The following is a 57,671-nucleotide window of genomic DNA, read 5'->3' as shown; positions in this document are numbered from 1 at the left end:
TACAGATTATATTGCCCCAAAGCCTGCATCACTTTTTGCATACCAAACAAACTGGAAGTCATCGCGCTGCCCATATGGTTATTGAGGCCAACGGCATAAGGAACACTGTTTACGGCTTCGCGGATGATGCGTTCGATTTCTCCACTGCTCATATCCGGGCGGAGGGTGTCTTTTTCCAATGGTTGTTTACTTAGTGGCGCCATTGGCAGATGGATAAGCACTTCGTGCCCAGCATTATGTGCTTTGGTCGCCATTTCACGCGCATGGGGGGCATTCGGTAAAACAGCCACGGAAATGTTAGAAGGCAGAGCGATAACCTGATTTTCTTGCGCGGGGCGATAACCGAAGTCATCTATCACAATTGCCAGTTTTCCAGCGTAAACAGAGGATGTCAGCATGAGTGTGCTGACGACAGAGAAAAACACACGACGGAATTGAAGCAAAACTTATCTTCCCAACCACGGTTGTGGATTGACTGCCTGGCCCTGGCGACGAATTTCGAAATAAAGTGACGGGCGGCCCTGACCACCACTGTTCCCGACTAACGCAATAGCCTGGCCTGCGCGAACTTGTGTACCTACATTAACCAGTGCGCTTTGGTTGTAACCGTACAAACTCATATCGCCTTTACCGTGTTCGACAACGACTACCAGGCCGTAGCCTTGTAGCCAATCGGCAAGGATCACGCGTCCATCAGCAATGGCTTTAACTTCAGTGCCTTCACCTGCGGCGATAACCATCCCTTTCCAACGTAGCTCACCTTGTAACTGTTCGCCATAGCGATGCAGAATCGAACCACGTACCGGCCAGAATGCTTGTCCGCGAGGTGAGCCCAGGCCGCCGGTGCGCGACATCAATGAGCGCTCATTGTCTGTTGGCTTGTAAGTACTGCCTTTGCTAGTCGCTTCTTTCTGGCGGGTACGTACTTGTTCTGCTTCCTGCGCCTCTTTCTCGGCACGAGCTTTAGCTGCCGCTGCGGCACGGGCAATCTGATTTTGCAGACGAGATTCGTTCTGTCGCATTTCACTCAGTTTTTGCTGGTCTTGCTGCAAAGAAGATTCGAGAGTAGAAAGCGTTTTTTTACGTTCGTTACGGGCGCTTTCAAGCTTGGCTTGCTGAGCTTGTTGTTCGTAGAGCAGCGTCTGTTGTTCAGTTTGCTTGGATTCCAGGCTCTCTTTTTGTTCCGCAACTTCCGCTTTAGTTTGTTTAAGCCCTGCGATTGTTTCCTGGCGCGCGGCGTTCAGGTAGCCGAAGTAAGCCTGCAAGCGTTGCCCACGCTGGCTTTCTTCGCCACTTAATATCAGCTGAATACCGGTATGTTGGCCCTGACGAAAAGATGCATCTAGTTGAGCTGCCAGATTGCGTTCCTGCGAGGCCTGCTGTTTTTGCAGTTTCGCGAGAGAAGCATTCATGGTGTCAATTTGGCGGTTGAGATTAGCAAGCGTATTTTGCGTATCGCGCAGCTTGCGGCTGGCCTCAGCAATAGCTTTCTCTTGTGCCTGGAGCTGAGCGAGTAATGCAGATCGTTGTTGCTGTTGCTGGCGAACCGCGCGCTCTTTAGCTGCAATATCCTGCTGGATAGATTGTAACTGAGAACGATCGTCGGCATGGCTTTGCAATGGACATAACAATACGCCAGCGCTTAGAACGCTGGCGTAGAAAATAGGCCTGACTGAAAACGGTTTCGATTTCATGGCCCATGTTATTGAAAAAATCGCCTTTCCCCTCATGGGGAGGGATTATTCCACGATGAACAGCGGCTTGCCAGTCATCTCTTGCGGGATTTCCATACCCATCAAGCTCAACATAGTTGGCGCGATATCAGAAAGCTTGCCGCCTTCTACCGCTTTCGCACTACGATCGCCGATGTAAATCAACGGAACTGGCAGGCTGGTGTGTGCAGTATGTGCCTGGCCAGTTGCCGGGTCAGCCATCTGCTCTGCGTTGCCGTGGTCAGCGGTGATAAGCAATTGGCCACCCACGTTTTCAACTGCGGAAACAACCTGTGCAATACAGTTATCCAGCGCTTCGATTGCAGCAATTGCCGCTTCATAAATACCGGTATGTCCGACCATGTCACCATTTGGATAGTTACAAATAATGGTGTCGTATTTACCGCTGTTGATGGCTGCCAACAGTTTTTCAGTCAATTCTGCTGAACTCATTTCGGGTTGCAGGTCGTAAGTTGCAACTTTCGGTGAGTTAATCAGAATGCGGTCTTCGCCTGCAAACGGCTCTTCAACACCACCGTTATAGAAGAAGGTGACGTGAGCATATTTTTCAGTTTCGGAGATGCGCAGCTGAGTTTTATCGTGCTTTGCCATCCATTCACCAAAAGTATTGCTCAGGGATGCTGGTGGATAAGCACAGGCGGCTTTGATGTCTGCCGCGTATTCAGTCAGCATCACGAAATCGCCGAAGTTAACGACTTTCTTACGAGCAAACCCATCGAAGTCAGCATTAACAAAAGTACGAGTAATTTGACGTGCACGGTCGGCGCGGAAGTTCATGAAGATCAGCGCGTCACCGTCATGCATTGCTGCATCAGCTTCGCCTTCAGCACGGATTACAGTTGGTTTAACGAATTCATCGTTTTCATCGCGAGCGTATGCCGCTTCCAGACCCGCAATAGCGGTGTCTGCCTGGAATTCGCCTTTCGCTTGAGTCAGCAGGTCGTATGCCAGTTCAACGCGGTCCCAACGGTTATCGCGGTCCATAGCGTAGTAACGACCAATCAGAGAGGCTATGCGGCCTTTGCCCAAAGCGGCAAATTTGTCGGCAAATTTTTCCAGAGAAGATTTTGCACTGCGTGGTGGTGTATCGCGCCCATCCAGGAATGCGTGCAGATAGATAGCTTCTGCGCCACGTTCTGCTGCCAGTTCAATCATCGCCAGAATGTGTTCTTCGTGGCTGTGAACGCCACCTGCTGATGTCAGACCCATAATATGGACAGCTTTACCAGCAGCAACCGCTTTGTCTACCGCTGCGGTCAGAGTTGGGTTAGCAAAGAAAGTACGTTCTTTAATTTCAACGTCCAGACGAGTTAGATCCTGGTAAACAATGCGGCCAGCGCCAAGGTTTACGTGACCCACTTCGGAGTTACCCATTTGGCCGTCTGGCAGACCGACGTCCAGACCTGATGCGTTGATTAAAGTGTGCGGGCGCTGAGCCCACAGGCTATCCATAACCGGGGTTTTAGCATTCAGAATAGCGTTATCCTGCTGCTCTTCGCGGTGGCCATAACCATCCAGAATCACCAGAACCATAGGTTTTTTAGTAACTGACATTGCGACAACCTCTAAGTCAAAGACAAAATTTGCGTAATTTTACTACAGGCCACAGGGTAAATAGCCGCAGAAGATCAAAGAAAGGGGTTGGATTGTGATCGGTTTTACGTCGTTAAGGTAATTTTTTTCGTAACAGTCCGCAGAATCTACATTACCTCACGCAGACTGGCTGTATTTGGCACAACGCAAATGTATACTCCTCACCTGGTTTTTTCATATTACTTAGTCGGGAGTTACACCCCCCCATGCAAGAAATTATGCAATTCATTAGCCGCCATCCCATACTTAGTCTGGCGTGGGTTGGCTTACTGGCCGCCGTGCTTTTCATGACCTTTAAAGGTTTAACCTCTAAAGTTAAGGTGATCACCCGTGGTGAAGCCACCCGCCTGATCAACAAAGAAGATGCTGTTATTGTCGACGTGCGTTCGCGTGATGATTTCCGTAAAGGTCATATCGCTAACTCATTGAATGTGCTGCCAGCTGATATTAAAAGCAGCAACTTTGGTGAACTGGAAAAACATAAAGCGCAGCCTGTAATCGTGGTTTGTGGCAATGGTGTTTCTTCTCAAGATTCTGCCGCACTGTTGACGAAAGCTGGTTTTGAAAAGGTTACCTTGCTGAAAGAAGGTATTGCTGGCTGGAGCGGGGAAAACCTGCCGTTGGTTCGCGGTAAATAAATTGACACGCACACTGGGGTAAAACCATGGCGAATATTGAAATCTACACTAAAGCAACCTGCCCATTTTGCCATCGTGCAAAAGACCTACTGCAAAGCAAAGGGGTCATGTTTCAGGAGCTGGCGATTGACGGCGATGCCGTAAAGCGTGAAGAGATGATTAAACGCAGTGGACGCACCACAGTGCCGCAGATTTTTATTGACGCACAGCACATTGGTGGTTGCGATGACTTGTATGCACTCGATGCTCGTGGTGGACTCGATCCACTGCTGCGCTAGTGCAGTTCCTTTGTCGCTTACTGCCGTTTAAGGACGTATTAATTTTTTAAGGGTTTAACAATGTCAGAACAAAACAACACAGAAATGGCTTTCCAGATTCAGCGTGTTTACACCAAGGACATCTCTTTCGAAGCACCAAATGCACCGCACGTATTCCAGAAAGACTGGCAGCCAGAAGTGAAGCTGGATCTTGATACTGCTTCCAGCCAGCTGGCAGACGACGTTTATGAAGTTGTGTTGCGTGTAACCGTGACCGCAACATTGGGCGAAGACACTGCATTCCTGTGCGAAGTTCAGCAGGCTGGTATCTTCTCCATCGGTGGGATCGAAGGTCCGCAGATGGCACATTGCCTGGGTGCGTACTGCCCGAACATTCTGTTCCCTTATGCACGTGAAGCAATCACTAGCCTGGTTTCTCGTGGTACCTTCCCGCAGCTGAACCTTGCACCGGTTAACTTCGATGCGCTGTTCATGAGTTATCTGCAACAGCAAAATGGCGAAGGTGCTGAAAACCATCAGGATGCCTGATGAATAGCCTTAATGCCTCAATGACTGTTATCGGTGCCGGTTCGTACGGCACCGCTCTTGCCATCACACTGGCACGTAATGGCCACCACGTTGTACTGTGGGGCCATGACCCTAAACACCTTGCTGTATTGCAAGCTGATCGCTGTAATGCGGCATTCCTTCCTGATGTTCCATTTCCTGACACGCTCCATCTTGAAAGCGATTTAGCGAAAGCGCTATCTGCCAGTCGTAATATTCTGGTTGTCGTGCCGAGCCACGTTTTCGGTGAAGTGCTGCGTCAAATCAAACCGTTGATGCGTAAAGATGCGCGTATCGTTTGGGCGACTAAAGGTCTGGAAGCTGAAACAGGACGTTTGCTGCAGGACGTTGCGCGTGAAGCATTAGGTGACGAAATCCCATTAGCGGTCATTTCCGGCCCGACGTTTGCCAAAGAACTGGCTGCGGGTTTGCCAACTGCAATCGCGCTGGCGGCAACCGACGAAACCTTCGCCCAGGATCTCCAGCAGTTGCTGCATTGCGGCAAAAGCTTCCGTGTTTACAGCAACCCGGACTTCATCGGCGTGCAGTTGGGCGGTGCGGTGAAAAACGTGATTGCGATTGGTGCGGGGATGTCCGACGGTATTGGTTTCGGTGCTAATGCTCGTACTGCGTTGATTACCCGTGGTCTTGCGGAAATGACGCGCCTTGGTACCGCTTTGGGTGCTGATCCTGAAACCTTCATGGGAATGGCAGGCCTGGGCGACTTGGTACTGACTTGTACTGATAACCAATCACGCAACCGTCGTTTCGGCATGGCGCTGGGGCAGGGTGCGGACGTGGATTCGGCACAGCAGAAAATCGGCCAGGTCGTCGAAGGTTACCGCAACACTAAAGAAGTGCGGGAGCTGGCAGCGCGTTTTGGTGTCGAAATGCCAATAACCGAGGAAATTTATCAGGTATTGTATTGCGGAAAAAACGCTCGCGAGGCAGCATTAACGTTGCTGGGTCGTACTCGCAAGGATGAGCGAAGCGTTGGTTAATCTAATATCGCTATTATTGATGGAACAACACAACCGCAACAACTGAAGCGTTCCGGTACCTGGTGCCGGGCGCTGTTTTTCTGTCTGGAGAGAGCAATGTCGTCTGAAGAACTGGATCTGGTGTGGAACAACATTAAAGCCGAAGCACGAGCGCTTGCCGATTGTGAACCGATGTTGGCCAGTTTTTACCACGCAACTCTCCTTAAGCATGAAAACCTGGGTAGTGCGTTGAGCTATATGCTCGCCAATAAGCTAGCCTCCCCGATTATGCCTGCTATTGCGATTCGCGAAATTGTCGAAGAAGCTTACGCAGCAGAACCACAAATGATTGCCTCCGCCGCTTGTGATATTCAAGCTGTGCGCACGCGTGACCCGGCAGTAGATAAATATTCAACTCCGTTGTTATACCTGAAAGGTTTCCATGCGTTGCAGTCCTACCGCATCGGCCATTGGCTGTGGAAAGAGGGCCGCAGAGCGTTAGCGATTTTCCTGCAAAATCAGGTTTCTGTGTCATTCCAGGTCGATATCCATCCGGCTGCTAAAATTGGCTGCGGGATCATGCTCGATCACGCAACTGGCATTGTGATCGGCGAAACGGCTATCGTAGAAAACGATGTGTCGATTTTGCAATCAGTGACGTTGGGCGGTACCGGAAAAACCAGCGGCGATCGACATCCTAAAATCCGTGAAGGCGTGATGATTGGTGCCGGGGCGAAAATCCTTGGCAACATTGAAGTAGGGCGCGGGGCAAAAATTGGCGCAGGTTCGGTAGTATTACAACCGGTGCCACCGCATACCACTGCTGCGGGTGTTCCTGCGCGAATCGTTGGCAAGCCTGAAAGCGATAAGCCTGCCATCGATATGGATCAGCACTTTAACGGTGCGAGCAATGGCTTTGAGTACGGCGACGGAATCTAACCTCTCAGAACGGCGCCGGGATAACCAAGCTGGCGCCACGCTTCATACACCACCACAGATACCGCGTTCGATAAATTCATGCTGCGACTGTCCGGCATCATTGGGATGCGGATTTTTTGCCCAGCGGGTAATGCATCAAGAATTGTTGCAGGCAGGCCGCGCGTTTCCGGACCAAACACCAGATAATCACCATCCTGATAACTTACCGCACTGTGGGCTGGGGAGCCTTTGGTCGTTAATGCAAACAGGCGTTGCGGATTTTCTGCTTCCAGAAAGGCGTTATAGTCTTTATGGCGGTTAACAGCGGCGAACTCGTGATAATCCAGCCCTGCACGGCGCAGACGCTTATCATCCCAACCAAAACCAGTTGGCTCAATGATATGTAACCGGAAGCCAGTATTGGCGCACAGACGAATAATATTCCCGGTATTCGGTGGGATTTCAGGTTCAAACAAAACGATATTTAGCATACTGCCCCCATAAGACAAGGCGCGCAGAATATCAATTTATCACCAGAAGGAAAACAGGCCCCGAAGGGCCCATTCTTTACGATGAAAAATTAACGGTGATAAAGTGGTAACCAAAGTACCAGGCGCAATCCACCTAATGGGCTGTCATCGGCTTTCACCCAACCACGATGCTGTTGAACGGCAGTTTCTACAATCGCTAACCCCAGACCCGTACCACCAGATTCACGATCGCGCGCTTCGTCTGTACGGTAGAATGGGCGGAAAATTTGTTCACGATCTTCCGGGCTTACGCCTGGGCCATCATCATCAACCGTGATAGTAATACCTTGATTATCAACGGAGAAGTTAACGGCAATTTTTGTGTGCGAGTAGCGCAATGCGTTCCGGACAATATTTTCCAATGCGCTTTCCAGCGAATTAGGGTTTCCGTACATCAACCATGGGCCTGGCGGGTAAGTCACTTCTAGAGATTTACCCATCTGCTCTGCTTCAAAGGCTGCGTTATCCAGTACCTCAGACCAGATTTGATTGGCTTTCATGGTCTCACTCGCCAGCGCATTTTTTTGCTGATTACGGGACATCACCAACAGGTCATTGATCATACCATCCAGACGCTGGGCTTCCGTTTCGATGCGCTCAAGCTCTTTGCTTTCACCCGTTTTGCGGCGCAACAAAGCTGTGCCTAATTGCAAACGGGTCAATGGTGTACGCAATTCATGAGAGATGTCAGACAGCAGCCTTTGCTGAGTGGTCATCATCCTTTCCAGTGCGGTAATCATTTGGTTAAAGCTGGCTCCCGCTGCCAGAAACTCTTGCGGGCCGGATTCGAGTTCAGGGTGTTGGCGCAAATTTCCCTGAGCCACTTCGTCAGCGGCATTTTTCAGTTTACGAGCAGGTTTTGCCAGACTCCACGCTAGCCATAACAGCAGCGGTGAACTGACCAGCATTGTGACAATGAGTAACAATAAAGGTCTATCAAACAGCAGGTTAATAAAATCAGATTGGGAGTTACTTGCTGGGCGAATCAAGTAAAGCTGGTAGTTATCTTCGCCATCACGTACCGAGAATGGCCCTACCAATTCTACACGACCGTATTTTTTCTTTTGCGGATGATCGGCGTTATCAGACTGTCCAATGAAGTTACGAATGATCTGCATTTCATTGCTCTGGGCGCCAATCACTCGCCCTTCGCTGGTAACGAGTAACAAACGCTGTCCCGGTGGTGCCCATTTATCAATGGCCCGGAACAAACGACGCCACCACATCAAGTCGTTTGGTGGATCGTTTTCAAGTTCCGCTTCGACATGCTGTTCAATCATGATGCCTTGACGTTGCTCATTCTCCATCAGCTCGGTCATTTGACGCGAATCCAATTTAGGCAACATCAGTACTAGCATCAGTACTAACGCAAGCGTCAACCAGAAGATGGCAAAAATACGCGCGGTAAGGCTACTGATCATGAAGCAGACACCATCAGGTAGCCGCGGCCACGTAATGTTTTGAACCATGGATGACCATCTTTGCGATCCGGTAACTTACGACGCAAATTGGAAATATGCATGTCGATTGCGCGGTCGAAAGGTGTCAGGCGTTTACCCAATACTTCCTGGCTTAGATGTTCACGTGAAACCACCTGGCCCAAGTGCTGTGCTAGCAAATAGAGCAAAGTGAATTCAGTGCCGGTCAAATCCAGAGCCTGGCCATCAAAGCTGGCTTCCTGGCGACCAGGGTTAAGGCTTAAACCGTCAACTTCGACAGTCGGTGAGCCATTGTCACTGTTTTGCTGCTGCTCACTCCAATGTGAACGACGCAAAATAGCGCGTATACGGGCCACCAGCTCACGATCGTTGAATGGTTTAGGCAGATAGTCATCAGCACCCAGTTCAAGGCCGAGAACGCGATCTAGCTCACTTCCTCGTGCTGTTAGCATAATGACGGGTGTCTGGTGTGACTGGCGCAGCTCTTTTAACGTATCAATGCCATTTTTCTTTGGCATCATCACGTCGAGCAATAAAAGGTCAATGGTGTCATCAAGCAGCTCCAACGCTTGTTCGCCGTCGTGGGCAACAATTACGTTAAAACCTTCCATGTCGAGCAGTTCCTTTAACAGGGAAGTAAGCTCTCGGTCATCATCAACTAGCAGAATTTTATTCATTGTTAAATTACCTCCGAGGCAGAAATTACGTCATCAAGGCGCGCTAATCTATGACTTTACGTTGTTTTACACCCCCTGACGCTAGTTTGCAGCGGGAATCGTAGACTGGCTCTCGTTGACTCGCAGCACAGATGATTTCAGGAGCAAGTGATGCGCAATGTTACCGCTGCCGTCATGGCTTCAACATTGACTCTGATTACGCTGACAAGCCAGGCCAGAGAGTTACCGGCTAGCGATAACTGGTACCAGAGCGGTGAAGGTGCAGTGAAGCCAAATAACCTTCAGAGCCATATGTTCGAAGGGATAAACCTAACCGAACAACAGCGCCAACAAATGCGCGATCTAATGCAACGGGCACGGCATGATAGCCCACCCGTGAATGTAAGCGAAATGGAGACCATGCATAATCTGGTCACCGCACAAAATTTTGACGAAACGGCAGTGCGTGCCCAGGCTGAAAAAATGGCACAAGAACAAGTGGCTCGCCAGGTAGAAATGGCGAAAGTGCGCAATCAAATGTATCACTTGTTAAGTCCTGAACAGCAGGCCGTTTTGAACGACAAACACCAACAGCGCATGAATCAATTTCGTGAACTGGCGGATCTGCAACAGATGTCTTCGTTGCAGGCATTGAGTAGTAGCAGTAAGCGTAATAACCAGTAACAAACCCTGTTTTCCTTGCCATAGACACCATCCCTGTCTTCCCCGCCTTAACCGGCGGGTTTTTTTTGCCTGAAGGTTCAGGTGAATCCGCTATACTAGCCAGCAATGATTTGCTGGAGCCCCTATGAATCAACAATATGGGAAGCTGGTCAGCCGTGCAGCAATTGCCGCAACGGCTATGGCATCGCTGTTACTTTTGATCAAGATTTTCGCCTGGTGGTATACCGGTTCGGTCAGTATTCTGGCTGCATTGGTAGATTCGTTGGTGGACATTGCCGCGTCGCTGACCAACCTTCTGGTCGTGCGTTACTCGCTGCAACCTGCGGATGAAGAACATACATTTGGCCATGGTAAAGCGGAGTCACTCGCCGCGCTGGCGCAAAGTATGTTTATTTCGGGTTCTGCGTTGTTTCTATTTTTGACGGGGATTCAGCATTTGGCTGAACCGTCGCAGATGAAGCAGCCTTTGGTCGGTGTGGTCGTCACTGTCATTGCGTTAGTCAGCACACTTATACTTGTGACGTTTCAACGTTGGGTGGTGCGCAAGACGCAAAGTCAGGCAGTCCGAGCAGATATGCTTCATTATCAGTCTGATGTTATGATGAACGGAGCAATTCTAGTTGCGTTAGCATTATCCTGGTACGGCTGGCATCGCGCCGATTCGGTATTTGCTTTAGGGATTGGCGTCTATATTTTATATAACGCGATTCGCATGGGGCATGAAGCCGTGCAATCTCTTTTAGATCGTGCATTACCGGATGATGAACGTCAGGCAATTATTGATATCATCAATGCATGGCCCGGAGTTAAAGGGGCGCATGATCTACGAACGCGGCAGTCAGGGCCGACCCGCTTTATTCAAGTCCATATCGAAATGGAAGACAATTTGCCGCTGGTTCAGGCGCATGTTATTGCCGAACAAGTGGAACAAGCCATATTGCGGCGTTTTCCTGGGTCAGATGTAATTATTCACCAGGATCCGTGCTCGGTTGTCCCGACGCAGCAGCAAGGGCATTTTGAGCTTTAGTTTTTCGTTGTAAAGTCAGACAGAATCGGTGTTTTATGGATAAAATACCGACATATGGCCTGACCTGAATCAATTCAGCAAGAAGCGGTTGCTATACTATTTGTAGCAGAGTCGACGCCTCGGCATGCCGCAGGCCGTTTCCGGCAACAGGATTATTTTGCATTCAAAAGTTCAGAGGTAGTCATGATCAAAAAAATTGGTGTGTTGACGAGTGGTGGTGATGCGCCGGGCATGAACGCCGCGATTCGTGGTGTGGTGCGTGCAGCTTTGTCGGAAGGTCTGGAAGTTGTGGGCGTTTATGATGGCTATCTGGGATTGTATGAAGACCGCATGGTTAATCTGGACCGCTACAGCGTGTCCGATATGATCAATCGTGGTGGCACCTTCCTGGGCTCAGCTCGTTTCCCGGAGTTTCGTGATGAGAAAATCCGTGAAGTGGCTATCGATAATTTAAAAAAACGCGGTATTGATGCACTGGTTGTTATCGGCGGTGATGGTTCCTATATGGGTGCTGTGCGCCTGACTGAAATGGGCTTCCCATGCATTGGTCTGCCAGGCACCATTGATAACGATATCAAAGGCACCGATTACACTATTGGTTTCTTCACCGCTCTGGAAACAGTCGTGGAAGCAATCGACCGCCTGCGCGACACATCTTCCTCCCACCAGCGTATTTCTATCGTGGAAGTGATGGGCCGTTACTGTGGCGATCTGACCTTAGCTGCGTCCATTGCCGGTGGCTGTGAATTTGTTGTCTTGCCAGAAGTTGAGTTTAATCGCGAAGACCTGGTTGAAGAAATCAAAGCGGGTATCGCGAAAGGTAAAAAGCACGCTATCGTGGCTATTACTGAGCACATTTGTGACATCGATGAACTGGCCCAATATATCGAAACGGAAACCAAACGCGAAACCCGTGCCACCGTTTTGGGCCACATTCAGCGCGGTGGTTCACCGGTTGCTTACGATCGCATTCTGGCTTCCCGAATGGGTGCTTACTCCATCGAACTGCTGCTGCAAGGCCACGGTGGTCGTTGCGTCGGCATTCAGAATGAGAAGCTCGTTCACCATGACATTATCGACGCTATCGAAAGTATGAAGCGTCCGTTCAAAGGTGACTGGCTGGATTGCGCTAAGAAACTGTACTAGTTCACGCACTGTGAAAATTGAAGCCGGGGAAACCCGGCTTTTTGTTGTCTGTTATATGCTCAATAGTTATATCCAATCTTTTTTTATTCTTTAATGAATGGTTGGCTTTCTGGCACGCTGCTTTTATCAAATCTGATTAAAGAGAGCGAACGATGAATAAGTGGGGAGTTGGACTTACATTACTGTTGGCATCCACCAGCGTACTGGCGAAAGATATTCAGTTGCTTAACGTCTCTTACGATCCCACTCGCGAACTTTATGACGAGTATAACAAAGCGTTTAGTGCGCACTGGAAACTACAAACGGGAGATAACGTTGTGGTTCGCCAGTCTCATGGTGGTTCGGGTAAGCAGGCAACATCAGTGATCAACGGTATCGAGGCCGATGTAGTGACTCTGGCATTGGCATACGATGTGGATGCTATTGCTGAGCGTGGCCGTATCGATAAAAACTGGATCAAGCGCCTGCCGGATAACTCTGCACCTTATACTTCGACTATTGTGTTCCTGGTGCGTAAAGGCAACCCAAAACAAATTCATGACTGGAACGATCTGATTAAACCGGGCGTTTCTGTTATTACTCCGAATCCAAAAAGCTCAGGTGGTGCGCGCTGGAACTATCTGGCAGCCTGGGGCTACGCTCTGCATCACAACAATAATGACCAGGCCAAAGCGCAGGATTTCGTGAAAGCGCTGTATAAAAATGTTGAAGTGCTGGACTCTGGCGCACGTGGTTCAACCAATACATTCGTTGAACGTGGTATCGGCGATGTGCTTATTGCCTGGGAAAACGAAGCATTGCTGGCGACTAACGAGCTGGGTAAAGATAAGTTTGAAATTGTCACTCCGAGTGAATCTATTCTGGCCGAACCGACAGTTTCTGTAGTCGATAAAGTGACTGAGAAGAAGGGGACTCAGGCAGTCGCGCAAGCTTACCTGAAATACCTCTACTCACCGGAAGGCCAGGAAATTGCGGCGAAAAACTACTATCGCCCTCGCAACGCAGAAGTGGCGAAGAAATATGATAATGCCTTCCCGAAACTGAAACTGTACACCATTGATGAAGAGTTTGGCGGCTGGACAAAAGCGCAGAAAGAACACTTCTCGAATGGTGGAACCTTCGACCAAATTAGTCAGCGTTAAGCGAAATAACGGCCCTGAAAAGGGCCGTTTTGCTTTTGAGATACCGGAGTTTACGATACGCTGAGCAACCCTCTTATTGTTCATGAGGTTTCAATGCTGCGGCGTCGATGCACGATACTCATCTTTGTTTCCCTACTCATAATTGCCGCTATCAGCTGGTTTAGTCTTCGGCAATATTTCCATCATCCAGACGCCCTGTGGCGTATCGTCAGCCAGCAATGTATTCCTCATCAGCGTGACAACCAGAACCCAGAACCTTGCGCCAAAGTAGATTTGCAGTCGGGGTTTGTTCTGCTGAAAGATATCCATGGCCCGCTTCAATACCTGTTATTACCCACAGCTAAAATGAAAGGTATGGAAAGTCCTGAATTATTGCAGGCGAAAACCGCTAATTTCCTTTGGCTTGCCTGGCAGCAGCGCAATTTCATGAGTTTACACCGTGGGACGCAGGTTCCCGACGATGTTATTTCACTCACAATTAACTCCACCACCGGGCGCACTCAGAACCAGCTACATATCCATATCTCTTGTTTACGCAAAGATGTGCGCGGGCAGTTGAATCAATATGCGAACACATTAAATGATGAGTGGCAGGATTTTCCTGTGTCGCTTGCTGGAAACAAATACATTGCGAGGAAGATTAGCGAGGCGGATTTTGTGCAACGTGGCCCATTTATCATGCTGGCTACTCAGGTTCCACAGGCTAGCGAGCATATGGGGCGTTATAGCCTGGCGATGGCGAAATTGGCAGATGGAGAGTGGGTCGTATTGGCAACGGAGCGCAATTTATTACGGTTGAATCTGGCTTCTGCCGAGCACTTGCAGGATCACGATTGCGAATTACTGAAATAAAAAAGGCCCTGTCGAAGCAGAGCCTTTTATCAATCAAGCGATGACTTACGCTTTTTTCGCTTCAGCTGCAGCTTTAACGATAACTGCAAATGCGTCTGCTTTCAGGGAAGCACCGCCAACCAATGCACCGTCGATATCCGGCTGAGTGAACAGCTCTGCAGCGTTTGCTGCGTTTACGGAACCGCCGTACTGGATGATGACTTGTTCAGCAACTTTAGCATCAGCTTTAGCAATATGGTCACGGATGAATTTGTGAACAGCTTGAGCTTGAGCAGGAGTGGCTGATTTGCCAGTACCGATTGCCCATACTGGTTCGTAAGCGATGACTACGCCTTCGAAAGCAGCTGCACCCTGAGTTTTCAGAACTGCGTCAATCTGGCGTGCACAAACTTCTTCAGTTTTGCCCGCTTCGTTTTCCGCTTCGGTTTCACCAATGCACAGTACTGGAATCAAGCCGACTTCTTTCAGAATTGCGAATTTTTTAGCGATCAGTTCATCAGACTCTGCGTGGTAAGTACGACGCTCTGAGTGACCGATGATGATGTATTTAGCACCAACATCTTTCAACATTTCTGCGGAAACTTCACCAGTGAATGCGCCAGACAGGTTCAGGTCTACGTTTTGAGCACCAAGAATGATGTGGCTGCCGGAAGCTGCGTGTTTAGCCAGATCCAGATACATCGTAGGAGGAGCGATAGCAACGCCACAGCCGTCAACACCAGCCAGTTCTTTGCGCAGGCCTGCAATCAGCTCTTGTACCATGTGCTTGCTGCCGTTCAGTTTCCAGTTACCCATCACCAAAGGATGTCGCATCTTAATTCTCCACAAGGTCAAACTAATAAAAGAATCGCTGCCATTCAGGGCAGCATGGTCTGTGAAACAGTATAGAGACTCAACAAGCTAAAGGCTTTGCTTTTTGTCATTTATTCGCCGTTGTTAAGTGTTTCAGATAGCGTCAGCTTAATCGGTTCAACAGCGAAAGTGAGCCCCTTTTCTCCGTTGTCAGCGACAACATAGCGAATAGCACCATCGTTTTGTGCGTAATAACGTTTGTTCTTGCCGTTGCTGAGTAACTTAGTGAGTTTTGCCACGCTTTGTGGCTTTGAAAGCGATGGGGTAAAAGTGCGAATCAACGCTGCCATATACTCACTGGCTTTCGCCCGCGCCGCTTTTTGCTCAGGGCCTTGAATCGGAAGCCATGTTATCTGGATAGATTTAATTTTCAGCGTGCCACGCTCTAACGCACTTGATGTATAGAGGTTTTCGTTGATTTTGCTGGCTGCGCGTATCAGGTTTACTTCATCGGCATTAGACTCGATGGAACGGAATTCATTGATCGACAGAGACGGATTTTCAGCAGTGAATTTTTCCCGAAACTGCGTAATGTTCATATCAAACGTAGGGGCGCCCGCCAGTAAATACGGAGCGACTTGTAACGTATGGGTGGAATCTGAAGGCGGATCGGCCCAAACCACCGCGGCGGGTAGTGTCAGTAAAGCCAGAGCTGCAAACAGATGTCTCATTGACAAATTCTCCTGTGAAATTCTGCCTTCCGATTAAATCGGCATTCCGTTGGCTTGTCAAAACCCAGCAAAGCCAGGGTACACTACGGCGCTAAACAATAAAATGGACCTTACCATGACCATACAGCAATGGCTGTTCTCTTTTAACGGACGTATTGGACGCCGTGATTTCTGGATTTGGATTGGCGTGTGGTTAATCGCGCTGATTATTCTCTTCACCCTCGCGGGTGCGGAAATTATGCCGTATTCCACTGCCGGTTTCTTTTTATCGGGTTCTTTGATTCCGACTGCCGCCGTGATTGTTAAACGCCTGCACGACCGCAATAAAAAAGGTTGGTGGGCATTGCTGTTTATTCCGGCCTGGTTGTTGCTCGCGGGTAACTGGGAAACATTCGGTACGTTAGCGCAGTGGGGGCTTGGGCGTTTTATCCCAACACTGATTCTGGTGATGGTCATCATGGACCTGGGCGCGTTTGTTGGCACCCTGGGTGAGAATCGTTTTGGCAAAGATACCAGTGAAGTGAAGTACCGCTAGCTTACGAATTATATTACCAGTAGTGTTCTGCAGTCATATGTCCCGGTCGGCGGCGCAAGTGTTTGGTCATCTGCCGGGTATCTTTCAGCAATTGCTGCGTATCACGTACCATTTGCGGGTTACCACATAACATCACGTGGCTGGTCTCAACGTTCATCGGAAGACCTACCGCTGCTTCAAGTTCACCGCTTTCGATGAGTGCAGGTACACGTCCAGTTAATGAACCCGGCAGTGATTCCCGGCTAATAACAGTCTGAATGCGTAACTTTCCGTTATATTGCTGCTGGAGCTGTTGCATCAACGGCAAATAGCTCAGGTCTTGTGCATAACGCACAGCATGCAGCAAAACGATATCCTCAAAACGTTCGAGACCTTTCCCTTCCTGCAAAATCGAAAGATACGGGCCGAGGGCTGTACCTGTCGCCAGCATCCAAAGCGTCTGGCAATCCGGTATTTCGTCCAGCACAAAGAAACCCGCCGCTTCGCTAACTAGCATAATTTCATCGCCAGGTTGCAGTGCATGCAGGCGTGGGCTGAGTTTACCTTCTGGTACGGTGACAAGATAAAACTCAAGATTAGGATCGCTCGGTGCGTTGACGTAGGAATAGGCGCGCTGCACGCGTTCGCCATCAATTTCCATCCCAAGCTTAGTAAATTGCCCTGCTGTGAAAGGAGCGACAGGCGCATGAACAGTGAGACTAAAAAGAGCGTCAGTCCAGTTTTCAATCTGAACAACTTTACCTTTGACCCAGTCCGCCATGATGTCCTCCTTTGTTGTTATTGCCCTATCTTCACCAGAAAAGTAAGAGATTTCCAGCGACTAAGCGCTGGAAAGCTCAATCAGACAAACGGCGGGTTTACAGAATATGAGTCTGTACGTCCGGGTCTTTGCGGTCTAGATAGTGAATAGATTTGATACGACGAATGGTGCGAGATTTACCACGAATCAGTAGCGTTTCTGTGGTCGCCATATTCCCTTTTCGGGTAATACCATCAAGCAAATCACCTTTGGTAATACCGGTTGCAGAGAAAATAACGTTGTCGTTACGCGCCATGTCATCGAGCTTTAACACCAGACCCGCTTCAATGCCCATTGCTTTGCAGCGTGCTAATTCTCGCTCGCCGATACGTCGGTTTTCTTCACTGTCACCTTTTACATGGTGGCGAGCCAACAAACGGCCTTGCATGTCGCCATCTAACGCGCGGATCACCGCTGCGGAAATCACCCCTTCAGGTGCGCCGCCGATGCCGTACATCACATCAACTTCGCTATCTGGCATACAGGTCAAAATCGACGCTGCTACATCACCATCAGGAATAGCGAAAACGCGAACGCCAAGCTTTTGCAATTCGGCAATCGTCGTATCGTGGCGTGGTTTTGCAAGAATAGTGACGGTGAGTTCGCTTAGTGGTTTATTGAGCGCAACGGCGATGTTATAGAGGTTTTCAGCAAGCGGCAGATTGAGGTCGATAATACCTTTAGCGCCAGGGCCGACAATCAGCTTTTCCATGTACATGTCTGGTGCATTAAGGAAGCTGCCTTTGTCACCTACAGCCAGCACCGCCAGCGCGTTTGCCTGGCCCATTGCTGTCATACGGGTGCCTTCAATTGGGTCTACGGCGATATCGACTGCATCACCCTGGCCGGTACCGACTTTTTCTCCAATATAGAGCATCGGTGCTTCGTCGATTTCCCCTTCGCCAATCACAATCTGACCATCAATGTTGACCTGATTGAGCATAATTCGCATGGCGTGGACGGCTGCTCCATCGGCAGTATTTTTATCGCCACGGCCCAACCATTTATAACCAGCCAGCGCAGCGGCTTCGGTTACGCGGGAAAATTCAATAGCAAGTTCTCGTCTCATTGCACACTCATTTAGCAAGCCCAATTGCGACGGAGTTTAGCACAGGCGGGGGATCGTCAGGGAAACCGTAATGTTGGTATGGAGGCTGATGTTCTCACCCCAGCTCTCTCCCCCAGGAGAGGGAGAGAGTAAGGAGGCAATATTATTACTTAACTTTCTTCGTGATCTTCCCAGGCTAACGCACGTTTAACAGCCTTTTTCCAGCCAGCGTAACGGTAGTTACGTTCGGTCGTTTCGATACCCGGACGGAACTCTTTTTCGATAACCGCTTTCTCGCTTACCTCGTCAAGGCTCTGCCAGAAGCCCACAGCCAGGCCAGCAAGATAAGCCGCACCCAGCGCCGTGACTTCACGCACTTCAGGGCGCTCTACGCGTGTTCCTAAAATGTCCGACTGGAATTGCATAAGGAAGTTATTCGCGACCGCGCCACCATCTACACGTAGGGCGTGCAAACGAATATCGGCGTCTGCCTGCATCGCTTCCAGAACATCACGCGTTTGGTAAGCGATGGATTCGAGCGTGGCACGGATAATGTGGTTTGCGTTCACGCCGCGAGTCAGACCGAAGATTGCGCCACGGGCATACGGGTCCCAGTAAGGTGCGCCAAGGCCAGTGAAGGCCGGAACGACATACACGCCATTGGTATCTTTTACTTTAGTTGCAAAGTATTCGGAGTCTGCTGCATCGCTGATAAGTTTCATCTCATCGCGCAACCACTGGATAGAGGCTCCCCCCATGAACACCGCACCTTCCAGTGCATAATTCACCTCACCGCGAGGGCCGCAGGCGATAGTAGTCAGCAAACCGTGAGTGGAGCGAACGGCCTGCGTACCGGTGTTCATCAGCATAAAGCAGCCCGTGCCGTAGGTATTTTTCGCCATCCCCTCTTTGACACACAGCTGACCAAACAGCGCAGCTTGCTGGTCACCCGCGATCCCGGCGATAGGAATACGCGTACCACCTTTACCACCGATGTTGGTCTGGCCGTATACTTCTGAGGATTTTCGGACTTCAGGAAGCATAGCGCGTGGAATATCTAATGCTTCGAGCATGCGGTCATCCCAAGCCAGCTCGTGAATATTAAACAGCATGGTACGTGAGGCGTTGGTGTAATCGGTGACGTGTACACGCCCCTGAGTCATTTTCCAGATAAGCCAGGTATCGACAGTACCAAACAGTAATTCGCCACGACGAGCACGCTCACGTGAACCTTCTACATGGTCAAGGATCCACTTCACTTTGGTGCCGGAGAAATAGGGGTCAACCACCAGGCCGGTCGCTGATTTGATGTACTCTTCCATACCGTCGCGTTTTAGCTGTTCACAGATTTCTGCGGTACGGCGGCACTGCCAGACGATAGCATTATAAATTGGCTTACCGGTTTCTTTATCCCAGACAATCGCCGTTTCGCGCTGGTTGGTGATACCAATGGCCGCAATTTGATCTGAGTTGATGTCGGCTTTTGCCAGCACTTCGACGAGCGTTGAGCTTTGTGTTGCCCAAATCTCCATTGGGTCATGTTCTACCCATCCAGCTTTAGGATAGATTTGCTGAAACTCGCGCTGGGAAACGCTAATGACGTTGGCATCGTGATCCAGGACGACGGCGCGGGAGCTGGTGGTACCTTGATCGAGTGCGACGATGTATTTTTTTTCGTGAGTCATAATGTTGTCCTGAAGTCAGTCTTACAAAGAAGCATTTTGTTGCGTGGATGTGTTGGATTTTTCTTCATCTTCAACACAAACATCGCAAGGTAAATGACGACCAATCAGCTTACGGTAGCCAAACGCGCCTAACGCCGCACCTACAATTGGGCCAAACACTGGCACCAGGAAGTAAGGAATATCGCGGCCGCCGGTAAAGGCAATGTCGCCCCATCCAGCTAACCAGGCGAAAAGTTTCGGGCCAAAATCACGCGCTGGGTTCATCGCAAATCCGGTCAATGGCCCCATTGATGCACCGATAACTGCAATCAGTAAACCAATCAGCAGCGGTGCTAACGGCCCGCGAGGCATACCGTTGCCATCATCTGTCAGTGCCAGAATAACGCCCATCAAAATGGCGGTGATTACCATCTCTACGGCAAACGCCTGTACCAGGTTGATGTGTGGATTAGGGTAGGTTGAGAAAATGCCCGCCAAATCCAGGCTCTCTACGCTGCCGCGCACCATGTGGTGCGTCTGCTCGTAATCGAGGAATAAATTGTAATACAGGCCATAGACCAAAGCTGCGGCGCAGAACGCACCTGCAACTTGAGACACAATAAACGGTACAACTTTGCGTTTATCGAAGCAGGCGAACAGGCACAATGCGATGGTTACAGCTGGATTAAGATGCGCGCCGGAAACCCCTGCGGTCAGGTAGATAGCCATCGCTACCCCCAACCCCCAGATGATACTAATTTCCCATTGCCCGAAGCTGGCGCCAGCCACTTTTAAGGCAGCGACACATCCTACACCAAAGAAAATCAACAACGCGGTACCCATGAACTCGGCGATGCACTGACCTTTCAAGGTTGATGGAGCTGTCTGACTCATATTAGGGTCCTGAAGGCAAAATTAATGATTATTGTTTGTTCGGGCATTCCCTGCCGCGCAGGTGCCATGTAGGCATGGTGTTAATTTATCGTTAACGAACATAAACGAGAAATATCGAGCTTTAAATTTGTGTTGTTCGTCATAAAAATGAGCGATCTCGCGCCAAAATATGAGCATTTTCACCCACAAAAGGCAGATGAAACGCTCTGGGAAGCCTTCAATGAGTTAACAAATAGTAATTTTTGGCTGTCACGTCATTCGGCATAAGCCGAAAAACGTCATGTTACGCAAAGAGCGCTTGAACTCGCTGGACACGGCTACTCACGCTACTTACAATCGAGACACGCTGCATAGTGCGCATATATTCATAAGGTGTCTTCGGGGAATATCCGGGACGGGGATTTAGACATCCATCAACGCCTTGCAATTCAGGAGAGGTTCGAAATGTCATTTGAAGTGTTTGAGAAACTGGAAGCAAAAGTACAGCAGGCGATTGATACCATTACCCTGCTGCAAATGGAAATTGAAGAACTGAAAGAGACCAACAACAATCTGTCTCAACAAGTTCAGCAGTCGCACAGCAATCATGAAGAACTGGTGCGCGAAAACAATTCTCTAAAAGAACAACAGCACGTTTGGCAGGATCGTCTGCACGCATTGCTAGGCAAGATGGAAGAAGTCTAAGTTAAACTTGGATTATCTAGCTAAATGAACGGGCGCCCTGGGGCGCCCGTTTTGTTATTCGATATCGAGGGGATCTTCGGAAAGGATGATGCCGGTGTTATCCGCGTATAAATGGTCGCCGGAGAAGAATGTCACGCCACCGAAATTAACGCGCACGTCACTTTCGCCCACGCCAACACCTGCTGAACCAACTGGAATGGCGGCAATAGCCTGAATACCAATATCCAGCTCTTCCAGGTCATCAACCTGACGCACTGCACCGTATACTACAATGCCTTCCCACTCGTTTTGAGCAGCCAGGCGGGCAAGTTCTGCGTCAATCAATGCACGACGAACAGAGCCGCCGCCATCAATTACTAGCACTCGGCCACGGCCATTTTGTTCGAGCAGATCATACAACAATCCGTTGTCCTCGAAACATTTCACCGTGATGATTTGCCCGCCAAAGGACGACCGCCCACCGAAATTGGAAAACAGCGGTTCAACGACGTTGACATCTTCCTGATAGATGTCGCAAAGCTCGGAAGTATCATATTTCATAGGATTAAGATTCTGTTGCTGCACGAGTTGTCAGTATATCGCTTAATATTAACTGTTGGCAAAATCATCAATTGTTAATTGATATTTGTCAGCTAAAGCGACACCGTACTTAGCACAACTCCTATCGCAAACAATAGGTTAGTGAGTAATGCAGCTTTCACGGTACGTTCAAGCATTGGACGCATGGCGACAGGTTCAATTTCGCGCAAGACATAACGCGTCTGCTTAATCAGCAGTGGGGCTGCCAGAACAAAAAGCCATCCCCAAAGACTTTGTAGCCAGACCAGATTAAATATCGCAAGGCACGCCAGAGCGCCTATCAGTAAGCAAGCGTGATAGCGACGAGCCAGTTCCGGTCCTAAACGTACCGCCAGTGTGTTTTTACCGTTTTCCCGGTCGCTGTCGATATCACGCAGGTTGTTTATATTGAGCACGGCAGTTGCCAGCAATCCGCAGGCTGTGGCGGGTAAAAAGACCAATGGTGCGAGAGTGTGGGCTTGCAGATACCAGGTTCCCGCAACGCTCAACCAGCCAAAAAAGACCAGTACCGAAATATCACCTAGCCCCATGTAACCATATGGGCGAGTGCCAACGGTGTAGGTAATTGCAGCGATGATTGCCAGCAAACCCAAGGCCAGGAAACCGAGAAAATCTGTCAGCGTACGACAAGCGACGGCAACTAATGCCAGGCCAGACAGGCAAATTAATACCACGGTGATAATCAGCGCTTTTTTCATTTGCGTCTGGGTAATGACGCCTTTTTGCATTCCGCGCAACGGTCCAATCCGGTCTTCTTTATCGCTGCCTTTTACTGCATCGCCATAGTCATTCGCCAGATTCGAGAGGATTTGCAATAACCCCGCGGTCAATAGCGCCAACAATGCAATAGCAGGGTCAAACACACCTTGCCAGAAAGCCAACGCTGAGCCACAAACGATGGAGGCAAATGCCAGTGGTAACGTGCGTGGGCGCAAGCTTTCAAGCCAGGCCTGAGTAGTGCTTACAGAGTGCGTTTCGCTCATAGTTCTCTCTGTTAGATATAAAAAATGGAGGGCATAAGCCCTCCATTTGAAATGAAGAAAATACGTTGAGCGGGATTATAGGATAAAACGGCTCAAGTCTTCATCTGCAACTAACTCATCCAGATGTTTACTGACATATTCACCGTCAATCAGAATGGATTGGCCGCTGAGGTCGCTCGCATCATAGGAGATGTCTTCTACCAGGCGTTCCAGCACGGTGTGTAGACGACGCGCACCGATGTTTTCGGTGGATTCGTTCACCTGCCAGGCAGCCTCAGCGATGCGACGAATACCGTCTTCGGTAAAGTCGATATTCACACCTTCAGTGCCCATCAACGCCTTGTACTGCACGGTGATAGATGCATTAGGTTCAGTCAGAATACGTTGGAAGTCTTCAACGGTCAGCGCCTGCAATTCCACACGAATCGGTAGGCGACCCTGCAATTCTGGGATCAGATCGGACGGACTTGCCACCTGGAATGCACCAGAGGCAATAAACAGAATATGGTCAGTTTTGACCATCCCGTGTTTGGTAGAAACGGTGCAGCCTTCAACCAGCGGCAGCAAGTCTCGCTGAACGCCTTCACGAGAAACATCCGGGCCGGAGCTGTTGCCACCGCGCTTACAGATTTTGTCGATCTCATCGATAAACACGATGCCGTGTTGCTCGACGGCGTCAATTGCGTCTTGCTTCAGTTCTTCAGGGTTTACCAGTTTCGCCGCTTCTTCTTCAATCAAAAGCTTCATCGCATCTTTGATTTTCAGCTTGCGCGGTTTTTGCTTCTGGCCGCCCAGGTTCTGGAACATTGACTGCAACTGGTTGGTCATTTCTTCCATGCCAGGAGGAGCCATGATTTCAACACCCATCGGTGCCGCAGCCAGATCGATCTCAATTTCTTTATCGTCTAGCTGGCCTTCACGCAATTTCTTGCGGAATGACTGACGAGCCGCAGAAGGTTCTTGCGGTGCTTCAGCCTGGCCCCAGTTATTTTTAGCTGGTGGGATCAGAACATCCAGAATGCGTTCCTCTGCCATTTCTTCGGCACGGAAGCGGTTTTTCTCGATGGATTGCAAACGCACCATTTTCATCGCGGAGTCAGTTAGATCGCGGATGATAGAATCCACTTCTTTACCAACATAACCCACTTCGGTGAATTTGGTAGCTTCAACTTTGATGAACGGTGCGTTAGCTAATTTAGCCAGACGACGGGCAATTTCGGTTTTACCGACACCCGTTGGGCCGATCATCAGAATATTTTTTGGCGTAACTTCATGGCGCAGCTCTTCATCAAGCTGCATACGGCGCCAGCGATTGCGCAGCGCAATCGCCACGGAACGCTTGGCATTGTCCTGGCCAATGATGTGTTTGTTCAGTTCGCTGACAATTTCGCGTGGAGTCATTTCAGACATGGGGATTCCTTACGCCTTAGACGCTAATTCTTCAATAGTATGGAAATGGTTGGTGTAGATGCAGATATCACCGGCAATCCCCAGCGATTTCTCTACGATGTCACGAGCACCCAGTTCGGTGTTTTCAAGAAGCGCACGCGCTGCTGCCTGGGCGTAAGGGCCGCCTGAACCAATAGCAATCAGGTCATCTTCTGGTTGGATAACATCACCATTACCGGTAATGATAAGGGACGCATTTTCATCGGCGACGGCCAGCAGAGCTTCAAGCTTGCGCAGCATACGATCGGTACGCCAGTCTTTTGCCAGTTCAACCGCAGCTTTCACCAGATGTCCCTGATGCATTTCAAGCTTACGTTCAAACAGTTCGAATAGGGTGAAGGCATCAGCGGTGCCGCCAGCAAAACCGGCAATCACTTTGTCGTTATACAAACGACGCACTTTTTTGACGTTGCCTTTCATTACGGTATTGCCAAGCGTGGCCTGACCATCACCACCGATTACGACATGGCCATTGCGGCGCACACTTACTATTGTTGTCACGAGCAGACCCCTTATTGCATCAGCTGAATAAGTACCCCGACATTATATCGGGGTTGAATGCAATTATAGATGGGGGGGATTTTGAGGGTTTCAACCCCCAGTGCCAAGACGAATACAGTTAGCGTGGCCCGCCATCTTCAGACGGTTGAGCGTACCATCAGCATTATCTTTGCCTTTGATTGGACCAATAACGACACGATTCCAGCCATTGTTGGTCGTAATACGTGAGTCAAACCCTTCGAAAGCGAGCTGGGCACGAACGGTTTCCGCCTGCTCACTGCCTTTAAAGGAGCCACACTGTACCATCCAGCGTTTCTCATCTTTCGGCTTGTCCTGAGGTGCTGGATCTTGTTTTGCAACCTCTTCACGGGTAATCGGTGCTACAGGTTGAGTGGCTTTAGGCTGTGCTTGCTCACGTGGTTTTGTAGCAGGCGTTGCTGCACGCTGCTGAGTATGCGGCGGCGTTTGCAATAAATCTTGATATGGCTGCTGAGCCGTTGTCGTTGTTGTTGCTCGCGGTTGCTGTTGCACCGGACGTGGCTGCTGCGATACAGGCTGCGATTGTTGTACTGCCCGTGGTTGTGCCGTAACAGGCTGAGTATTGAACTGTTGCTGTTGCGTTTGTTGCTGCTGAATAATTTTCTGACGCTGTAACGTGCTCTGACGCTGCTCGGGCGTTTGTTCATTCCACGGCACTTCATTGAGCTGAGTTGGCTGCTGGCGCATATCCGCCTGCATTTGCTCTAACAATTGGCGCTGTTCGCTGGTGAGCTGATCTTTGTTTTGTACTTCGCCACCGGCAGAAGGTTCGGTAGGAGCACGCACACCTGTCTGACGATTTTCCAGTTCTTTGATGTAGCGCCAGCGTTCTTCAGGTTTAGGCGGCAGACCATTACCTGTGACTTTATGCCCAGGCAGAATTTCGCTTTCATCTTTTTTGTGATGAGTAATGAAGTAAAGAGCGCCAATAAAGGTCACCAGAACGGCGGCCGCAATAGCAACCATTGTCGGTGAGACGGATGGTAGGCTGCGTTGCTTGCTGCGGGTGTTACTTTTCTTACGCCGCGTTCCTGCCGATTGCCCGCGGCGTACATAATCTCGTTGTGCCACTATTGATTCGCTATATTTTTTTCGTTTATCAGCCCGCTATGTTACTTAATGGACATCCCTTTGACCAGAATGCCGTGTCCTAAAGCGGGTCATTTTCTACTGCCAGGCGCGCTGGTGGAGCCTCGTTCAATGAGCTCACAGTCCAGTAAACGCGAACCACTACTCACGGCTTGCCCGTGAAGTTGATCCAATAACAACAGCATAGCTTCTCGCCCGATATCAAAACGGGGTTGTGCTACGGTGGTGAGTGGTGGGTCACAGAACTGTGACAGGGCGATGTCATCAAAGCCCATGATCGACAAATCTTCCGGTACGCGTAAGCCACTTCGCTTGGCCTGAGACAGGGCGCCCAGCGCCATCACATCGCTATGGCAGAACACTGCGGTTGGCGGATTTGGTAGCGCCAACAGCTGCGCTAATGCTGCAGCACCGGCTTCGTAGGTAAAGTTGCCCCGAGCGATATAGTGCGGATCAATAACCGTTCCTGCGCGACGCAATGCCTGGATATATCCCTGCAAGCGATAATGGCACAGTGGCATTTCTTCCGGGCCAGCAATGCAGGCAATTTTTTGATGACCTAATTGCTGCAAATAAAAAACGGCGTTGAACGCGGCCGTCAGGTTATCAATATGAACTGTTGGCAGTTCCAGTTCAGGAGCAAATTCGTTCGCCATTACCATTGGCGGCAAATTACGCTGTTCTTCGATGCTTGCATCAAAAGGAAGACGAGAGCCTAACAACAACATACCGTCAATCTGCTTGGTGATAATCAGATTGATGAAGGTTTTTTCCTGCTGGTTTTGATGAGCGCAATCACCAATCAACACCAGATAGCCTTGTTCCGCAGCGGTCACTTCAATACCGCGAATAATTTCGCTAAAGAAGGGATCGCAGATGTCCGGGACAATAACCAGAATGGTGCTTGATTCATTGCGCTTTAAATTTCGCCCCAATGAATGGGGTAGATAACCTACGGCTATTGCCGCTTGTTCCACACGATTACGAGTGCTTTGCGATACTTTGTCCGGGTTCATTAATGCCCTGGACACTGTTGCAGTTGAGACTTTCGCCTGAACGGCAACATCTTTCATGGTTGCATTGGCAACCTGCTTCTTCGGCTTCAACTTCTTCTCCTCGCGTGCACTGTATAGGTGCTGACAACGTCCGTGATGTCTCACCATGTCCACATTCTTAGCAGAAATTGATGTTCGTTGGTTACAGTTATTTCATTAAAAGTGTGATGCTTGTTGAATTTTTCGATCCGCTTCGCATAACCATGTGTTTTGTGCTAGCCGTCGATTGGGTCAACGTCCAGCATCCACTTCACTTTTCGTGATTCCGGTAAGGTATTGACCAGCTTCAGCGAATGGCTAACCAGGCGTTGCAGATGCGCGCGCGAAGGGTGTTGCAGAAGAATTTGCCAACGGAAACGCCCGCCTCTTTTGGGTTGCAAGCAGGGAACCGGCCCCATAATCCACAATTGTTCATCTCTTAATGGGCTGGATTCCAGTAGATTTCGCAGCTGCTGTAAAAAGAGCGGTGCTTGATAATTATTTTGGTCTTCGGCGCGGAACATGATGTGGCTGGTAAACGGTGGCAAGAATACCGTTTTACGCTCCGTAAGAGCCTGGTTGGCGAATTCGTCGTAACCCTTTGTGAGCAACGTTTGCAATAAAGGATGCTCTGGATGGTGCGTCTGTAACAAGACTTCACCTTGTTTGCCAGCACGACCGGCACGGCCGGAAACCTGGATATAGAGTTGTGCGAAACGTTCCGCGGCGCGGAAGTCGGCAGAAAACAGAGCGCCATCAACATCCAGTAATGCCACCAGAGTGACATCAGGAAAGTGGTGGCCTTTCGCTAGCATCTGCGTACCAATCAAGATACGAGCGCCACCGCGATGGACTTCCGCCAGTTGCTGCTCAAGTGCACCTTTGCGACTGGTGGTATCGCGGTCGATACGCGAAATTGGTACGCCTGGAAACTCCGGCGTAAGGCTATGTTCAAGTTGCTCTGTACCCATGCCGACAGGGACCAGGTTGGTGGAACCACAACTTGGGCATTGCTGTGGAATAGCTCTTTGGCTATCGCAATGGTGGCAGCGCAAATGACGCTGGCCCTGATGGTACGTGTAATAGTGATCGCAACGCGGGCATTCCGCTATCCAGCCACATTCGTGGCATAGCAGAGCAGGGGCAAACCCACGGCGGTTGAGAAACAGGATCACTTGATTATCGGCTTTTAAATGCTGACCAATTTTTTTGATAAGCGCAGGTGCCAGCCCTGATTTCAACGGTTGGCCTTTTAAATCCACCACTTGTTGAGTGGCCGGACGCGCATTACCGGCGCGTTTGGTCAGACGTAATTGGCGATATTTCCCCAACTGAACGTTATGCAGGGTTTCCAGTGCGGGAGTTGCGGAACCGAGAATAATGGGAATATCTTCCTCGTGCGCGCGATACACGGCCAAATCACGTGCGTGATATCGCCAGCCTTCTTGTTGTTTGTAAGAGCTGTCGTGTTCTTCATCAATCACAATCACGCCGAGCCGGCAAAATGGGGTGAACAGTGATGAACGTGTGCCAATCACAATCGCCGCCTCGCCGCTGCGTGCTTTTAACCACACGGCCAGGCGTTCGCTATCGTTTAATCCTGAATGCAGAACTTCAACAGGTGCGTTAAAGCGTTCGCGGAAACGGGCGATAGTTTGCGGCGTCAGGCCAATCTCGGGAACCAGCACCAGCGCTTGTTTACCTTGCGCAAGTACGTTTTCTAGTACGCTGAGATACACTTCTGTTTTACCAGAACCGGTAATACCAGCCAGCAACCAGACCGCAAAATGATCGGCAGAGCTGTGGATTGCACCGATCGCAGTGGCTTGCTCAGTATTCAGACGTAAGCGCTCACCTTCTACGGAATAGCTTCCGCGCCAATCTATAGCAGAAGGCGCTGCACTTTTCAGATCGCATAAACCTTTGGCTCGCAGTGCTTGTAACCCAGCCTCACTGATCTCCAGCTTGCTAACCTGATGACGCCAGATGATATTTTGCCGCACCGCCGCCAGTGCCTGTTGCTGCTTAGGAGCGCGCTTAAGGCTATTAAGGTCAATGGCCTTACCTTCTTCTGTGGCAAACCAATACCACAAAGGCGCGTGATGCGCGGGTTTACCTTCGCGTAGCAAACCAGGGAGCGCATGAAAAAGCACATCGCCAATCGGATGGTGATAATACTTGGCAGCCCAAAGCAGCACGTGCCATAGCGAAACCGGAAACAGCGATTCACCATCAAGAACTTCGGCAACCGGCTTTAGCTCATTGAGCGGTAATTCACTTTGCTCGCTGACGGCTACGACAATCCCGACAGCCTGGCGTTTACCAAACGGCACCATGACGCGACAACCTGATGCTACCTGCATTCCAGCGGGAACGAGGTAATCAAAAGTACGGGCAAGGGGAACCGGCAAAGCGACGTGGGCAACAGGCATTAAAGCTTCCAGGCTGATAAAAATGACGGTTTATTCTTCATCCTTCTAACTACCGCTGTGTAGGCTGCTTTCACTCACACCAGTCACTTACTTGAGTAAGCTCCCGACGATTCGTTTAGTTGCCGCCTTGCGGTAGCAAGAATGATTCGAATAAACAAATAGTGTACACTGTGTGTTCCAGAAAATGCGGATCAGTTTGCATCCATTGGTGGGGTTCTGTATGATTCGCCGCCTTTGATGCGCAGTTTTTGGTATCAAGAAACCTAATTTATCAACTTCGCGTGGTGTCTGGCGTTAGGGCTGGAAGAGCGACGCGGCCTTATACAGAGGTTTTCCATGAAAAAGAATATTCACCCGAACTACGCAGAAGTTACTGCAAACTGCTCTTGCGGTAATGTAATCAAGATCCGTTCTACCGTGGGTCACGATCTGAACCTGGACGTATGTGGCGAATGCCACCCGTTCTACACTGGCAAGCAGCGTGATGTTGCTACCGGTGGCCGCGTTGACCGCTTCAACAAGCGTTTCAGCGTTCCAGGCGCGAAGAAGTAAATTTCGCTGCACGGTAAGAGAAAGGCGCCCATGGGCGCCTTTTTTGTTACCCGTCATCCTTCAAGCCACAGGGGTGTTGGCTGCACTCCTAAACCCCAGTCACTTACCTAAGTAAGCTCCTGAGATTTACTCACTTGCCGCCTACCTGTGACTCGAATGCTATAGGGTAACCCTGTGATTTCTGAAACTAGTATTCCCAGGTATCCGGATCGATCCCTAGCTCGCGCATGATAACTTTTGCTGCCTCAGGAATTTCATCGCTACGCTCTTTTCGCAGGTCTGCATCGTTTGGCAACGGTTGGCCCGTAAACGCATGCAAAAATGCTTCGCACAGTAGCTCACTGTTTGTTGCGTGGCGCAGGTTATTCACCTGGCGACGGGTACGCTCATCGGTGAGGATTTTTAACACCTTCAGAGGAATGGACACCGTAATTTTCTTTACTTGCTCACTCTTCTTCCCGTGCTCAGCGTAAGGGCTGATATATTCGCCGCTCCATTCAGCCATGAGATACTTAATCCTCTTATCAATGTATACGTGCTTCAATCGGTTGATGCGCGATTTAAGCGATTATCTGGTCGTAGTGTAAGCGTTTATTGATTCGCGGTCTGCGACGCTATCACCCTAAAGCGTATAATTTTAACGGCTATTGCGCGTTTGCTCAATCTATACGCAAAGAAGTTTAGATGTCCAGATGTATTGACGTCTATTGCGGCAATGTTTACTCTGGTGCCTGACCTTAATTCGACCAGCAAGGATTCGAGAGCCATGACGCGCAAACAGGCAACTATCGCAGTACGTAGCGGTTTGAACGATGACGAGCAATACGGCTGCGTTGTACCGCCCATCCATCTCTCCAGTACTTATAATTTCACCGGGTTTAATGAACCGCGTGCGCATGACTATTCGCGCCGTGGGAATCCTACGCGTGATGTCGTACAGCGCGCACTGGCAGAACTGGAAGGCGGGGCTGGTGCGGTGATGACCAACACCGGCATGTCGGCAATCCATCTGGTCACGACTGTTTTCCTGAAACCTGGCGACCTGCTAGTGGCTCCGCATGACTGTTACGGTGGTAGCTACCGTCTGTTTGATAGCCTGGCAAAACGCGGCGCATATCGTGTTTTATTTGTCGATCAAGGTGATGAAGCGGCTTTAACTGCGGCACTTAATGAAAAACCAAAACTCGTGCTGGTCGAAAGCCCAAGTAATCCCTTGTTACGAGTGGTAGATATTGCGAAAATCTGCGCGGCTGCGCGCGAAGCAGGGGCAATCAGTGTGGTGGATAACACCTTCCTGAGCCCTGCACTGCAAAACCCGCTGGCGCTGGGGGCGGATTTGGTTCTGCACTCTTGCACCAAATACCTGAATGGTCACTCAGATGTTGTTGCGGGTGTGGTGATTGCGAAAGATCCTGAAACCGTCACAGAGCTTGCCTGGTGGGCGAATAACATTGGTGTAACCGGCAGTGCTTTCGACAGCTACTTACTGCTGCGCGGCCTGCGTACACTTTCACCACGTATGGAAGTGGCGCAACGTAACGCTCAGGTGATTGTCGATTTCCTGCAAACGCAACCGCTAGTGAAAAAGCTGTATCATCCTTCGCTGCCAGAAAACCAGGGCCATGAAATTGCTGCTCGTCAGCAAAAAGGTTTTGGCGCGATGCTGAGTTTTGAATTTAATGGCGACGAGCAAACGCTGCGTCGTTTCCTGAGTAGCCTGACACTCTTCACGCTGGCGGAATCGCTGGGTGGGGTAGAAAGTTTGATTTCACACGCGGCGACGATGACCCATGCAGGCATGGCGCCAGAAGCGCGTGCTGCAGCGGGGATTTCAGAAACCTTGTTGCGTATTTCGACTGGCATTGAAGATAGCGAAGATTTAATTGCTGACCTGGAAAATGCGTTCCGGGTTGCAGCCGAGGGGTAAGCATGAGTGTTTCAGCACCAGCAGCGGCGACGGGTCGCCAACTGCATAAATTTGGTGGCAGTAGTCTGGCAGATGTGAAGTGTTACCTGCGCGTTGCGGGGATCATGGCCGAGTATTCTAAACCTGGCGACATGATGGTGGTTTCCGCCGCCGGTAGCACAACTAACCAGTTGATAAATTGGTTGAAATTGAGCCAGAGTGATCGTCTTTCTGCTCATCAGGTTCAGCAAGCTCTGCGTCGTTATCAGAGTGAACTGATCACGGGTCTCGTCGCACCTGATGTTGCTGATGCTTTAATCGGTCAATTTATTCACGATCTTGAGCGTCTGGCGGGTTTACTGGATGGCAAAATGACCGACGCCGTGTATGCCGAAGTCGTAGGTCATGGTGAAATTTGGTCTGCACGTCTTATGTCTGCGGTGCTCAATCAGTTAGGTCATCCTGCTGCGTGGCTTGATGCGCGTGAATTTATGCGTGCTGAACGTGCGGCGCAACCGCAAGTTAATGAAGGTTTATCCTGGCCGTTGCTGCAAGAACTCATGGCGCAGCATCCGCACAAACGCCTCGTGGTTACTGGTTTTATCTGCCGTAACGATGCAGGCGAAACTGTGCTGCTGGGCCGTAATGGTTCTGACTATTCTGCAACACAGATTGGTGCATTGGCTGGAGTTTCCCGCGTGACCATCTGGAGTGATGTTGCCGGAGTTTACAGTGCGGACCCACGCAAAGTGAAAGATGCTTGTTTGCTTCCATTATTGCGACTGGACGAAGCGAGTGAATTGGCACGTCTGGCAGCACCAGTGCTTCACGCTCGCACTTTGCAGCCTGTTTCAGGTAGCGATATCGACCTGCAATTACGTTGTAGCTACTCACCTGAACAGGGCTCAACGCGCATTGAACGCGTACTGGCTTCCGGTACGGGTGCGCGTATCGTCACCAGTCACGACGATGTTTGCCTGATTGAATTGCAAGTCTCCCCGCAGCAAGATTTTAAACTGGCACATAAAGAACTGGATACGTTGTTAAAACGCGCCCAGATTCGCCCATTGTCAGTTGGCGTTCATCCAGACCGCAATCTGCTACAGCTTTGCTACACCTCTGAAGTTGCTGGTAGCGTATTGCAAACGCTTCAGGACGCTGGCCTGCCGGGCGAATTGCGTCTGCGTGAAGGTTTGGCTCTGGTTGCAATGGTTGGGGCGGGCGTTTGCCGTAACCCACTACACAGCCACCGTTTCTGGCAGCAGCTAAAAGACCAGCCTGTTGAGTTTATCTGGCAGTCTGAAGATGGTATTAGCTTGGTTGCCATTCTGCGTGTCGGCCCTACTGAGAACTTAATTAAGGGCCTGCATAAGTCGTTATTCCGTGCTGAAAAACGCATTGGTCTGGTTCTGTTTGGCAAAGGAAATATTGGCTCGCGTTGGCTGGAACTGTTTGCCCGTGAACAAGAAACTATCTCTGCGCGTACTGGTTTTGAATTTGTACTGGCAGGTGTGGTGGATAGTAGCCGTAGCTTGCTGAACTACGAAGGACTGGATGCCAGCCGCGCACTCGCTTTCTTCAATGATGAAGCGGTAGAGCAGGATGAAGAATCTTTATTCCAGTGGATGCGTGCGCATCCGTATGACGACTTAGTCGTTCTGGATGTGACTGCGAGCCAACAACTAGCTGATCAATATCTTGATTTTGCTAGCCACGGTTTCCACGTCATCAGCGCCAATAAGCTGGCGGGTGCCAGCAATAGCCAAAAGTATCGTGAAATTCGCAATGCTTTTACCAAAACAGGCCGCCATTGGTTATACAACGCCACCGTTGGTGCGGGCTTGCCAGTGAACCATACCGTTCGTGATCTGCGTGAAAGCGGTGACTCAATTCTTGCGATTAGCGGTATTTTCTCCGGAACGCTCTCATGGTTGTTCCTGCAATTTGACGGCACAGTGCCGTTTACCGATTTGGTGGACCAGGCCTGGCAGCAAGGGTTGACTGAACCTGATCCACGCGTCGATCTTTCTGGGAAAGACGTGATGCGCAAGCTTGTGATTCTTGCTCGTGAAGCGGGTTATGACATCGAGCCTGATCAAGTACGCGTTGAGTCGCTGGTGACAAACGGCAGTGAAGAGGGATCCGTGGACCATTTCTTCGAAAATGGCGACGAGTTGAACGAGCAGATGATTCAACGTCTGGAAGCGGCTCAAGAAATGGGCCTGGTGTTGCGTTACGTTGCGCGTTTCGATGCCAATGGTAAAGCACGAGTCGGTGTGGAAGCGGTGCGTCCTGAGCACCCTCTGGCTTCACTGCTGCCATGCGATAACGTGTTTGCCATCGAAAGCCGTTGGTATCGTGATAATCCGTTGGTTATCCGTGGACCTGGTGCTGGGCGTGATGTGACCGCAGGCGCTATTCAATCGGATCTCAATCGTCTGGCGCAGCTGCTCTAAATCGCGAACATACAGAAATAACGAGGCCAGCTTTGCTGGCCTTTTTTGATCCTTTCAGTAGAACATGAAAAAATTTCAACTTGCGTGAGAATTCCTCATTTCTAGTACTGATTTTTCAGTTGACGGCGAAACGCTTTTCCTTCATCTTGCTATCTGGACGTCTAAACGTCTGGACTGCAAACACAACAACATATAATGATAAATGCGATTGATGAGGTAAGGGTATGAGCTTTTTTCACGCCAACCAGCGGGAAGCACTAAATCAGAGTCTGGCCGAAGTAGCCGGGCAAATTAACGTTTCCTTTGAGTTTTTCCCGCCGCGCACCAGTGAAATGGAACAAACCCTGTGGAGCTCAATTGACAGACTTAGCAGCCTGAAGCCGAAATTTGTCTCCGTAACTTACGGTGCAAACTCCGGTGAGCGTGATCGCACCCACAGCATCATCAAAGGTATTAAAGACCGTACTGGTCTGGAAGCCGCGCCGCATTTGACGTGTATTGATGCCAGCCGCGACGAACTGCGCACTATCGCGCAGGATTACTGGAACAGTGGCATTCGCCATATCGTTGCCCTACGCGGTGATTTACCACCAGGTGGCGGCAAGCCAGACATGTATGCTTCAGACTTGGTTACGCTGTTAAAAGAAGTCGGTGACTTTGATATTTCCGTTGCGGCTTACCCAGAAGTTCACCCAGAAGCGAAAAGCGCACAGGCTGATTTGATCAACTTGAAGCGCAAGATTGATGCTGGTGCAAACCGCGCGATTACCCAGTTTTTCTTCGACGTAGAAAGTTATCTGCGTTTTCGTGACCGCTGTGTTGCTGCCGGTATCGACGTAGAAATCGTGCCAGGAATCTTGCCAGTCAGTAACTACAAGCAAGCGCATAAATTTGCCACCATGACCAACGTGCGCGTTCCGCACTGGATGGCGCAGATGTTTGAAGGGCTGGATAACGATCCGGAAACTCGCAAAATGGTGGGTGCCAACATTGCGATGGATATGGTGAAAATCCTCAGCCGTGAAGGTGTGAAAGACTTCCATTTCTACACGCTAAACCGTGCCGAGATGAGTTACGCGATTTGCCATACACTGGGTGTTCGACCGTCAATCTGATTCAATAAATGGCCCGTAAGGGCCATGACTTTCTCCGCAGTCAATTCACTCATCTTTCCTTCCTTGTATCCCTCAGACTTTTAATGGTTAGTTTTGATGGTTTATGAGGCTGACACGCTTCTTTAAAAAAAATTTTTGCTACCTTGCTTTTAACCAGAAGGAAATAACTATCAAATCTGTAGTTTTTTTCATCTATAACTTATCTCAATAGATGTATATCCTGGTATTAAAACAGTGAAATGGAGCAGGAAGATGAGTACAAATGAAAACGATCAAAGTACGGTTTCAGCAAGAAAGTGCCCGTTTCATCAGGGCAATCAGGATGTAAGTGCGGGAGCGGGTACAAGCACTCGTGATTGGTGGCCGAAACAACTCCGTGTTGATCTCCTCAATCAGCACTCAAACCGCTCCAATCCTCTTGGCGAAGATTTTGACTATCGTAAAGAATTCAGCAAACTCGATTATTCTGCGCTGAAAGGCGACCTCAAATCCTTGTTAACCGATTCTCAGCCATGGTGGCCTGCCGACTGGGGTAGCTATGCCGGGTTGTTCATTCGTATGGCCTGGCATGGTGCTGGCACTTATCGTTCAGTCGATGGTCGTGGCGGTGCAGGCCGTGGTCAGCAGCGTTTTGCTCCTCTTAATTCCTGGCCGGATAACGTCAGTCTTGATAAAGCTCGTCGCCTGTTGTGGCCGATCAAACAGAAATATGGTCAGAAAATATCCTGGGCTGATCTTTATGTACTAGCGGGGAACGTGGCGCTGGAAAACTCCGGCTTCCGTACCTTCGGCTTTGGCGCTGGACGTGAAGACGTTTGGGAACCTGATCTCGATGTGAACTGGGGTAATGAAAAGGCCTGGCTTGAGCATCGTGATCCTGAAGCACTTGCCAAACGTCCATTAGCTGCAACCGAAATGGGGCTGATTTACGTTAACCCTGAAGGGCCTAATGCTAGTGGTGAACCGCTTTCAGCGGCCGCTGCCATCCGTGCTACTTTTGGCAATATGGGGATGAATGACGAAGAGACAGTCGCGCTTATCGCTGGTGGCCATACGCTGGGTAAAACCCATGGTGCGGCGGAAGCAACCCATGTGGGAGTCGACCCAGAAGCAGCGCCAATTGAAGCGCAGGGTTTAGGCTGGATGAGCAGCCACGGGAGCGGTGTCGGTGCTGATGCGATTACTTCTGGCCTGGAAGTCGTCTGGTCACAAACGCCAACGCAGTGGAGTAACTACTTCTTCGAGAACCTGTTCAAATTTGAATGGGTACAGACGCGCAGCCCTGCTGGTGCCATTCAGTTTGAAGCTGTAAATGCGCCAGAAATCATCCCTGATCCTTTTGACCCATCGAAAAAACGTAAGCCAACCATGTTGGTTACCGACCTGACGCTGCGTTTTGACCCAGAGTTCGAGAAAATTTCACGTCGTTTCCTTAATGATCCTCAAGCATTCAATGAAGCTTTTGCCCGCGCATGGTTCAAGCTGACTCACCGCGATATGGGGCCAGTAGCGCGTTATATCGGCCCGGAAGTGCCAAAAGAAGAACTGATTTGGCAGGATCCGTTGCCGAAAGCGACATTTAGCCCAACACCGGCAGATATCGACCACCTGAAAGCAGAAATTGCCCGTTCCGGCCTGTCGGTTGGTGAACTGGTCTCTGTGGCTTGGGCATCGGCGTCTACTTTCCGTGGCGGTGATAAACGTGGTGGGGCTAATGGTGCTCGCCTGGCATTGGCTCCTCAGCGTAGCTGGAATGTGAATGTTGCTGCGACCCGTGCTCTGCCAGTACTGGAAGCGATTCAGAAATCTTCCGGTAAAGCATCTTTGGCCGATATTATTGTGCTGGCTGGTGTAGTGGGTGTTGAGCAGGCAGCAGAATCAGCAGGCCTCAGCGTACGTGTTCCGTTCATTCCTGGGCGCGTGGATGCCAGCCAGGATCAGACCGATATCGAAATGTTCAACCTGCTTGAACCAGCAGCAGATGGATTCCGTAACTACCGTGCCCATCAGGATGCGGCGACAACAGAATCACTACTGATTGATAAAGCACAGCAATTGACGCTGACCGCCCCAGAGCTCACTGTGCTGGTGGGGGGGATGCGCGTATTGGGGGCGAATTTTGATGGCGGTAAGCAAGGGGTATTTACTGATCGTCTTGGCGTGCTCAGTAATGATTTCTTTGTCAACCTGCTGGATATGCGCACCGAATGGAAAGCGACAGATGACTCTTCTGAATTATTTGAAGGCCGCGATCGTCAGTCGGGTCAGGTGAAACATCTGGCGACCCGTGCGGACCTGGTCTTTGGTTCCAATGCGGTTCTGCGTGCGCTGGGGGAAGTGTACGCCAGTGGAGATGCTAAAGAGAAGTTTGTGAAAGACTTCGTTGCAGCCTGGGTGAAAGTGATGAATTTGGATCGCTTTGACCTGAAATAATCCGCTATCGGACCTGAAAATCCCCGCGTGAATGCGGGGATTTTATTATGGCTATTATTCCCAGGCTTGCAGAAGGCGTTGGCCGTACTGGTCGGCGACTAACAGCGCAGCATAGACGCGATCGGCATCTGCTCCGCCAGGCATATTGTGAATAGTTTCGCCTTCGGCACAGGATGCTTCGGCAACGATGCGCATTTTCGCCGGGATATCATCTTTGATATCCAGCTGTGCCAGTGTGATAGGCAGACCGACGCTATGGCACAGCGCTGCAACGGTTTCTATCTCTTCGACCGGTGCATTTTCCAGTACCAGTTGAGTGAGCGTTCCGAATGCCACTTTCTCGCCATGATAGTAGTGATGCGCATCCGGGATGGTAGTTAAGCCGTTGTGAATAGCGTGGGCTGCCGCCAAGCCACCGCTCTCAAAGCCTACGCCGCTCAGGTAGGTATTGGCTTCAACAATACGTTCAAGAGCAGGCGTCACCACGTGTTGCTCTGCCGCCAACATCGCTTTTTCACCTTCCTCAATCAGCGTGTTGTAGCACAGTTGAGCCAGTGCCAGTGCTGCTTGTGTGCATTTGCCACCCGCCATGGTGGTGGCACCGCTACGTGAGCAGGCCCGGGCTTCAAACCAGGTTGCCATCGCGTCGCCAATACCGGCCGCCAACAAACGCGCCGGTGCTTCGGCAACGATTTTGGTGTCAACAATGACCATATTCGGATTATGTGGCAGCATCAGATAATGGTCGAATTCACCATCATCGGTATAAATCACCGACAGCGCGCTGCACGCATCATTGCTCGTGGTGTGCTAACCCGGAGTCGATCTTCGGGAAGGTCGAAACCGTACGGCGTGAGGCAAAGTGCCTGCATTGCGCCACCTGCCTGAACGATGTGGATGAGTGCCCTTCCAGAGCGTTGGAAAACGTTGGCCGTGATGTCACCTTCCGTGAGCTTGAAACGGAGGTGCTTAAAGACGAGGTGTTTTTCCGTGTATCGGGCGGCGGAGTGACGCTTTCCGGTGGAGAAGTGCTGATGCAGGCGGAATTTGCGGCCCGTTTTTTAAAACGATTAAAATCGTTGGGTATTCGTACTGCGATTGAAACGGCTGGTGACGCGGCGCCCGATAAATTGTTGGCGGTGGCGCAGCAGTGTAATGAAGTGCTTTTCGATCTGAAGATGATGGATAGTGCAAAGGCAAGATCCATACTCAATATCAATCAACCGAGGGTGTTGAAAAACTTCATGATGCTTGCGGCTGCAGGACTCCATGTTATACCGCGAGTCCCGCTCATTCCGGGCTACACATTAGATACCGGTAATATGCGGGCGATTCTTGAGTTTCTGGCACCATTGAAGTTAACTGAACTGCATTTATTACCATTCCATCAGTATGGTGAGCCAAAGTATCAATTGCTTGATAAGCCCTGGCGAATGGCGGGTATTGCTCCCCCGAGCGAGGCGGAAATCATGCAGTTTCGCCAGATGGCTGAAGATGCAGGTTTTGACGTTACTATTGGCGGCTAGTTTTCATTGAGGGTGAAGGGAATGACACGACATCTGGTTGCAGTGACGGCATGTGTCAGCGGTGTCGCTCACACTTATATGGCGGCAGAGCGTCTTGATAAACTCTGCCAGCAAGAGAAATGGTTGGTCAAAATTGAAACGCAGGGCGCGCTGGGTATTGAGAATGAGTTAACGCTTGCGGATATAATGCACGCCGATGTGGTGTTATTAATCACCGACATTGAGCTGTCTGGTGCCGAGCGTTTCGCGCATTGCCGATGTGTTCAGTCGAGCATCAATGCGTTTCTTCGTGAGCCGCAAAAGGTGATGTCTGCGGTGCGACGCATTTTTGGTACTCCACAGGATACTCATATTATTCTGGGGTGAGAGCCTTTTCTGTTAGTTGGCTATGGTACTGGCGGCGGTACTCTGATGGCGATCTCTCGGTATTTTTCCTGAACAGACGGCAAAAGTAATTGCTATCGACAAACCCACAAGCGTGCGCCACTTCTTTCACCTTTAGATCGTAGCGTTTAAGCAATGTTTTGGCATGCTCCAGACGGGTGTAATTCAGGTATTCGTTAAAACCTATCGCACCGGTTTTCTGGAAGAGATGAGAAAGGTAGTTTGGTGAGATGTAAAAGGCCTGCGCGACTGATTCCCTGGTAAGCTGTTCGCCATATCTTACGTCGATATACTCACGAATTGCGTCGAATAGTGCCTGACTCCGTGAAGCGGTCTGGATCTGGCTGCCGAGCAGGTCAGTACAATGGCTTAGTATGCTGCTGACGATAAACCGTGCCGTTTGTTGATCGCGAGGCTGCATCACCAGTTCGTTAAGAGCCTGAAGCAGGAAGGAGCCAATGCGTGGCCCACGGCGGGCGACATTCTGTTTGCCCAGTGTTTTAAACACCGTTCCATCCCAGTGCAGGACGCTAAATCCCAACTGCTGTTTGCCAAATAATATGCTCAGCGTGGTAACGGGCGTATTCCACTGCGGGTTGTTCCAGCATTTCATCGGGACATATAGCACGTCGTATTGTTCAAGCCTTGCGGGCATGCCTGCGTCACAGGCGTCCATCAGCACGCCATCCAGCACCACTTCCAGACGCGGGAAATCAACCTGATAAGCAAGTTCCGAAGGGGCAAGCTGATTATCTGCAAACCAGACGTGTTGAACGCCCGATGGGCTGTTGAGCAGGCGAGAAAGGATTTGGCTTACGTCGTCATTCATATTGCACCACAGCGGGTTAATCAGGATGTTTTATCCTGCCACATTGAAGCTCCAATGCGCATGAGCAAAAACAAAAAACCCCGCAGATGCGGGGTTTGAATGGGCGTTTTATCTCTTAACCCGTGTTACGCATACCCGCTGCAACACCTGCAATGGTGACCATTAGCGCTTGTTCAACCTGAGCGTTAGGTTCTTCACCGTTCTCTTCAGACTGGCGCGAACGATGCAGTAATTCAGCTTGCAAGACGTTTAACGGGTCAGTGTAGATGTTACGCAACTGGATGGACTCGGCAATCCATGGCAGGTCGGCCATAAGATGCGAGTCGTTGGCAATATCCAGTACGACTTTGATATCCGCATCCAGTTGGTTGCGCAGTTGTGTGCCAAGTTTCCACAACTCTGGTTTCACCAGGCGCTGATCGTAATATTCCGCAAGCCACAAGTCGGCTTTTGCAAATACCATTTCCAGCATGCCAAGGCGGGTGGAGAAGAACGGCCAGTCACGGCACATAGTTTCCAGCTCGTCCTGTTTGCCATCTTCCACTACTTTCTGCAGCGCGGCACCGGCCCCCAGCCACGCTGGCAGCATCAGGCGGTTTTGCGTCCAGGCGAAAATCCATGGGATGGCACGCAGTGACTCAACACCACCACTAGCGCGACGTTTTGCCGGGCGCGAGCCGAGCGGCAGCTTAGCTAGCTCTTGTTCTGGTGTTGCTGAACGGAAATACGGCACAAAGTCTTTGTTTTCGCGGACATAGCCGCGGTACATATCGCAGGAGATAACAGACAGCTCCTCCATGATATGTTTCCACTCTTTCTTCGGCTCTGGTGGTGGCAGCAGGTTAGCTTCCAGAATCGCGCTGGTATAAAGCGACAGGCTGCTGATGGTGATTTCTGGCAGACCGTATTTAAAGCGGATCATTTCGCCTTGCTCAGTCACACGCAGACCACCTTTCAGGCTTCCTGGCGGTTGTGAAAGCAGAGCTGCGTGCGCAGGCGCGCCACCACGGCCGATAGAACCACCGCGTCCGTGGAATAGCGTCAGCGTAATCCCGGCTTTCTCACAGGTTTTTATCAGCGCGTCCTGGGCTTGATACTGTGCCCAGGAAGCTGCCATTACGCCTGCATCTTTCGCCGAGTCAGAATAGCCAATCATGACCATCTGTTTGCCCTGAATAAAGCCGCGATACCAGTCGATATTCAGCAACTGAGTCATTACGTCATCGGCATTGTTCAGGTCGTCGAGTGTTTCAAACAGCGGAGCAACAGGCAGGGCAAAGGTGCAGCCTGCTTCTTTCAGCAACAAGTGCACAGCCAGTACGTCAGAGGGGGTCTTCGCCATTGAAATAACATAGGCAGCGATAGATCCACGCGGCGCTTCGGCAACGACTTTACAGGTTTCCAGCACTTCGCGAGTGGTTTCGCTTGGCTCCCACTGGCGTGGCAGCAAGGGACGTTTGGAGTTTAATTCGCGGATCAGGAAGGCTTGCTTGTCAGCTTCAGACCAGCTTTCGTAATCGCCAATGCCCAGATAGCGAGTCATTTCACCCAATGCTTCGGTGTGGCGTGTACTTTCCTGGCGAACATCGATGCGGACTAACGGTACACCAAAACTTTTCACTCGGCGCAGGGTATCGAGCAACTGACCGTTGGCGATAATGCCCATTCCGCAAGCTTGAAGCGACTGGTAACACGCATATAGAGGATCCCAAAGCTGTTCGTTTTGCGTTAACAAACCTTCTGGTTTTGGCAGACGTTGGCCTTTCAAACGCGCTTCAAGCCACGCCTGGGTCGCCAATAATTGCTGACGAATGCCTTTCATAATGCAGCGGTACGGTTCTTGTGAAGCATCAGGGCCGGCCAGTTCGCTCAGTTCTGGTGTGCATTCCACCATTGAAAGCTCGGAAATTAGCACCTGAATATCTCTCAGGAACAGATCAGTTGCTTTCCAGCGGCTGAGTAATAGAACGTGGCGAGTGATATCAGCGGTAACATTTGGGTTACCGTCGCGGTCGCCACCCATCCATGAAGTGAAACGCACCGGAACAAAATCGACCGGCAGTTTGTAATTTAGATTGTCTTCGAGTTGTTCATTCAGCTCGCGCAGGTAGTTCGGAACACCTTCCCACAGGCTGTTTTCAACCACTGCAAAACCCCATTTCGCTTCATCAACTGGGGAAGGGCGGTTTTTACGAATTTCGTCAGTGTGCCAGGCCTGAGCCACCAGTTGGCGCAGGCGGCGCATAATTTGGTTGCGCTCGTAATCGGCGATATCGCTATGGTCGAGCTGCTTCAGACAGCTATTTACTTCAACCAATTTGTGAATCAGGGTGCGACGGGTAATTTCGGTTGGGTGTGCGGTCAGCACTAATTCCAGTGACAAAGACTCAACAGCATCACGAATGGCGGCTTCGCTAATATCCGGCTGATTTTTTAATTTTTGGAGTGTCTTAGCGATAACTTCAGGATTGCTGGCGGCTTCGCCATTTGCGGAAATACTGTGATATTGCTCGGCGGTGTTGGCCAGGTTCAGGAATTGGCTGAATGCACGGGCTACTGGGAGCAGTTCGTCGTTAGACAGGTTCTGTAACGTGGTCAGCAATTCCTGACGATTTGCTTCATTGCCTGCCCGCGAGGACTTAGACAATTTGCGGATTGTTTCTACGCGGTCAAGAATGTTTTCACCTAACGCATCCTTGATGGTATCCCCGAGCAACTTGCCGAGCATACTGACATTACTTCGCAAAGCGGAATATTGTTCGTTCATTATAGTCCCAGACACCCCATCTTTTTATGTAACTTAATTTCACCCGTGAAGGTTCAACACCGTCTTTATAAAGCCACGTAAGTCATCGTTCGTCAATTGCTACGAAATCGTTTCAGCAAACGAATAAATTACGCTAATTCATGAAATTTAATTACTAACTTCGTGGATAAGCGTTTCTTATGATGATCCGCTAAAAAGCAGCTTAAAAAGGGGGCAAAACCCCCTGAATCGCTATTTTCAATGCCAACAAAAATGATGCACTACTTGCGTTATCAGTTTGCGAGTTGGTTCGATAAAACGTGTTTCGATGTATTCGTCGGGCTGATGTGCCTGGTTTATTGAACCTGGCCCCAGGACTAACGTTGGGCAAATAGTCTGAATAAATGGCGCTTCGGTGCAGTAGTTCACCACTTCAGTCTGGGCACCCAGTAATTTTTCGACTACTTGCACTAGCTGATGGTCTTTGGCGCATTCATAACCTGGAATTGGCGGGTGCAGTTCAGAAATCGTCAGACGGCCTGGCCAGCGCTGGCTAACAGGTTCTAACGCTTCGTTAAGTAAACCGTTCAGATCATTTAACGTCAGACCTGGCAACGGACGAATATCCATATGCAGTTCACAGCAGGCACAAATACGGTTTGCAGCATCGCCACCACTGATATGTCCGAGGTTCAGCGTCGGATACGGCACGGTGAAGGCATCGTGGTGATAGCGGTCTTTCAGCGTGTTTTTCAGCGACATGATATGGCCGATGGCATCGTGCATTAGTTCGATGGCGTTTACGCCTCGAGCAGGATCGCTTGAATGGCCAGATTGCCCAAGAATGCGAATCGCATTTGAAATATGACCTTTATGAGCGCGTACTGGCTGTAATGAGGTCGGTTCGCCGATGATGGCGCAGTCCGGGCGTAAACTTGTGGTTTCAGAGAAATAACGCGCACCCGCCATCGTCGTTTCTTCATCAGCCGTCGCCAGAATATAGAGTGGCTTTTTCAGTGTGGAGACATCCACATCGCGCAGCGAATCGAGAATAAACGCAAAGAAGCCTTTCATATCGGCGGTGCCGAGGCCGTACAACTTATTTTCGTGCTCGGTCAGCGTGAAGGGGTCGCGCGTCCAGCGGCCATCGTCAAACGGCACGGTGTCGGTATGGCCCGCAAGCAATAGCCCGCCAGCACCATTACCAGTGCTCGCCAACATATTGAATTTATTGCGTGTACCCGGTACTGGCTGTATTTCGACGTTAAATCCAAGGTCGCGGAACCATCCAGCCAGTAAATTGATTAAAGACTCATTGCTCTGATCCAACGCGCTGTCGGTGGCGCTGATGGATGGCGTGGCGATCAATGCGCGGTAAATCTCGATAAAAGGAGGTAATTTCATCTTCACTGTTGACAGGCCTTAGCTCAGGTTGGTATACATAATCATGCAGTAATATTGAATAAAAATACATTATTACCTGCCGCGATGGAACCCTAAGTTCCAGTGGATTTAACCACGTAATTGCATGTTGGGTGATGGCTTTCCCGCTGACACCTTTAGCAGACACAACCTAAGAAGGTGTACAGCCGAGATGTTGAATACGCTGATTGTTGGTGCCAGCGGTTATGCAGGCGCAGAACTTGTGACCTATTTGAATCGCCATCCTCATATGAACATAACCGCATTGACGGTTTCAGCGCAAAGTAATGACGCAGGAAAGTTGATATCTGATTTGCATCCGCAATTAAAAGGTATCGTCGACATGCCGTTACAGGCGATGTCGGATATCAGCGAATTTACTGATGGCGTAGATGTGGTGTTCCTCGCAACCGCCCACGAAGTGAGTCATGATCTGGCACCGCAGTTTCTGGCTGCGGGTTGTGTCGTCATCGATCTTTCTGGTGCATTCCGCGTTAACGATGCCGAGTTTTATCAGCGTTATTATGGTTTTACCCATCAATATCCCGAACTGCTGGAGCAAGCCGTGTATGGCCTTGCGGAATGGCAGAGCGACAAACTGAAAGAAACCAGTTTGATCTCTGTTCCCGGCTGTTATCCAACTGCGTCGCAATTAGCGTTAAAACCTCTGATTGATGCTGGACTGCTGGATTTGAACCAGTGGCCTGTGATCAATGCAACCAGCGGAGTCAGTGGTGCCGGGCGTAAAGCGGCGATTTCTAACAGCTTCTGCGAAGTGAGCCTGCAACCATATGGTATTTTTAACCATCGCCATCATCCTGAAATCGCGACGCACCTCGGTACCTCAGTGATTTTCACACCGCACTTGGGCAATTTCCCACGTGGGATTCTGGCGACCATTACCTGCCGTCTGAACGCAGGTGTTACGCAGCAGCAAATAGCTGATGCTTTTAATCAGGCATATCAAGATAAACCGTTGGTGCGCTTGTACGACAAAGGCGTGCCAGCACTGAAAAATGTAATTGGCCTGCCATTCTGCGATATCGGTTTTGCCGTGCAGGGCGAGCACTTGATTGTCGTCGCAACCGAAGACAATTTACTGAAAGGCGCATCGGCCCAGGCCGTGCAGTGCCTGAATATCCGTTTTGGTTTTGCCGAAACGCAGTCTCTTATATAACCGGCAGTCGGGTGGAATAATAATGAATCCATTAATTATCAAGTTAGGTGGCGTACTGCTGGATAGCGAAGAAGCGCTGGAGCGTTTGTTTACTGCGTTGGTGAACTATCGTCAGTCCCATCAACGCCCGCTGGTGATTGTGCACGGTGGTGGTTGTCTGGTGGATGAGCTGATGAAAAAGCTCTCTTTGCCGGTGACGAAGAAAAACGGCCTGCGTGTCACGCCTGCTGATCAGATTGACATTATTACTGGCGCACTGGCGGGTACGGCAAACAAAACCTTGTTGGCCTGGGCGAAAAAACATGGCATCAATGGTGTCGGTCTTTGCCTTGGTGATGGCGATAGCGTGACGGTAACTAAACTGGACGAAGAACTTGGCCATGTTGGTCTTGCAAAACCGGGTTCAGATAAGCTGATTACCACGCTACTTGAAGCTAATTTTTTACCGATTGTCAGTTCCATTGGTGTGACCACTGAAGGCGAGTTGATGAACGTGAACGCTGATCAGGCTGCTACGGCGCTGGCAGCAACCCTTGGCGCGGATTTGATTCTGCTGTCAGACGTCAGCGGCATTCTGGACGGCAAAGGGCAACGTATTGCAGAAATGACGGCGGCAAAAGCTGAGCAGTTAATCGCTCAGGGCATTATTACCGACGGCATGATTGTTAAAGTAAACGCGGCGCTGGATGCAGCCCGCACGCTGGGCCGCCCTGTGGACATTGCGTCCTGGCGTCACGCGGAGCAGTTACCTTCTTTGTTTAACGGTGTGGCAATCGGCACCCGTATTCTGGCCTAGTTTTGCGCGTCATACTTCGAGCCGCAGATACGTTGGCTGAACTCGCTCACCCCAGTCACTTACTTTATGTAAGCTCCTGGGATTCTCGAGCTTGTCGCCTTTCTGTGACTCAAATTATTTAGCGCATCAATTTCGAATTTGAAGGATAAGACAATGCAAAATCACGGCATCAAAAAAATCGTTCTCGCATACTCTGGCGGCCTTGACACTTCTGCCATTATTCCATGGCTGAAAGAAAACTACGGCGGTTGTGAAGTGGTCGCGTGTGTTGTGGATATTGGCCAGGATCGCGAAGACCTGAAAGGCGTGGAACAAAAAGCACTGCGTTCGGGCGCAACTGAGTGCTATGTCGTGGATGCGCGTGAAGAGTTCATCAGTGACTACGTTTACCCGGTATTGCAGACTGGCGCACTGTACGAAGGCAGCTATCTGCTGGGCACTTCTATGGCGCGTCCGCTTATCGCAAAAGCACTGGTTGATGTAGCAAATAAAGTAGGTGCTGATGCTCTGTGTCACGGCGCAACCGGTAAAGGTAACGACCAGGTGCGTTTCGAATCTACCTGGGCGGCTCTGGCCCCACATCTGAAAGTGGTTGCGCCGTGGCGTGAGTGGAACCTGCGTTCCCGTGAAGCGCTGCTGGATTACCTGAAAGAACGTGATATCCCAACGACCGCGTCGCTTGAGAAAATCTACAGCCGCGATGAAAACGCATGGCACATCTCTACCGAAGGTGGTGTGCTGGAAAGCCCGTGGAATGCACCGAATAAAGATTGCTGGGTCTGGACTGTTGATCCGAAAGAAGCACCAGATCAGGCTGAGCAAGTTACGGTTACCGTTAAACAAGGCAAAGTTGTTGCGGTTAACGGTGAAACAATGACGCCGTTCCAGTGCTTGGAAACACTGAACAAGATTGGTTCTAAACACGGCATCGGTCGTATTGATATCGTAGAAAACCGTCTGGTTGGGATTAAGTCCCGTGGCTGTTATGAAACCCCAGGAGGCACCATCATAATGGCTGCTCTGCGTGGTGTTGAGCAGTTGGTTCTGGACCGCGATAGCTTCAAATGGCGTGAGCAGCTAGGCCTGGAAATGTCCTATGTTGTTTACGATGGTCGTTGGTTCGCACCGCTACGTAAATCTTTGCAGGCATCTGCCGAATCACTGGCAGAAGAAGTGAATGGTGAAGTTGTGCTGGAGCTTTATAAAGGCCAGGTTACGGCGCAGCAGAAAAAATCGCCAAACAGCCTGTATAGCGAAGAGTTCGCAACCTTCGGCGAAGACGAAGTATATGACCATAGCCACGCGGGCGGCTTCATCCGTCTGTTCTCGCTGTCATCTCGTATTCGTGCTTTGAACGAATTGAAGAAGTAAAAATCGCGTTAAGGGCGGATAGTTAAGATGTATCCGCCCTACAAAGTAATGAAGATAAATTAATGGAGCATCACTATGGCACTTTGGGGTGGACGTTTTACTCAGGCAGCAGACCAACGGTTCAAATCGTTTAATGATTCATTGCGCTTTGACTATCGACTGGCGGAGTTTGACATTGTGGGTTCTGTCGCCTGGTCCAAAGCGCTGGTTACCGTGGGTGTTCTGACTAATGCTGAACAGCAGGAACTTGAACAGGCCCTGAATTTCCTGCTTGAAGAAGTACAAGCTAATCCGCAGGCGATTCTTGAGAGCGATGCGGAAGATATTCACAGCTGGGTAGAAGGTAAGCTCATCGATAAAGTTGGTGCGTTGGGTAAAAAACTCCACACTGGCCGTAGCCGTAATGACCAGGTTGCCACTGACCTTAAACTGTGGTGCAAAATGCAAATCAACGAATTGCTGGGGGCGACTCGCCAACTGCAACACGCGCTGATTGAAACCGCTGAAAATAATCAAGATGCCGTGATGCCGGGTTATACCCACTTGCAGCGCGCGCAGCCGGTGACGTTTGCGCATTGGTGTCTGGCTTATGTTGAAATGCTGGCGCGTGACGAGAACCGTTTGCAGAGCACGCTTGAACGCCTCGACGTTAGTCCACTGGGTAGTGGCGCATTGGCGGGCACGGCTTATGAAATCGACCGTGAGCAACTGGCGGGCTGGTTAGGTTTTGCGTCTGCGACGCGTAACAGCCTGGATAGCGTGTCTGATCGTGACCACGTGCTTGAACTGCTTTCTGACGCATCTATCGGCATGATTCACTTGTCGCGCTTTGCCGAAGACTTGATTTTCTTCAACACAGGTGAAGCTGGGTTTGTTGAGCTGTCTGACCGTGTAACCTCGGGTTCATCCCTTATGCCGCAGAAGAAAAACCCGGATGCGCTGGAGCTTATCCGTGGTAAGTGTGGTCGTGTGCAGGGTGCTTTGACCGGCATGATGATGACTCTGAAGGGGCTGCCGCTGGCGTATAACAAAGATATGCAGGAAGACAAAGAAGGCCTGTTCGACGCGCTCGATACCTGGCTTGATTGCTTGCATATGTCAGTGCTGGTGCTGGATGGCATTCAGGTGAAACGTCCGCGCTGCAAAGAAGCTGCCGAGCAAGGTTATGCCAACGCAACGGAACTGGCTGATTATCTGGTAGCGAAAGGTGTACCGTTCCGTGAAGCGCACCATATTGTGGGTGAAGCGGTGGTAGAAGCGATTCGCCAGGGTAAAGCGTTGGAAGCATTGTCGCTAACAGATTTGCAGAAATTCAGTGCCGCCATAGGTGATGATGTTTATCTGATTCTGTCTCTGCAGTCTTGTCTTGATAAGCGTGCAGCTAAAGGTGGAGTGTCTCCTCAACAGGTGGCGTCGGCTATTGCCGATGCAAAACAACGTCTGATCTAGTCGTTTTGCGAACTAATGTGAGCCTGGCTTTGTGCCGGGTTTTTTTGTTTTTTAACGCAAAAAAAAGAGCGGACATAATGTCCGCTAAATGATTCACGTTGGCTTCAGTACTTAGTTCGGAGAACAGGGGTTCAACAACACAACCAAGGTCATGGATAGTTTGTGCTGTTGATGGCTATTATTCACCATCAACTATTGATAGGGATAATCGTTGGTTGCTATGATTTCTATCGCCATGGACTATCATGGCGACGGAGGATAGAGAATGAATATTCGTGATCTTGAATACCTGGTGGCGCTGTCTGAACATCGCCACTTTCGTCGGGCAGCGGATTCCTGCCATGTCAGCCAGCCAACACTGAGCGGCCAGATTCGCAAGCTTGAAGATGAACTCGGTGTCATGTTGCTTGAACGTACCAGTCGTAAAGTGTTGTTCACTCAGGCAGGCTTGCTGCTGGTGGATCAAGCTCGTACTGTGCTGCGAGAAGTAAAAGTCCTTAAAGAAATGGCTAGCCAGCAGGGCGAGGCAATGTCTGGGCCGTTGCACATTGGCCTGATCCCAACGGTGGGGCCATATCTGTTGCCACAGATTATCCCGATGCTGCATAAAACCTTCCCCAAACTGGAAATGTACCTACACGAGGCACAAACCCATCAACTGTTAGCGCAACTTGATAGCGGTAAACTCGATTGTGCGATTTTGGCGTTGGTGAAAGAGAGTGAAGCATTTATTGAAGTGCCGCTGTTTGACGAGCCAATGATGCTGGCGATTTATCAGGATCATCCGTGGGCGGAGCGCGATCGCGTACCGTTGTCAGATCTGGCGGGTGAAAAGCTGTTGATGTTAGAAGATGGGCATTGTCTGCGCGATCAGGCGCTGGGTTTTTGTTTTGAAGCGGGTGCGCAAGAAGATACCCATTTCCGTGCAACTAGCCTGGAAACGCTGCGTAACATGGTTGCTGCCGGAAGTGGAATTACCTTGTTACCGGCGCTGGCAGTACCGAATGAACGCTGCCGCGATGGTGTTGTATACCTGCCATGTTTTAAACCAGAACCGCGTCGTACTATCGGCCTGGTTTATCGTCCTGGTTCCCCACTGCGTGGTCGCTATGAGCAACTCGCAGAGGCCATCCGTACGCATATGGATGGCCATTTTGAGCCAACGTTAAAACAAGCGGTTTAAACCGTTTAGTGCCGCTACCCGATAGGCTTCCGCCATCGTCGGGTAGTTAAAGGTGGTGTTAACAAAGTACTCAATTGTGTTACCGCCACCTTTCTGCTCCATAATCGCCTGGCCGATGTGAATAATTTCAGCCGCGCGTTCACCAAAGCAGTGGATACCTAAAATCTCTTTCGTCTCACGATGGAAGAGAATTTTTAGTGTTCCCACGTTCATACCGACAATTTGCGCACGAGCCAGATGCTTGAACTGCGCCCGACCTACTTCGTACGGTACTTTCATCGAGGTTAACTGCTGTTCGGTTTTCCCAACTGAGCTGATTTCCGGAATGGTATAAATACCTGTTGGAATATCTTCAATCAGATGTGCAGTTGCTTCGCCTTTGACCATCGCTTGCGCTGCGATTCGGCCTTGATCGTAGGCCGCAGATGCCAGGCTCGGATATCCAATCACATCGCCAACAGCATAAATGTGTGGCTGGGCTGTCTGGTACATGCTGTTGACCTTTAACAGACCACGGCTGTCAGCTACCAGCCCAACATTTTCCAGCGACAATGAATCGGTATTCCCAGTGCGCCCGTTTGCGTAAAGCAGGCAATCGGCTTTCACTTTTTTGCCGGATTTAAGCGAAACAATGACGCCATCTTCCACGCCTTCAATGTTCTCGAACTCTTCGTTATGGCGGATAACGACACCGCTATTCCAGAAGTGGTAAGAGAGTGAATCGGACATCTCTTGATCGAGGAAGGCCAGCAAGCGATCGCGGGTATTAATCAGATCGACCTTGACGTTCATGCCACGGAAAATCGACGCATACTCACAACCAATTACCCCTGCGCCATAAATAATGACGTGGCGTGGTTCGTGGTGCAGATTGAGAATGGAATCGCTGTCGTACACACGCGGGTGGCTGAAATCCACTTCTGGCGGGCGATACGGGCGCGAGCCACAAGCAATCAAAAACTTCTCGGCGGTGATCATTTCCACCGAACCATCATGGCATTCCAGCGAGATGGTGTGCTCGTCTACAAAGCGCGCATCGCCTTGCAACATCTCACAGCGGTTTCGCTCATAGAAGCTTTGACGCATGCGAGTTTGTTGGTTAATGACGCTGTCGGCATGATTAAGAATGTCGGCGAATGAAGAACGAAGAAGATGAGTGTGGTCGCTGTATAACGGGTTTTGATTAAATTCGATAATGCGGCTGACTGCGTGACGGAGGGCTTTTGAGGGGATGGTTCCCCAGTGAGTGCAACCGCCACCCACGTTATGGTAGCGCTCGACAACGGCTACCCTTGCTCCAAGTTTCACCAGCCCCATTGCGGCACCTTCGCCGCCCGGACCGGAACCAATTACTATTGCATCATAATCGTAGGTGTGTGACATGGTAAGGCTTACCTGTTCTTATACATAAAAGCAACACAATGGTAACATCAACAGCAAGATAACCCAATTATCCTTGTGCTTTTTGCTACGTAACGCGAGGAAGCTCGCGTAAACAATCATTCACAATCCTGTATAAAACCAGTTAAGTTAATCTCTGGTATAGTGCAAATTCGATTTAAGAGATTCAGGCAAATGATGGGTGTAAGAGCGCAACAAAAAGAAAGAACCAGGCGTTCTCTGGTCGAAGCCGCGTTTAGTCAGTTAAGTGCTGAACGGAGTTTTGCCAGCCTGAGTTTGCGTGAGGTCGCCCGTGAGGCTGGTATTGCGCCAACATCGTTTTATCGCCATTTCCGTGACGTTGATGAGCTGGGGCTTACGATGGTCGATGAAAGTGGTCTGATGTTGCGCCAGTTAATGCGCCAGGCCCGCCAACGAATTGCCAAAGGTGGGAGCGTCATCCGCACGTCTGTCTCAACATTTATGGAATTCATCGGCAATAATCCCAACGCATTCCGTTTGCTGTTGCGTGAGCGTTCTGGAACGTCTGCTGCATTTCGTGCAGCTGTCGCACGTGAGATTCAGCACTTCATTGCGGAACTTGCGGATTATCTGGAACTCGAAAATCGCATGCCTCGTAGCTTTACTGAAGCGCAGGCAGAAGCCATGGTCACAATTGTCTTTAGTGCTGGTGCCGAAGCGCTGGACGTTGATGCCGATCAGCGTCGTCAGCTTGAAGAGCGCCTGGTGCTGCAGTTACGCATGATTTCAAAAGGTGCGTATTACTGGTATCGCCGGGAGCAAGAAAAAATGGCATTAGCTCAATTATCCGAAGAGTGAGTGAAGGAAGAGCAATGAAACAGTTACAAGAGAGAGGTACGCTCGGGTTAGCGTTTATCGCTGGCTTGTCAATAAATGGGACGTTTGCCGCGCTATTTAGCTCGGTTGTGCCGTTTTCCATTTTTCCGATTATTGCGCTGGTGCTGACGGTGTACTGTTTGCATCAACGCTATCAAAACCGCACGATGCCCGTTGGCCTGCCAAGTCTTGCAGCAGCGTGTTTTGTATTGGGCCTTTTGTTGTATAGCGCGTTTGTACGGGCTGAATACCCGGCGATTGGTTCTAATTTCCTGCCAGCGGTGCTTTCCGTAGCATTGTTGTTCTGGATCGGTATTAAAGTTCGCGCCCGTAAAGCGCAGGTAACTGAATAATATCCTGAGGCCAAAACAAAAACGGACGCCGAGGCGTCCGTTTTGCTATTTGCGTGTCAGCCAGACACCGCATTCCATATGGTGTGTGTATGGGAACTGGTCAAAGAGCGCCAGTCGCGACACGTTATGGGTTTGCGTCAGCGTTTCCAGATTTTCACATAACGTCTGTGGGTTGCAGGAAATATAAAGAATACGCGGATAGGCCTGTACCATTTTCACAGTGTCGGTATCCAGACCACTACGTGGTGGATCGACGAAAATAGTTTCGCACTGATAGCTTTTCAGATCGATACCTTTCAGGCGGTTAAACTCACGAACACCATTCATTGCCTGAGTAAATTCTTCTGCTGCCATGCGGATAATTTGCACGTTGTTGATTTGGTTTGCGGTGATGTTGTACTGCGCGGCTGCAACAGAAGGCTTGGCGATTTCGGTTGCCAACACGCGATTGAAGTTACGAGCCAATGCTAGCGAGAAGTTACCGTTTCCGCAGTACAGTTCAAGCAGATCGCCATTTGAACCTTTAGTCGCATCCAGTGCCCATTCCAGCATATGAATATTCATTGCGGCATTCGGCTGGGTAAAGCTGTTTTCTACCTGGCGATAAATCATCTCTTTACCGGCGACAGGCAAACGCTCATCAATGAAATCCTGATCTAATTCGATCTTGGTTTTGGTGGCGCGACCAATTAAATGAACGTTAAAACCTTGAGCACGTAGCTTATCGCGCAGTGCTTCAGCATGTTGCTGCCACTCTTCACCCAGTTTGCGGTGATACAACATTGAAACAACCGCTTGGTTGCTCATCGTCGTCAGATAATCAATCTGGAAGAGTTTATGGCGCAGAGCGGGAATATCACGCACACCATCGAGCATCGCTGGCATTAGTGCATTAATAAGCGAGCTAGCAGCCGGGAAGCTATTAACCCGAATGCGCTGCTTTGTCTGGCTTTCAAACATGATGTGGTACAGGTCATCTTCATCGTGCCAAATGCGGAATTCAGCACGCATCCGGTAATGGCTGACCGGTGAACGGAACACCTCCGGCTCAGGCGCGGCAAAAGGGGCCATCATGCTTTGCAAGCGGGCGACTTTTTCGGCCAGTTGCGCGTCGTATTGTTCAATCGGGAGATGTTCGGGTGTCATGGGCTGCTACCTGTTAATAAAGTCAAACTACGCGGCGATTGTATGGAATAGGCTCGTGTTGTCCAGCGCTGTTGTATTTTGATGCTTATAGACAAGCTTGTTAACAAAATCGTAGCATAGCGTTTCCGGCCTTTTACATAAGTTAAAAGGGAACCCAGTGTAATTCTGGGGCTGACGCGCAGCGGTAAGGAAGAGTGGGATGAGTGCAGCTAGCAGACACTGCTTATATAAGTGGGAAGTCATCATCCAGAAGTAAAACACCTCCAAGCCCGAAGACCTGCCGGTATACGTCGCAATCGGCATAACTATCGCGTGCTATCGGTTATGTCTGCGGCATCCTTATTGGAAAGCGGATGCTTATATAAATGAAGTTTAAAAAACTTTCGCTGTTTACGGCATTGTCCGTAACGGCTTTTTCTGGCTGGGCGCAAGACAGCAATTCTGATGACACTCTGGTCGTAACGGCAAATCGTTTTCAGCAACCAGTGAACACTGTTTTGGCTCCTACCGATATTGTAACCCGGGAAGAAATCGACCAATGGCAAGCCAAATCACTTAACGATGTGATGCGTCGTTTGCCTGGTGTGGATATCGTGCAGTACGGCGGTTTGGGGCAGACTTCCTCTATGTTTGTCCGTGGGACGAGCGCCAGCCATGTATTAGTACTGGTAGACGGTGTTCCGCTGGCGCGTCCTGGCATTTCCAACTCATCTGATATCAGCCAAATCCCTATCTCTTTAGTGCAGCGAGTAGAGTACATTCGCGGTCCGCGTTCAGCCGTTTATGGTTCTGGCGCGATTGGCGGTGTAGTCAACATCATCACTCAGACTGATGAAGAAAAATCGCAGATCAACGCGGGTGTAGGTTCGGATAGCTACCAGCAATACGACGGTACTTTTCGTAAGCGTTTTGGCGACACGGTAGCGACAGTCTCTGGTGCGTACGAATCCACCAAAGGGTTCAACGTCCAACCAAACTCTACTTATAGTGGCGATAACGATCGTGACGGATATCGTAGTAAGAGTTATTGGGCTGGCCTTGAACACAAATTTAGCGATGAATTTGATGGTTTCTTCCGTACCTACGGCTACACCAACAATAGCGATTATGATTTAGGTAGCCCTCCTTTCTCTGCTGCATATAGTGCAGATGAACATCAGCTCTACAATCAAAATTACGATGCCGGCCTGCGCTTCCACTCGGGAATCTATTCTTCGCAGTTGCTTGCCAGCTATCAAAAAGTCAAAGACTACAACTATAGCAGCGAGTATGGTCGCTATAACGATGGTACGACGCTCGACTATATGACCCAACGCAACATCCAATGGGGCAACAACTTTGTTGTGGGAAATGGTTCGATCAGTGCAGGCGTAGATTGGCAACAGCAGCGTCTGACGTCTTCTGACACCGTAGTGTCTGACAGCTATAACCGTGACAACACAGGTGTTTACCTAAGCGGCCAGCAGCAGTTTGGTGATGTGACGTTAGAAGCATCTGGCCGTGAAGATAATGATGAGCAATTCGGTTGGCACGGCACCTGGCAGACAGCCGCTGGCTGGGAGTTCGTTGAAGGTTATCGAGCTACCGTTTCTTACGGTACTGGATTCCTTGCGCCATCGCTTGGGCAGCAGTATGGTTCAACTCGCTTTGGTATCGACTCTAATCCAAACCTGAAGCCAGAAGAATCCAAACAATGGGAAGCTGGTCTCGAAGGATTAACGGGACCGTTGGATTGGCGCTTGTCTGCTTATCACTACAAGATTGATAACCTGATTACGTACTACTCTGATCCAGTGACTTATGATGGAGCCTACGACAACATCAAATCCGCTACCATCAAAGGACTTGAATGGACGGGTAGCATGGATACCGGCATCTTCACTCATAAAGTCACCTTGCAGTATATGGACCCGCGTGATGACCAGAACGGTGAAGTACTGGCTCGTCGTGCTAAACACCAGGCCAAGTACCAACTCGACTGGACCATGTTTAATGTGAATATGGATGTGGCGTGGCAGTATTACGGGAAACGCTACGACAACAACACCTCTGCTTATAACAACACTCAGCAAATTTTGCCGAGCTACAGCACAGTTGATATCGCTGCATCATATCCAGTCACCTCACACCTAACCGTTCGTGGTAGAATCGCCAACCTGTTCGATAAAGATTACGAGACGGTTTATGGCTATCAAACCCCAGGACGGGAATACAACCTCACTGGCAGCTATACCTTCTAATACACGTCCCACCGTACTGGTTTTTGATTCCGGTGTCGGTGGGCTTTCTGTGTATGATGAAGTCCGGCAGCTTTTGCCTGACCTGCACTACATTTATGCCTTCGATAACGTAGCGTTTCCCTATGGCGAGAAAAGCGAAGAGTTCATTGTTGAACGTGTAGTAGAAATTGTTACTGCCGTTCAGGAACGATATCCACTCGCACTCGCCATCATCGCCTGTAATACGGCAAGTACCGTTTCGCTTCCTGCGCTCCGTGAAAAATTCGCTTTCCCCGTTGTCGGCGTTGTTCCTGCAATTAAGCCAGCTGCACGCCTGACTACTAATGGCGTCGTTGGTCTGCTAGCAACCCGCGGTACTGTTCGTCGCCCTTATACCCACGAGCTGGTCGCACGCTTTGCTTCAGAATGCAAAATAGAAATGCTCGGATCGGCGGAGCTGGTAGAACTGGCTGAAGCCAAGTTGCACGGTAAGCCAGTTGATCTTGAAGAGTTACGCAAAATTCTTCGCCCATGGCTAAGAATGAAAGAGCCGCCAGATACAGTGGTATTGGGTTGCACCCATTTTCCTCTATTAGAAGACGAGTTGCTGCAAGTCCTGCCGGAAGGCACCAGGTTGATAGATTCAGGTGCTGCAATTGCTCGCCGTACGGTATGGCTTTTAGAGCATGAATCTCCGGCTGCATTATCTTCTGATGAGAATATTGCTTTCTGTATGGGGCTCACACCTGAAATTGCACAATTAACACCCGTTTTACAGCGTTATGGCTTTCCAAGGCTAGAAAAACTGGTTGTTTCCAGCGATTTTGAATAAAAAATCGACGGTTGAAATAAAAATTGAAAATAGGGGTTGTCAGCTTCCAGAAAATCCCTATACTGCGCCTCCACTGACACGGCACAACGGCTTACAAACCGGCCCGTCAGCCAGATGAAAAGC

General features: G+C 50.1%; 52 protein-coding genes, 2 pseudogenes and 1 riboswitch (1 of these 55 running past the window's edge). Of the genes and pseudogenes, 28 read left to right on the top strand and 26 right to left on the bottom strand.

Features of this window, described 5'->3' with window-relative positions; translation table 11 throughout:
- The 3 genes in view from FH968_RS15740 to gpmM are tightly spaced (at most 9 nt apart) and all read right to left on the bottom strand, a layout consistent with a single transcriptional unit that may run on beyond the window.
- Positions 1-443, bottom strand: the start of a protein-coding gene (locus FH968_RS15740; RefSeq protein ID WP_370451515.1) for a divergent polysaccharide deacetylase family protein. It extends 520 nt beyond the left edge of the window; the window shows 443 of its 963 coding nt (coding positions 1-443); the start codon lies at positions 441-443; its stop codon lies beyond the left edge, outside the window.
- Positions 444-446: 3 nt separating this feature from the next.
- Positions 447-1,730 carry a murein hydrolase activator EnvC gene (envC, locus tag FH968_RS15735; RefSeq protein WP_139881186.1) on the bottom strand — a complete coding sequence of 428 codons (1,284 nt, stop codon included), beginning with the start codon at positions 1,728-1,730 and terminating at the stop codon, positions 447-449.
- A 9-nt stretch (positions 1,731-1,739) separates the two neighbouring features.
- Positions 1,740-3,287 (bottom strand): 2,3-bisphosphoglycerate-independent phosphoglycerate mutase, encoded by a 1,548-nt coding sequence (gene gpmM, locus FH968_RS15730; RefSeq protein ID WP_139881184.1) that lies wholly within the window; start codon positions 3,285-3,287, stop codon positions 1,740-1,742.
- Positions 3,288-3,532: 245 nt separating this feature from the next.
- On the opposite strand from gpmM, the gene FH968_RS15725 reads away from it, so the two are divergent.
- From FH968_RS15725 to cysE, 5 genes are all read left to right on the top strand, one after another.
- On the top strand, positions 3,533-3,964 hold the full coding sequence (locus FH968_RS15725) for a rhodanese-like domain-containing protein (RefSeq protein WP_139881182.1): 432 nt from the start codon (positions 3,533-3,535) through the stop codon (positions 3,962-3,964).
- 26 nt (positions 3,965-3,990) lie between these two features.
- Positions 3,991-4,242: a glutaredoxin 3 gene (grxC, locus tag FH968_RS15720; RefSeq protein ID WP_139881180.1), complete on the top strand. Its 252-nt coding sequence runs from the start codon at positions 3,991-3,993 to the stop codon at positions 4,240-4,242.
- A 60-nt stretch (positions 4,243-4,302) separates the two neighbouring features.
- Positions 4,303-4,770, top strand: coding sequence for a protein-export chaperone SecB (secB, locus tag FH968_RS15715; RefSeq protein WP_139881178.1), 468 nt, complete (start codon positions 4,303-4,305; stop codon positions 4,768-4,770).
- On the top strand, positions 4,770-5,789 hold the full coding sequence (gpsA, locus tag FH968_RS15710) for an NAD(P)H-dependent glycerol-3-phosphate dehydrogenase (protein ID WP_139881175.1): 1,020 nt from the start codon (positions 4,770-4,772) through the stop codon (positions 5,787-5,789). Before secB ends, gpsA begins: the two co-directional genes overlap by 1 nt.
- A gap of 96 nt (positions 5,790-5,885) precedes the next feature.
- Positions 5,886-6,707, top strand: a complete 822-nt coding sequence (gene cysE, locus FH968_RS15705) for a serine O-acetyltransferase (protein ID WP_139881173.1) — start codon at positions 5,886-5,888, stop codon at positions 6,705-6,707.
- Here the strand turns inward: cysE and trmL are convergent.
- From trmL to cpxR, 3 genes are all read right to left on the bottom strand, one after another.
- Positions 6,704-7,177 carry a tRNA (uridine(34)/cytosine(34)/5-carboxymethylaminomethyluridine(34)-2'-O)-methyltransferase TrmL gene (gene trmL, locus FH968_RS15700; protein ID WP_139881171.1) on the bottom strand — a complete coding sequence of 158 codons (474 nt, stop codon included), beginning with the start codon at positions 7,175-7,177 and terminating at the stop codon, positions 6,704-6,706. The genes cysE and trmL overlap by 4 nt on opposite strands.
- Positions 7,178-7,266: 89 nt before the next feature.
- Entirely contained in the window at positions 7,267-8,637 is a 1,371-nt protein-coding gene (gene cpxA / locus FH968_RS15695) for an envelope stress sensor histidine kinase CpxA (protein WP_139881169.1), read from the bottom strand.
- Entirely contained in the window at positions 8,634-9,332 is a 699-nt protein-coding gene (cpxR, locus tag FH968_RS15690) for an envelope stress response regulator transcription factor CpxR (protein WP_139881167.1), read from the bottom strand. The genes cpxA and cpxR overlap by 4 nt, the downstream gene beginning before the upstream one ends.
- Positions 9,333-9,482: 150 nt before the next feature.
- Here cpxR and cpxP point away from each other — a divergent pair, with 150 nt between their 5' ends.
- From cpxP to FH968_RS15665, 5 genes are all read left to right on the top strand, one after another.
- Entirely contained in the window at positions 9,483-9,995 is a 513-nt protein-coding gene (cpxP, locus tag FH968_RS15685) for a cell-envelope stress modulator CpxP (RefSeq protein WP_139881165.1), read from the top strand.
- A gap of 124 nt (positions 9,996-10,119) precedes the next feature.
- A complete protein-coding gene (gene fieF / locus FH968_RS15680) occupies positions 10,120-11,022 on the top strand; it encodes a CDF family cation-efflux transporter FieF (RefSeq protein ID WP_139881163.1) in 903 nt (300 codons plus the stop codon).
- A 183-nt stretch (positions 11,023-11,205) separates the two neighbouring features.
- The gene (pfkA, locus tag FH968_RS15675; protein ID WP_139881160.1) at positions 11,206-12,168 is read left to right on the top strand and encodes a 6-phosphofructokinase; all 963 of its coding nucleotides are present in this window, start codon (positions 11,206-11,208) and stop codon (positions 12,166-12,168) included.
- A 152-nt stretch (positions 12,169-12,320) separates the two neighbouring features.
- Positions 12,321-13,310 (top strand): sulfate/thiosulfate ABC transporter substrate-binding protein Sbp, encoded by a 990-nt coding sequence (gene sbp, locus FH968_RS15670; protein ID WP_139881158.1) that lies wholly within the window; start codon positions 12,321-12,323, stop codon positions 13,308-13,310.
- A gap of 93 nt (positions 13,311-13,403) precedes the next feature.
- Complete coding sequence (locus FH968_RS15665) at positions 13,404-14,162, top strand: CDP-diacylglycerol diphosphatase (protein ID WP_139881156.1); 759 nt, start codon at positions 13,404-13,406, stop codon at positions 14,160-14,162.
- Between the two features lie 45 nt (positions 14,163-14,207).
- On the opposite strand, the gene tpiA is transcribed toward FH968_RS15665, so the two are convergent.
- Positions 14,208-14,975: a triose-phosphate isomerase gene (tpiA, locus tag FH968_RS15660; RefSeq protein ID WP_139881154.1), complete on the bottom strand. Its 768-nt coding sequence runs from the start codon at positions 14,973-14,975 to the stop codon at positions 14,208-14,210.
- A gap of 110 nt (positions 14,976-15,085) precedes the next feature.
- Positions 15,086-15,685, bottom strand: a complete 600-nt coding sequence (locus FH968_RS15655; protein WP_139881152.1) for a DUF1454 family protein — start codon at positions 15,683-15,685, stop codon at positions 15,086-15,088.
- 115 nt (positions 15,686-15,800) lie between these two features.
- Here FH968_RS15655 and FH968_RS15650 point away from each other — a divergent pair, with 115 nt between their 5' ends.
- On the top strand, positions 15,801-16,220 hold the full coding sequence (locus FH968_RS15650) for a DUF805 domain-containing protein (RefSeq protein ID WP_139881150.1): 420 nt from the start codon (positions 15,801-15,803) through the stop codon (positions 16,218-16,220).
- A gap of 13 nt (positions 16,221-16,233) precedes the next feature.
- On the opposite strand, the gene fpr is transcribed toward FH968_RS15650, so the two are convergent.
- The 4 genes from fpr to FH968_RS15630 form a co-directional block, all read right to left on the bottom strand.
- Positions 16,234-16,980, bottom strand: a complete 747-nt coding sequence (gene fpr / locus FH968_RS15645) for a ferredoxin--NADP(+) reductase (RefSeq protein ID WP_139881148.1) — start codon at positions 16,978-16,980, stop codon at positions 16,234-16,236.
- A 97-nt stretch (positions 16,981-17,077) separates the two neighbouring features.
- Entirely contained in the window at positions 17,078-18,088 is a 1,011-nt protein-coding gene (gene glpX / locus FH968_RS15640) for a class II fructose-bisphosphatase (protein WP_139881146.1), read from the bottom strand.
- A gap of 149 nt (positions 18,089-18,237) precedes the next feature.
- Positions 18,238-19,752, bottom strand: coding sequence for a glycerol kinase GlpK (glpK, locus tag FH968_RS15635; RefSeq protein WP_139881144.1), 1,515 nt, complete (start codon positions 19,750-19,752; stop codon positions 18,238-18,240).
- A 21-nt stretch (positions 19,753-19,773) separates the two neighbouring features.
- Positions 19,774-20,625 (bottom strand): MIP/aquaporin family protein, encoded by an 852-nt coding sequence (locus tag FH968_RS15630; protein ID WP_139881140.1) that lies wholly within the window; start codon positions 20,623-20,625, stop codon positions 19,774-19,776.
- A 444-nt stretch (positions 20,626-21,069) separates the two neighbouring features.
- Here FH968_RS15630 and zapB point away from each other — a divergent pair, with 444 nt between their 5' ends.
- Positions 21,070-21,309 carry a septal ring assembly protein ZapB gene (gene zapB / locus FH968_RS15625; RefSeq protein WP_139881137.1) on the top strand — a complete coding sequence of 80 codons (240 nt, stop codon included), beginning with the start codon at positions 21,070-21,072 and terminating at the stop codon, positions 21,307-21,309.
- 54 nt (positions 21,310-21,363) lie between these two features.
- Here zapB and rraA read toward each other — a convergent pair whose 3' ends face one another.
- The 7 genes from rraA to priA all read right to left on the bottom strand — a co-directional run bounded on the left by rraA (position 21,364) and on the right by priA (position 29,415).
- A complete protein-coding gene (gene rraA / locus FH968_RS15620; protein WP_064541702.1) occupies positions 21,364-21,849 on the bottom strand; it encodes a ribonuclease E activity regulator RraA in 486 nt (161 codons plus the stop codon).
- A 92-nt stretch (positions 21,850-21,941) separates the two neighbouring features.
- A complete protein-coding gene (menA, locus tag FH968_RS15615; protein WP_139881133.1) occupies positions 21,942-22,871 on the bottom strand; it encodes a 1,4-dihydroxy-2-naphthoate polyprenyltransferase in 930 nt (309 codons plus the stop codon).
- A gap of 75 nt (positions 22,872-22,946) precedes the next feature.
- On the bottom strand, positions 22,947-24,281 hold the full coding sequence (gene hslU, locus FH968_RS15610; RefSeq protein WP_139881129.1) for an HslU--HslV peptidase ATPase subunit: 1,335 nt from the start codon (positions 24,279-24,281) through the stop codon (positions 22,947-22,949).
- 9 nt (positions 24,282-24,290) lie between these two features.
- Positions 24,291-24,821, bottom strand: a complete 531-nt coding sequence (hslV, locus tag FH968_RS15605; RefSeq protein ID WP_034461419.1) for an ATP-dependent protease subunit HslV — start codon at positions 24,819-24,821, stop codon at positions 24,291-24,293.
- A 90-nt stretch (positions 24,822-24,911) separates the two neighbouring features.
- Positions 24,912-25,931: a cell division protein FtsN gene (gene ftsN / locus FH968_RS15600; protein WP_139881126.1), complete on the bottom strand. Its 1,020-nt coding sequence runs from the start codon at positions 25,929-25,931 to the stop codon at positions 24,912-24,914.
- Positions 25,932-26,020: 89 nt separating this feature from the next.
- Positions 26,021-27,055 (bottom strand): DNA-binding transcriptional regulator CytR, encoded by a 1,035-nt coding sequence (gene cytR / locus FH968_RS15595; protein WP_139881121.1) that lies wholly within the window; start codon positions 27,053-27,055, stop codon positions 26,021-26,023.
- Between the two features lie 164 nt (positions 27,056-27,219).
- The gene (gene priA / locus FH968_RS15590) at positions 27,220-29,415 is read right to left on the bottom strand and encodes a primosomal protein N' (RefSeq protein ID WP_139881117.1); all 2,196 of its coding nucleotides are present in this window, start codon (positions 29,413-29,415) and stop codon (positions 27,220-27,222) included.
- 336 nt (positions 29,416-29,751) lie between these two features.
- On the opposite strand from priA, the gene rpmE reads away from it, so the two are divergent.
- Positions 29,752-29,967 carry a 50S ribosomal protein L31 gene (gene rpmE, locus FH968_RS15585; RefSeq protein WP_034461415.1) on the top strand — a complete coding sequence of 72 codons (216 nt, stop codon included), beginning with the start codon at positions 29,752-29,754 and terminating at the stop codon, positions 29,965-29,967.
- 187 nt (positions 29,968-30,154) lie between these two features.
- Here the strand turns inward: rpmE and metJ are convergent, their stop codons facing one another.
- Positions 30,155-30,472, bottom strand: a complete 318-nt coding sequence (gene metJ / locus FH968_RS15580) for a met regulon transcriptional regulator MetJ (RefSeq protein ID WP_139881114.1) — start codon at positions 30,470-30,472, stop codon at positions 30,155-30,157.
- Between the two features lie 261 nt (positions 30,473-30,733).
- Between metJ and metB the strand changes: the two genes are divergently transcribed.
- From metB to katG, 4 genes are all read left to right on the top strand, one after another.
- Positions 30,734-31,894 (top strand): cystathionine gamma-synthase, encoded by a 1,161-nt coding sequence (gene metB / locus FH968_RS15575; protein ID WP_139881111.1) that lies wholly within the window; start codon positions 30,734-30,736, stop codon positions 31,892-31,894.
- 2 nt (positions 31,895-31,896) lie between these two features.
- Positions 31,897-34,329 carry a bifunctional aspartate kinase/homoserine dehydrogenase II gene (locus tag FH968_RS15570; RefSeq protein ID WP_139881106.1) on the top strand — a complete coding sequence of 811 codons (2,433 nt, stop codon included), beginning with the start codon at positions 31,897-31,899 and terminating at the stop codon, positions 34,327-34,329.
- A 224-nt stretch (positions 34,330-34,553) separates the two neighbouring features.
- Positions 34,554-35,444, top strand: a complete 891-nt coding sequence (metF, locus tag FH968_RS15565) for a methylenetetrahydrofolate reductase (RefSeq protein WP_139881102.1) — start codon at positions 34,554-34,556, stop codon at positions 35,442-35,444.
- A 252-nt stretch (positions 35,445-35,696) separates the two neighbouring features.
- The gene (gene katG / locus FH968_RS15560) at positions 35,697-37,877 is read left to right on the top strand and encodes a catalase/peroxidase HPI (protein WP_139881098.1); all 2,181 of its coding nucleotides are present in this window, start codon (positions 35,697-35,699) and stop codon (positions 37,875-37,877) included.
- Positions 37,878-37,931: 54 nt separating this feature from the next.
- Here katG and FH968_RS15555 read toward each other — a convergent pair.
- Positions 37,932-38,678 (bottom strand): annotated as a pseudogene (locus FH968_RS15555) (glycerol dehydrogenase); the annotation flags it as partial.
- Between FH968_RS15555 and FH968_RS15550 the strand changes: the two are divergent.
- A pseudogene (locus FH968_RS15550) lies at positions 38,663-39,403 on the top strand ([formate-C-acetyltransferase]-activating enzyme); the annotation flags it as partial. The pseudogenes FH968_RS15555 and FH968_RS15550 sit on opposite strands and share 16 nt — an antisense overlap.
- A gap of 21 nt (positions 39,404-39,424) precedes the next feature.
- Positions 39,425-39,769, top strand: a complete 345-nt coding sequence (locus FH968_RS15545; protein WP_139881084.1) for a PTS fructose-like transporter subunit IIB — start codon at positions 39,425-39,427, stop codon at positions 39,767-39,769.
- On the opposite strand, the gene FH968_RS15540 is transcribed toward FH968_RS15545, so the two are convergent.
- The 3 genes from FH968_RS15540 to argE form a co-directional block, all read right to left on the bottom strand.
- Positions 39,756-40,616: a helix-turn-helix transcriptional regulator gene (locus tag FH968_RS15540; RefSeq protein ID WP_139881083.1), complete on the bottom strand. Its 861-nt coding sequence runs from the start codon at positions 40,614-40,616 to the stop codon at positions 39,756-39,758. The genes FH968_RS15545 and FH968_RS15540 overlap by 14 nt on opposite strands.
- 115 nt (positions 40,617-40,731) lie before the next feature.
- Positions 40,732-43,383 (bottom strand): phosphoenolpyruvate carboxylase, encoded by a 2,652-nt coding sequence (gene ppc, locus FH968_RS15535; protein WP_139881082.1) that lies wholly within the window; start codon positions 43,381-43,383, stop codon positions 40,732-40,734.
- Positions 43,384-43,620: 237 nt separating this feature from the next.
- Positions 43,621-44,772 (bottom strand): acetylornithine deacetylase, encoded by a 1,152-nt coding sequence (argE, locus tag FH968_RS15530; protein WP_139881081.1) that lies wholly within the window; start codon positions 44,770-44,772, stop codon positions 43,621-43,623.
- Positions 44,773-44,956: 184 nt separating this feature from the next.
- Between argE and argC the strand changes: the two genes are divergently transcribed.
- From argC to oxyR, 5 genes are all read left to right on the top strand, one after another.
- Entirely contained in the window at positions 44,957-45,961 is a 1,005-nt protein-coding gene (gene argC / locus FH968_RS15525; RefSeq protein ID WP_139881080.1) for an N-acetyl-gamma-glutamyl-phosphate reductase, read from the top strand.
- A gap of 19 nt (positions 45,962-45,980) precedes the next feature.
- Positions 45,981-46,757, top strand: a complete 777-nt coding sequence (argB, locus tag FH968_RS15520; RefSeq protein ID WP_139881289.1) for an acetylglutamate kinase — start codon at positions 45,981-45,983, stop codon at positions 46,755-46,757.
- Between the two features lie 153 nt (positions 46,758-46,910).
- Complete coding sequence (locus FH968_RS15515; RefSeq protein WP_139881079.1) at positions 46,911-48,128, top strand: argininosuccinate synthase; 1,218 nt, start codon at positions 46,911-46,913, stop codon at positions 48,126-48,128.
- A 75-nt stretch (positions 48,129-48,203) separates the two neighbouring features.
- On the top strand, positions 48,204-49,577 hold the full coding sequence (gene argH, locus FH968_RS15510; RefSeq protein ID WP_139881078.1) for an argininosuccinate lyase: 1,374 nt from the start codon (positions 48,204-48,206) through the stop codon (positions 49,575-49,577).
- A gap of 265 nt (positions 49,578-49,842) precedes the next feature.
- Positions 49,843-50,760 (top strand): DNA-binding transcriptional regulator OxyR, encoded by a 918-nt coding sequence (gene oxyR / locus FH968_RS15505; RefSeq protein WP_139881077.1) that lies wholly within the window; start codon positions 49,843-49,845, stop codon positions 50,758-50,760.
- On the opposite strand, the gene sthA is transcribed toward oxyR, so the two are convergent.
- Entirely contained in the window at positions 50,743-52,143 is a 1,401-nt protein-coding gene (gene sthA, locus FH968_RS15500) for a Si-specific NAD(P)(+) transhydrogenase (RefSeq protein ID WP_139881076.1), read from the bottom strand. The genes oxyR and sthA overlap by 18 nt on opposite strands.
- A gap of 195 nt (positions 52,144-52,338) precedes the next feature.
- On the opposite strand from sthA, the gene fabR reads away from it, so the two are divergent.
- Both fabR and FH968_RS15490 read left to right on the top strand, forming a co-directional pair.
- The gene (gene fabR / locus FH968_RS15495) at positions 52,339-52,980 is read left to right on the top strand and encodes an HTH-type transcriptional repressor FabR (protein WP_139881287.1); all 642 of its coding nucleotides are present in this window, start codon (positions 52,339-52,341) and stop codon (positions 52,978-52,980) included.
- A 14-nt stretch (positions 52,981-52,994) separates the two neighbouring features.
- The gene (locus tag FH968_RS15490) at positions 52,995-53,351 is read left to right on the top strand and encodes a YijD family membrane protein (RefSeq protein ID WP_139881075.1); all 357 of its coding nucleotides are present in this window, start codon (positions 52,995-52,997) and stop codon (positions 53,349-53,351) included.
- 45 nt (positions 53,352-53,396) lie between these two features.
- Here FH968_RS15490 and trmA read toward each other — a convergent pair whose 3' ends face one another.
- Positions 53,397-54,497 (bottom strand): tRNA (uridine(54)-C5)-methyltransferase TrmA, encoded by a 1,101-nt coding sequence (gene trmA / locus FH968_RS15485; RefSeq protein WP_139881074.1) that lies wholly within the window; start codon positions 54,495-54,497, stop codon positions 53,397-53,399.
- A 109-nt stretch (positions 54,498-54,606) separates the two neighbouring features.
- Positions 54,607-54,797, top strand: a riboswitch (cobalamin riboswitch).
- 65 nt (positions 54,798-54,862) lie between these two features.
- Here trmA and btuB point away from each other — a divergent pair.
- Positions 54,863-56,737, top strand: coding sequence for a TonB-dependent vitamin B12 receptor BtuB (gene btuB, locus FH968_RS15480; protein WP_139881073.1), 1,875 nt, complete (start codon positions 54,863-54,865; stop codon positions 56,735-56,737).
- Entirely contained in the window at positions 56,682-57,548 is an 867-nt protein-coding gene (gene murI / locus FH968_RS15475; RefSeq protein WP_139881071.1) for a glutamate racemase, read from the top strand. The genes btuB and murI overlap by 56 nt, the downstream gene beginning before the upstream one ends.
- Positions 57,549-57,671 lie beyond the last annotated feature (123 nt).

It is taken from the genome of Buttiauxella sp. B2, from assembly GCF_006376615.1.
Lineage (GTDB): Bacteria > Pseudomonadota > Gammaproteobacteria > Enterobacterales > Enterobacteriaceae > Buttiauxella.
Note: the sequence above shows the minus strand (reverse complement) of the source record. Positions and strands in the feature narration are given on the sequence as shown.

Coding starts and splice junctions, on each gene's coding strand:
- envC (WP_139881186.1), bottom strand. CDS start 1,730: ATGAGGGGAAAGGCGATTTTTTCAATAACATGGGCCATGAAATCGAAA.
- gpmM (WP_139881184.1), bottom strand. CDS start 3,287: ATGTCAGTTACTAAAAAACCTATGGTTCTGGTGATTCTGGATGGTTAT.
- FH968_RS15725 (WP_139881182.1), top strand. CDS start 3,533: ATGCAAGAAATTATGCAATTCATTAGCCGCCATCCCATACTTAGTCTG.
- grxC (WP_139881180.1), top strand. CDS start 3,991: ATGGCGAATATTGAAATCTACACTAAAGCAACCTGCCCATTTTGCCAT.
- secB (WP_139881178.1), top strand. CDS start 4,303: ATGTCAGAACAAAACAACACAGAAATGGCTTTCCAGATTCAGCGTGTT.
- gpsA (WP_139881175.1), top strand. CDS start 4,770: ATGAATAGCCTTAATGCCTCAATGACTGTTATCGGTGCCGGTTCGTAC.
- cysE (WP_139881173.1), top strand. CDS start 5,886: ATGTCGTCTGAAGAACTGGATCTGGTGTGGAACAACATTAAAGCCGAA.
- trmL (WP_139881171.1), bottom strand. CDS start 7,177: ATGCTAAATATCGTTTTGTTTGAACCTGAAATCCCACCGAATACCGGG.
- cpxA (WP_139881169.1), bottom strand. CDS start 8,637: ATGATCAGTAGCCTTACCGCGCGTATTTTTGCCATCTTCTGGTTGACG.
- cpxR (WP_139881167.1), bottom strand. CDS start 9,332: ATGAATAAAATTCTGCTAGTTGATGATGACCGAGAGCTTACTTCCCTG.
- cpxP (WP_139881165.1), top strand. CDS start 9,483: ATGCGCAATGTTACCGCTGCCGTCATGGCTTCAACATTGACTCTGATT.
- fieF (WP_139881163.1), top strand. CDS start 10,120: ATGAATCAACAATATGGGAAGCTGGTCAGCCGTGCAGCAATTGCCGCA.
- pfkA (WP_139881160.1), top strand. CDS start 11,206: ATGATCAAAAAAATTGGTGTGTTGACGAGTGGTGGTGATGCGCCGGGC.
- sbp (WP_139881158.1), top strand. CDS start 12,321: ATGAATAAGTGGGGAGTTGGACTTACATTACTGTTGGCATCCACCAGC.
- FH968_RS15665 (WP_139881156.1), top strand. CDS start 13,404: ATGCTGCGGCGTCGATGCACGATACTCATCTTTGTTTCCCTACTCATA.
- tpiA (WP_139881154.1), bottom strand. CDS start 14,975: ATGCGACATCCTTTGGTGATGGGTAACTGGAAACTGAACGGCAGCAAG.
- FH968_RS15655 (WP_139881152.1), bottom strand. CDS start 15,685: ATGAGACATCTGTTTGCAGCTCTGGCTTTACTGACACTACCCGCCGCG.
- FH968_RS15650 (WP_139881150.1), top strand. CDS start 15,801: ATGACCATACAGCAATGGCTGTTCTCTTTTAACGGACGTATTGGACGC.
- fpr (WP_139881148.1), bottom strand. CDS start 16,980: ATGGCGGACTGGGTCAAAGGTAAAGTTGTTCAGATTGAAAACTGGACT.
- glpX (WP_139881146.1), bottom strand. CDS start 18,088: ATGAGACGAGAACTTGCTATTGAATTTTCCCGCGTAACCGAAGCCGCT.
- glpK (WP_139881144.1), bottom strand. CDS start 19,752: ATGACTCACGAAAAAAAATACATCGTCGCACTCGATCAAGGTACCACC.
- FH968_RS15630 (WP_139881140.1), bottom strand. CDS start 20,625: ATGAGTCAGACAGCTCCATCAACCTTGAAAGGTCAGTGCATCGCCGAG.
- zapB (WP_139881137.1), top strand. CDS start 21,070: ATGTCATTTGAAGTGTTTGAGAAACTGGAAGCAAAAGTACAGCAGGCG.
- rraA (WP_064541702.1), bottom strand. CDS start 21,849: ATGAAATATGATACTTCCGAGCTTTGCGACATCTATCAGGAAGATGTC.
- menA (WP_139881133.1), bottom strand. CDS start 22,871: ATGAGCGAAACGCACTCTGTAAGCACTACTCAGGCCTGGCTTGAAAGC.
- hslU (WP_139881129.1), bottom strand. CDS start 24,281: ATGTCTGAAATGACTCCACGCGAAATTGTCAGCGAACTGAACAAACAC.
- priA (WP_139881117.1), bottom strand. CDS start 29,415: ATGCCTGTTGCCCACGTCGCTTTGCCGGTTCCCCTTGCCCGTACTTTT.
- rpmE (WP_034461415.1), top strand. CDS start 29,752: ATGAAAAAGAATATTCACCCGAACTACGCAGAAGTTACTGCAAACTGC.
- metJ (WP_139881114.1), bottom strand. CDS start 30,472: ATGGCTGAATGGAGCGGCGAATATATCAGCCCTTACGCTGAGCACGGG.
- metB (WP_139881111.1), top strand. CDS start 30,734: ATGACGCGCAAACAGGCAACTATCGCAGTACGTAGCGGTTTGAACGAT.
- FH968_RS15570 (WP_139881106.1), top strand. CDS start 31,897: ATGAGTGTTTCAGCACCAGCAGCGGCGACGGGTCGCCAACTGCATAAA.
- metF (WP_139881102.1), top strand. CDS start 34,554: ATGAGCTTTTTTCACGCCAACCAGCGGGAAGCACTAAATCAGAGTCTG.
- katG (WP_139881098.1), top strand. CDS start 35,697: ATGAGTACAAATGAAAACGATCAAAGTACGGTTTCAGCAAGAAAGTGC.
- FH968_RS15545 (WP_139881084.1), top strand. CDS start 39,425: ATGACACGACATCTGGTTGCAGTGACGGCATGTGTCAGCGGTGTCGCT.
- FH968_RS15540 (WP_139881083.1), bottom strand. CDS start 40,616: ATGAATGACGACGTAAGCCAAATCCTTTCTCGCCTGCTCAACAGCCCA.
- ppc (WP_139881082.1), bottom strand. CDS start 43,383: ATGAACGAACAATATTCCGCTTTGCGAAGTAATGTCAGTATGCTCGGC.
- argC (WP_139881080.1), top strand. CDS start 44,957: ATGTTGAATACGCTGATTGTTGGTGCCAGCGGTTATGCAGGCGCAGAA.
- FH968_RS15515 (WP_139881079.1), top strand. CDS start 46,911: ATGCAAAATCACGGCATCAAAAAAATCGTTCTCGCATACTCTGGCGGC.
- argH (WP_139881078.1), top strand. CDS start 48,204: ATGGCACTTTGGGGTGGACGTTTTACTCAGGCAGCAGACCAACGGTTC.
- oxyR (WP_139881077.1), top strand. CDS start 49,843: ATGAATATTCGTGATCTTGAATACCTGGTGGCGCTGTCTGAACATCGC.
- sthA (WP_139881076.1), bottom strand. CDS start 52,143: ATGTCACACACCTACGATTATGATGCAATAGTAATTGGTTCCGGTCCG.
- fabR (WP_139881287.1), top strand. CDS start 52,339: ATGGGTGTAAGAGCGCAACAAAAAGAAAGAACCAGGCGTTCTCTGGTC.
- FH968_RS15490 (WP_139881075.1), top strand. CDS start 52,995: ATGAAACAGTTACAAGAGAGAGGTACGCTCGGGTTAGCGTTTATCGCT.
- trmA (WP_139881074.1), bottom strand. CDS start 54,497: ATGACACCCGAACATCTCCCGATTGAACAATACGACGCGCAACTGGCC.
- btuB (WP_139881073.1), top strand. CDS start 54,863: ATGAAGTTTAAAAAACTTTCGCTGTTTACGGCATTGTCCGTAACGGCT.
- murI (WP_139881071.1), top strand. CDS start 56,682: ATGGCTATCAAACCCCAGGACGGGAATACAACCTCACTGGCAGCTATA.